General features: G+C 71.9%; 56 protein-coding genes (1 of these 56 only partly in view). 28 read left to right on the plus strand and 28 right to left on the minus strand.

Annotated elements, in window-relative coordinates:
- From ctaD to DEI89_RS04970, 4 genes are all read right to left on the minus strand, one after another.
- Positions 1-1752, minus strand: partial view of a cytochrome c oxidase subunit I gene (gene ctaD, locus DEI89_RS04955; protein WP_110902931.1) — the 5' portion only. 12 nt of this gene lie to the left of the window's left edge; the window shows 1752 of its 1764 coding nt (coding positions 1-1752); its start codon is at positions 1750-1752; the stop codon falls past the left edge of the window.
- Positions 1749-2915: a glutamate--cysteine ligase gene (locus DEI89_RS04960; RefSeq protein ID WP_110902932.1), complete on the minus strand. Its 1167-nt coding sequence runs from the start codon at positions 2913-2915 to the stop codon at positions 1749-1751. The genes ctaD and DEI89_RS04960 overlap by 4 nt, the downstream gene beginning before the upstream one ends.
- Positions 2916-3115: 200 nt before the next feature.
- A complete protein-coding gene (locus tag DEI89_RS17305; RefSeq protein WP_146236681.1) occupies positions 3116-3349 on the minus strand; it encodes a hypothetical protein in 234 nt (77 codons plus the stop codon).
- 425 nt (positions 3350-3774) lie between these two features.
- A complete protein-coding gene (locus DEI89_RS04970; RefSeq protein ID WP_110902934.1) occupies positions 3775-4677 on the minus strand; it encodes an alpha/beta hydrolase in 903 nt (300 codons plus the stop codon).
- An 88-nt stretch (positions 4678-4765) separates the two neighbouring features.
- Here DEI89_RS04970 and DEI89_RS04975 point away from each other — a divergent pair, with 88 nt between their 5' ends.
- Positions 4766-5206: a MarR family winged helix-turn-helix transcriptional regulator gene (locus tag DEI89_RS04975; protein ID WP_258368751.1), complete on the plus strand. Its 441-nt coding sequence runs from the start codon at positions 4766-4768 to the stop codon at positions 5204-5206.
- 136 nt (positions 5207-5342) lie between these two features.
- Here DEI89_RS04975 and DEI89_RS04980 read toward each other — a convergent pair whose 3' ends face one another.
- The 5 genes from DEI89_RS04980 to DEI89_RS05000 all read right to left on the minus strand — a co-directional run bounded on the left by DEI89_RS04980 (position 5343) and on the right by DEI89_RS05000 (position 10650).
- Positions 5343-5861 carry a GNAT family N-acetyltransferase gene (locus DEI89_RS04980; RefSeq protein ID WP_110902936.1) on the minus strand — a complete coding sequence of 173 codons (519 nt, stop codon included), beginning with the start codon at positions 5859-5861 and terminating at the stop codon, positions 5343-5345.
- Between the two features lie 813 nt (positions 5862-6674).
- Positions 6675-7859 carry a phosphotransferase gene (locus DEI89_RS04985; protein WP_110902937.1) on the minus strand — a complete coding sequence of 395 codons (1185 nt, stop codon included), beginning with the start codon at positions 7857-7859 and terminating at the stop codon, positions 6675-6677.
- A gap of 110 nt (positions 7860-7969) precedes the next feature.
- On the minus strand, positions 7970-8659 hold the full coding sequence (locus tag DEI89_RS04990; RefSeq protein ID WP_110902938.1) for a hypothetical protein: 690 nt from the start codon (positions 8657-8659) through the stop codon (positions 7970-7972).
- Positions 8660-8743: 84 nt separating this feature from the next.
- Complete coding sequence (locus DEI89_RS04995) at positions 8744-9853, minus strand: Gfo/Idh/MocA family protein (RefSeq protein ID WP_110902939.1); 1110 nt, start codon at positions 9851-9853, stop codon at positions 8744-8746.
- Positions 9850-10650, minus strand: a complete 801-nt coding sequence (locus DEI89_RS05000; RefSeq protein ID WP_181421502.1) for a sugar phosphate isomerase/epimerase — start codon at positions 10648-10650, stop codon at positions 9850-9852. The genes DEI89_RS04995 and DEI89_RS05000 overlap by 4 nt, the downstream gene beginning before the upstream one ends.
- Before the next feature lie 155 nt (positions 10651-10805).
- On the opposite strand from DEI89_RS05000, the gene DEI89_RS05005 reads away from it, so the two are divergent.
- The 3 genes from DEI89_RS05005 (at position 10806) to DEI89_RS05020 (ending at position 14154) form a co-directional block, all read left to right on the plus strand.
- A complete protein-coding gene (locus DEI89_RS05005) occupies positions 10806-12125 on the plus strand; it encodes a carboxylesterase family protein (protein ID WP_110902941.1) in 1320 nt (439 codons plus the stop codon).
- A gap of 68 nt (positions 12126-12193) precedes the next feature.
- Positions 12194-12781: a TetR/AcrR family transcriptional regulator gene (locus DEI89_RS05010; RefSeq protein ID WP_146236682.1), complete on the plus strand. Its 588-nt coding sequence runs from the start codon at positions 12194-12196 to the stop codon at positions 12779-12781.
- 536 nt (positions 12782-13317) lie between these two features.
- Positions 13318-14154, plus strand: coding sequence for an alpha/beta fold hydrolase (locus DEI89_RS05020; RefSeq protein ID WP_110902943.1), 837 nt, complete (start codon positions 13318-13320; stop codon positions 14152-14154).
- 102 nt (positions 14155-14256) lie between these two features.
- Here DEI89_RS05020 and DEI89_RS05025 read toward each other — a convergent pair whose 3' ends face one another.
- The 3 genes from DEI89_RS05025 to DEI89_RS05035 all read right to left on the minus strand — a co-directional run bounded on the left by DEI89_RS05025 (position 14257) and on the right by DEI89_RS05035 (position 17830).
- Positions 14257-15099, minus strand: a complete 843-nt coding sequence (locus DEI89_RS05025) for an SDR family NAD(P)-dependent oxidoreductase (RefSeq protein WP_110902944.1) — start codon at positions 15097-15099, stop codon at positions 14257-14259.
- A 94-nt stretch (positions 15100-15193) separates the two neighbouring features.
- On the minus strand, positions 15194-17056 hold the full coding sequence (locus DEI89_RS05030) for an ABC transporter permease (RefSeq protein WP_110902945.1): 1863 nt from the start codon (positions 17054-17056) through the stop codon (positions 15194-15196).
- A 3-nt stretch (positions 17057-17059) separates the two neighbouring features.
- Positions 17060-17830 carry an ABC transporter ATP-binding protein gene (locus tag DEI89_RS05035; RefSeq protein WP_258366226.1) on the minus strand — a complete coding sequence of 257 codons (771 nt, stop codon included), beginning with the start codon at positions 17828-17830 and terminating at the stop codon, positions 17060-17062.
- A gap of 234 nt (positions 17831-18064) precedes the next feature.
- Between DEI89_RS05035 and DEI89_RS05040 the strand changes: the two genes are divergently transcribed.
- The gene (locus DEI89_RS05040; RefSeq protein WP_110902946.1) at positions 18065-18505 is read left to right on the plus strand and encodes an NUDIX hydrolase; all 441 of its coding nucleotides are present in this window, start codon (positions 18065-18067) and stop codon (positions 18503-18505) included.
- A 22-nt stretch (positions 18506-18527) separates the two neighbouring features.
- On the opposite strand, the gene DEI89_RS05045 is transcribed toward DEI89_RS05040, so the two are convergent.
- Positions 18528-19319, minus strand: coding sequence for an alpha/beta fold hydrolase (locus DEI89_RS05045; RefSeq protein WP_110902947.1), 792 nt, complete (start codon positions 19317-19319; stop codon positions 18528-18530).
- A gap of 54 nt (positions 19320-19373) precedes the next feature.
- Between DEI89_RS05045 and DEI89_RS05050 the strand changes: the two genes are divergently transcribed.
- Positions 19374-19787: a MarR family winged helix-turn-helix transcriptional regulator gene (locus DEI89_RS05050; protein ID WP_110902948.1), complete on the plus strand. Its 414-nt coding sequence runs from the start codon at positions 19374-19376 to the stop codon at positions 19785-19787.
- On the opposite strand, the gene DEI89_RS05055 is transcribed toward DEI89_RS05050, so the two are convergent.
- Positions 19771-21099 (minus strand): PP2C family protein-serine/threonine phosphatase, encoded by a 1329-nt coding sequence (locus DEI89_RS05055; protein ID WP_110902949.1) that lies wholly within the window; start codon positions 21097-21099, stop codon positions 19771-19773. The two genes, DEI89_RS05050 and DEI89_RS05055, sit on opposite strands and share 17 nt — an antisense overlap.
- Before the next feature lie 118 nt (positions 21100-21217).
- Here DEI89_RS05055 and DEI89_RS05060 point away from each other — a divergent pair, with 118 nt between their 5' ends.
- Together DEI89_RS05060 and DEI89_RS05065 are read left to right on the plus strand one after the other, a co-directional pair.
- On the plus strand, positions 21218-21892 hold the full coding sequence (locus DEI89_RS05060; RefSeq protein ID WP_258368760.1) for a nucleoside/nucleotide kinase family protein: 675 nt from the start codon (positions 21218-21220) through the stop codon (positions 21890-21892).
- Positions 21893-21950: 58 nt separating this feature from the next.
- The gene (locus DEI89_RS05065; RefSeq protein WP_110902951.1) at positions 21951-22790 is read left to right on the plus strand and encodes an NmrA family NAD(P)-binding protein; all 840 of its coding nucleotides are present in this window, start codon (positions 21951-21953) and stop codon (positions 22788-22790) included.
- A gap of 79 nt (positions 22791-22869) precedes the next feature.
- On the opposite strand, the gene DEI89_RS05070 is transcribed toward DEI89_RS05065, so the two are convergent.
- The 4 genes from DEI89_RS05070 to DEI89_RS05085 all read right to left on the minus strand — a co-directional run bounded on the left by DEI89_RS05070 (position 22870) and on the right by DEI89_RS05085 (position 26947).
- Positions 22870-24153 carry a CynX/NimT family MFS transporter gene (locus tag DEI89_RS05070; RefSeq protein WP_110902952.1) on the minus strand — a complete coding sequence of 428 codons (1284 nt, stop codon included), beginning with the start codon at positions 24151-24153 and terminating at the stop codon, positions 22870-22872.
- A complete protein-coding gene (locus DEI89_RS05075) occupies positions 24150-24824 on the minus strand; it encodes an HAD hydrolase-like protein (protein WP_110902953.1) in 675 nt (224 codons plus the stop codon). The genes DEI89_RS05070 and DEI89_RS05075 overlap by 4 nt, the downstream gene beginning before the upstream one ends.
- Positions 24825-24886: 62 nt before the next feature.
- Complete coding sequence (nucS, locus tag DEI89_RS05080; RefSeq protein WP_110902954.1) at positions 24887-25582, minus strand: endonuclease NucS; 696 nt, start codon at positions 25580-25582, stop codon at positions 24887-24889.
- A 45-nt stretch (positions 25583-25627) separates the two neighbouring features.
- Positions 25628-26947, minus strand: a complete 1320-nt coding sequence (locus tag DEI89_RS05085; protein WP_110902955.1) for an MFS transporter — start codon at positions 26945-26947, stop codon at positions 25628-25630.
- 54 nt (positions 26948-27001) lie between these two features.
- Here DEI89_RS05085 and DEI89_RS05090 point away from each other — a divergent pair, with 54 nt between their 5' ends.
- Both DEI89_RS05090 and DEI89_RS05095 read left to right on the plus strand, forming a co-directional pair.
- A complete protein-coding gene (locus DEI89_RS05090; protein WP_110902956.1) occupies positions 27002-28177 on the plus strand; it encodes a LacI family DNA-binding transcriptional regulator in 1176 nt (391 codons plus the stop codon).
- A 265-nt stretch (positions 28178-28442) separates the two neighbouring features.
- Positions 28443-29084, plus strand: coding sequence for a hypothetical protein (locus DEI89_RS05095; RefSeq protein ID WP_110902957.1), 642 nt, complete (start codon positions 28443-28445; stop codon positions 29082-29084).
- A 17-nt stretch (positions 29085-29101) separates the two neighbouring features.
- Here DEI89_RS05095 and DEI89_RS05100 read toward each other — a convergent pair whose 3' ends face one another.
- On the minus strand, positions 29102-30436 hold the full coding sequence (locus tag DEI89_RS05100) for an MATE family efflux transporter (protein WP_375537765.1): 1335 nt from the start codon (positions 30434-30436) through the stop codon (positions 29102-29104).
- 32 nt (positions 30437-30468) lie between these two features.
- Between DEI89_RS05100 and DEI89_RS05105 the strand changes: the two genes are divergently transcribed.
- Positions 30469-31134 (plus strand): GAP family protein, encoded by a 666-nt coding sequence (locus tag DEI89_RS05105; RefSeq protein WP_110902958.1) that lies wholly within the window; start codon positions 30469-30471, stop codon positions 31132-31134.
- Between the two features lie 58 nt (positions 31135-31192).
- On the opposite strand, the gene DEI89_RS05110 is transcribed toward DEI89_RS05105, so the two are convergent.
- The gene (locus DEI89_RS05110) at positions 31193-32545 is read right to left on the minus strand and encodes a uracil-xanthine permease family protein (RefSeq protein ID WP_110902959.1); all 1353 of its coding nucleotides are present in this window, start codon (positions 32543-32545) and stop codon (positions 31193-31195) included.
- Between the two features lie 114 nt (positions 32546-32659).
- Here DEI89_RS05110 and DEI89_RS05115 point away from each other — a divergent pair, with 114 nt between their 5' ends.
- The 3 genes from DEI89_RS05115 (at position 32660) to DEI89_RS05125 (ending at position 37173) form a co-directional block, all read left to right on the plus strand.
- On the plus strand, positions 32660-34150 hold the full coding sequence (locus DEI89_RS05115) for a hypothetical protein (RefSeq protein WP_146236683.1): 1491 nt from the start codon (positions 32660-32662) through the stop codon (positions 34148-34150).
- 75 nt (positions 34151-34225) lie between these two features.
- Positions 34226-36190 (plus strand): M13 family metallopeptidase, encoded by a 1965-nt coding sequence (locus DEI89_RS05120; protein ID WP_110903011.1) that lies wholly within the window; start codon positions 34226-34228, stop codon positions 36188-36190.
- Positions 36190-37173 (plus strand): serine hydrolase, encoded by a 984-nt coding sequence (locus DEI89_RS05125; protein ID WP_110902961.1) that lies wholly within the window; start codon positions 36190-36192, stop codon positions 37171-37173. Before DEI89_RS05120 ends, DEI89_RS05125 begins: the two co-directional genes overlap by 1 nt.
- Before the next feature lie 33 nt (positions 37174-37206).
- Here DEI89_RS05125 and DEI89_RS05130 read toward each other — a convergent pair whose 3' ends face one another.
- Both DEI89_RS05130 and DEI89_RS05135 read right to left on the minus strand, forming a co-directional pair.
- Positions 37207-37710 carry a hypothetical protein gene (locus DEI89_RS05130; RefSeq protein ID WP_110902962.1) on the minus strand — a complete coding sequence of 168 codons (504 nt, stop codon included), beginning with the start codon at positions 37708-37710 and terminating at the stop codon, positions 37207-37209.
- Between the two features lie 27 nt (positions 37711-37737).
- Complete coding sequence (locus tag DEI89_RS05135) at positions 37738-38409, minus strand: DUF4232 domain-containing protein (protein WP_110902963.1); 672 nt, start codon at positions 38407-38409, stop codon at positions 37738-37740.
- A 206-nt stretch (positions 38410-38615) separates the two neighbouring features.
- Between DEI89_RS05135 and DEI89_RS05140 the strand changes: the two genes are divergently transcribed.
- The gene (locus tag DEI89_RS05140; protein ID WP_146236684.1) at positions 38616-38891 is read left to right on the plus strand and encodes a hypothetical protein; all 276 of its coding nucleotides are present in this window, start codon (positions 38616-38618) and stop codon (positions 38889-38891) included.
- A 19-nt stretch (positions 38892-38910) separates the two neighbouring features.
- Here the strand turns inward: DEI89_RS05140 and DEI89_RS05145 are convergent, their stop codons facing one another.
- Together DEI89_RS05145 and DEI89_RS05150 are read right to left on the minus strand one after the other, a co-directional pair.
- A complete protein-coding gene (locus DEI89_RS05145) occupies positions 38911-39318 on the minus strand; it encodes an NUDIX domain-containing protein (RefSeq protein ID WP_258368761.1) in 408 nt (135 codons plus the stop codon).
- 35 nt (positions 39319-39353) lie between these two features.
- Positions 39354-40649, minus strand: a complete 1296-nt coding sequence (locus tag DEI89_RS05150) for a glutamyl-tRNA reductase (RefSeq protein WP_110902965.1) — start codon at positions 40647-40649, stop codon at positions 39354-39356.
- Between the two features lie 74 nt (positions 40650-40723).
- Between DEI89_RS05150 and hemE the strand changes: the two genes are divergently transcribed.
- From hemE to hemL, 11 genes are all read left to right on the plus strand, one after another.
- Entirely contained in the window at positions 40724-41845 is a 1122-nt protein-coding gene (gene hemE / locus DEI89_RS05155) for a uroporphyrinogen decarboxylase (protein WP_110902966.1), read from the plus strand.
- Positions 41842-43194, plus strand: coding sequence for an NAD(P)/FAD-dependent oxidoreductase (locus tag DEI89_RS05160; protein ID WP_110902967.1), 1353 nt, complete (start codon positions 41842-41844; stop codon positions 43192-43194). Before hemE ends, DEI89_RS05160 begins: the two co-directional genes overlap by 4 nt.
- Before the next feature lie 134 nt (positions 43195-43328).
- Positions 43329-43595, plus strand: coding sequence for a hypothetical protein (locus DEI89_RS05165; RefSeq protein WP_110902968.1), 267 nt, complete (start codon positions 43329-43331; stop codon positions 43593-43595).
- Positions 43592-44050, plus strand: a complete 459-nt coding sequence (locus DEI89_RS05170; protein WP_110902969.1) for a phage holin family protein — start codon at positions 43592-43594, stop codon at positions 44048-44050. Before DEI89_RS05165 ends, DEI89_RS05170 begins: the two co-directional genes overlap by 4 nt.
- Before the next feature lie 53 nt (positions 44051-44103).
- The gene (locus DEI89_RS05175; protein ID WP_239539903.1) at positions 44104-44343 is read left to right on the plus strand and encodes a DUF3618 domain-containing protein; all 240 of its coding nucleotides are present in this window, start codon (positions 44104-44106) and stop codon (positions 44341-44343) included.
- Positions 44344-44484: 141 nt separating this feature from the next.
- A complete protein-coding gene (gene hemQ / locus DEI89_RS05180; protein ID WP_110903014.1) occupies positions 44485-45222 on the plus strand; it encodes a hydrogen peroxide-dependent heme synthase in 738 nt (245 codons plus the stop codon).
- Entirely contained in the window at positions 45219-46454 is a 1236-nt protein-coding gene (locus tag DEI89_RS05185) for a ferrochelatase (protein ID WP_181421503.1), read from the plus strand. The genes hemQ and DEI89_RS05185 overlap by 4 nt, the downstream gene beginning before the upstream one ends.
- Positions 46455-46483: 29 nt before the next feature.
- On the plus strand, positions 46484-47566 hold the full coding sequence (hemC, locus tag DEI89_RS05190; protein WP_110902970.1) for a hydroxymethylbilane synthase: 1083 nt from the start codon (positions 46484-46486) through the stop codon (positions 47564-47566).
- A 52-nt stretch (positions 47567-47618) separates the two neighbouring features.
- Complete coding sequence (locus DEI89_RS05195) at positions 47619-48518, plus strand: uroporphyrinogen-III synthase (RefSeq protein WP_110902971.1); 900 nt, start codon at positions 47619-47621, stop codon at positions 48516-48518.
- Complete coding sequence (gene hemB / locus DEI89_RS05200; RefSeq protein WP_110902972.1) at positions 48515-49570, plus strand: porphobilinogen synthase; 1056 nt, start codon at positions 48515-48517, stop codon at positions 49568-49570. Before DEI89_RS05195 ends, hemB begins: the two co-directional genes overlap by 4 nt.
- A complete protein-coding gene (gene hemL, locus DEI89_RS05205; RefSeq protein ID WP_110902973.1) occupies positions 49567-50910 on the plus strand; it encodes a glutamate-1-semialdehyde 2,1-aminomutase in 1344 nt (447 codons plus the stop codon). Before hemB ends, hemL begins: the two co-directional genes overlap by 4 nt.
- A gap of 140 nt (positions 50911-51050) precedes the next feature.
- Here hemL and DEI89_RS05210 read toward each other — a convergent pair whose 3' ends face one another.
- Positions 51051-51836, minus strand: a complete 786-nt coding sequence (locus DEI89_RS05210; protein ID WP_110902974.1) for an ABC transporter ATP-binding protein — start codon at positions 51834-51836, stop codon at positions 51051-51053.
- Positions 51837-51874: 38 nt separating this feature from the next.
- Positions 51875-52543, minus strand: a complete 669-nt coding sequence (locus DEI89_RS05215; protein WP_110902975.1) for a GntR family transcriptional regulator — start codon at positions 52541-52543, stop codon at positions 51875-51877.
- 107 nt (positions 52544-52650) lie between these two features.
- Between DEI89_RS05215 and DEI89_RS05220 the strand changes: the two genes are divergently transcribed.
- Together DEI89_RS05220 and DEI89_RS05225 are read left to right on the plus strand one after the other, a co-directional pair.
- Complete coding sequence (locus DEI89_RS05220) at positions 52651-53850, plus strand: sensor histidine kinase (RefSeq protein WP_110902976.1); 1200 nt, start codon at positions 52651-52653, stop codon at positions 53848-53850.
- 82 nt (positions 53851-53932) lie between these two features.
- Positions 53933-54592, plus strand: a complete 660-nt coding sequence (locus DEI89_RS05225; protein WP_258368765.1) for a response regulator transcription factor — start codon at positions 53933-53935, stop codon at positions 54590-54592.
- Positions 54593-54698: 106 nt separating this feature from the next.
- On the opposite strand, the gene DEI89_RS05230 is transcribed toward DEI89_RS05225, so the two are convergent.
- Together DEI89_RS05230 and DEI89_RS05235 are read right to left on the minus strand one after the other, a co-directional pair.
- Positions 54699-55598: a L,D-transpeptidase gene (locus DEI89_RS05230; protein WP_110902978.1), complete on the minus strand. Its 900-nt coding sequence runs from the start codon at positions 55596-55598 to the stop codon at positions 54699-54701.
- A 106-nt stretch (positions 55599-55704) separates the two neighbouring features.
- Positions 55705-56220, minus strand: a complete 516-nt coding sequence (locus DEI89_RS05235) for a hypothetical protein (protein ID WP_110902979.1) — start codon at positions 56218-56220, stop codon at positions 55705-55707.
- Between the last annotated feature and the right edge of the window lie 68 nt (positions 56221-56288).

A 56288-nucleotide genomic window follows, 5' to 3' on the forward strand; every position in this document is an offset into this window, starting at 1 on the left:
CCCGGGGCCCTCCGGCTTCCGGGTCTTGCCGCTCGCCTGGTCGTGCGTCGGCGCATCAGGGGCGTCCATCGCCCGACCCACACCGACGGGGACACCGGCCTCCGGGTGGTTCAGGTCGAAGGCCGGCGACTCGGATCGGATCCGCGGGATCGCGGTGAAGTTGTGGCGGGGCGGCGGGCAGCTCGTCGCCCACTCCAGCGATCGGCCGTAGCCCCACGGGTCGTTCACACGGACCCGTTGGCCGTGCCGCATCGTCTGCACGATGTTCAGGAAGAAGGGGAGCATCGACGCGGCGGTCACCATCGCCCCGACGGTCGACACCTGGTGCATCCAGGTGAACCCGTCCTCCGGCAGGTAGCTCGCGTAGCGGCGGGGCATGCCGACCACGCCGAGCCAGTGCTGGATGAGGAAGGTCGTGTGGAACCCGATGAAGAGCATCCAGAAGTGGACCTTGCCCAGGCGTTCGCCGAGCATCTTCCCCGTGAACTTCGGCCACCAGAAGTAGAAGCCGGAGAACATCGCGAACACGACCGTGCCGAACACGACGTAGTGGAAGTGTGCGACGACGAAGTAGGTGTCGTGCACGTGGAAGTCCAGCGGCGGGGACGCCAGGATCACCCCCGTCAGACCGCCGAACGTGAACGTCACGAGGAACCCGATCGCCCAGAGGATCGGCGTCTCGAACGTCACCGAGCCCTGCCACATCGTGCCGACCCAGTTGAAGATCTTCACGCCGGTCGGCACCGCGATGAGCATCGTCATCAGGGAGAACCAGGGGAGCAGGACCCCGCCCGTCGCGAACATGTGGTGCGCCCAGACCGAGATCGACAGGGCCGCGATCGAGATCGTCGCGTACACCAGCGTCTTGTAGCCGAAGATCGGCTTGCGGCTGAAGACCGGGAACACCTCGGAGACGATCCCGAAGAAGGGCAGCGCGATCACGTAGACCTCGGGGTGGCCGAAGAACCAGAACAGGTGCTGCCAGAGCAGAGCTCCGCCGTTGGCGGGGTTGTAGACCTGCGCGTCGAACGCCCGGTCCAGCAGCAGCCCGAACAAGGCCGCCGCGAGCACCGGGAACGCCATGAGCACGAGGATCGAGGTGATCAGCACGTTCCACGTGAAGATCGGCATCCGGAACATGGTCATCCCGGGGGCCCGCATCGTCACGATCGTCGTGATGAAGTTCACCGACCCGAGGATCGTGCTGAACCCGGTGATGCTCAGGCCCGCGACCCACAGGGTCCCACCGAGGCCGGGCTGGAACGTCGTGTCCGACAGTGGCGCGTAGGCGGTCCAGCCGAACGACGCCGACCCGGCCGGCGTGAGGAAGCCACCCATCGCGATGACGCTGCCGAAGACGTACAGCCAGTAGGACAGGGCGTTCAGTCGCGGGAAGGCGACGTCCGGGGCGCCGATCTGCAGGGGCATGATCGCGTTCGCGAACCCGGCGAACAGCGGGGTGGCGAAGAGCAGCAGCATCACGGTGCCGTGCATCGTCATGAGCTGGTTGTACTGCTCGCGGGTGTCCAGGACGTCGAGTCCGGGGGTGAAGAGCTCGGTCCGCATGACGACGGCCATCAGTCCGGCGAGGCAGAAGTAGCCGAACGAGGTCACCAGGTAGAGGTTGCCGATCGTCTTGTGGTCCGTGGAGGTGTGCCAGTGCACCGCCCGGACACCCGACCGGAGCGGCCGTCGTCCGAGGAGTTCACCGGGCTCTTCCCCGAGGGCGGGGGGCGTCGTCGTCTGGGTCATGGGGTACTCCGTCCGATCACGGTCCGCGGTCGTGCTGCATCGAGGTGGGTGCTTGCGGCCGGGACGGCCCGGGCCGCGGCGAGGGCGATGTGCCCGAGGTCGTCCGACCCCGGTTCCGTCATCGGCAGACGGGCTGCGCGCTGGCGGGCGGCACCGGTGCCGCGGGCGAAGAGGTCGGCGATGCCCCGTTCGACCAGCTGGTCGTCGCCGTTCGCCGTCAGGGCCGGCAGGACGTGCGCCAGGAGCAGCATCACGACGTCCCGGGCCGGAGCCGGGCGCTCGGTCGTCGGATCGACGAGGCACCCGTCGAGCCCCTCGAGCGCCGCTCGCCAGTTCGCCAGCCGGACCGCACAGGCGGGGGTGTTGGGAGCCTCCCGGCCGATCGCGGCGTCGTTCGCCGCCGTGTCCACCAGGGCGCGGACCAGGCCGGCGACCGTGACGGTCGTGCCGGGGTCGAGCGGCACGTCGGCGACCCGGACCTCGACCGTCGGGTGGTTCTGCGACAGCCGGGCATCGAGGTAGAGCATGCCTGAGTCGAGGAGCGCACCGGTGCTGAGCATCGCGTCCATCACCGCTCGGTAGCGCGCCAGCGAACCGAAGCGTTCCTGCGGACCCGACGACGGCCACTGGTTCCAGAGCATCGACCGCCAACTGGCGTGGCCGGTGTCGACGCCGTCGTGGAACGGGGAGTTCGCGCAGAGGGCGATGAGGATCGGGGTCCAGGTGCGGATCTGGTCGAGGACGGCGACGCCCTCCTCCGGGGAGTCCACCGAGACGTGCACGTGCAGCCCGGACGTGAGCACCCGCCGGGGCAGCGAGCCGTACCGCTGCATCATCGTCGTGTACCGCTCCGACTCCGTCGGGTGTGGCTCGACCGGGCAGGGCGAGGTCGCGAGGGGGGCGGCATGTGCTCCGGCCTCGGACGCGAGCATCTCGGTGAACTCACGGTTGGCGAGCACCTGACCACCGAGCGCTGCGAGCGACGAGTGCGGGCGGGTGAAGACCTCGATGGCCTCCCGGTGCATCTCGCCGACGACTTCGCCACCGTCGCCGGGGCCGCCGGCAGCGACGGCACGGGCGAGCACCTGTTCCGCGACCGGGACGGGGTGACCCGTCGTCCGGTCGATGAGCAGCAGCTCTTCTTCGACTCCCATGGTGCGCATGCATTGAGTGAATCCTCGGGCGGCTGCGCATGGGCACCGGGTGGCCGGAGCACGCGGCAGGACGATCCGTGGAGCGCGGGTTCGGTCGCGGGGGAGGGTGGTGGGGGAGTTGGTTGCTGATTCGTCTGCCGAGGAGCGTGCAGCGCAAGATCGCGCGCTGATGGCGGTCCACATCCGGGCGCCGCCTCGCGCGCGTGGCTTCAGTACTCGAGCCGGGGCCACTCCTGCAGTCGAGGGAAGCGCGGACGTGGAGGCATCGGCTCGTCGTCTTCCATGAAGCGGAGCTCGGTGATCACCGTGATCTGATCCACTCCGTACGAGCGGTGTGCGACTCCGTCGCGCTCGTCGATGACCAGCGTCGTGCGTTGCGCGGGGTCGAGCTCGTGCTCGAACGTGAACAGCAGCCAGTGCTCGTTGATCCGCTGGACGAGCATCGGTGAGTAGCTCGCAGGTGACCCCCACAGGAGGAGCAGCTCAGGAGTGAGCAGCCGAACGGGAGAGGCAACCGTGCCGCTGCGAGCGAAGCTGACTTCCGACGGCCCGTCAACGGTGTGGAGGACGCCCTCCTCGTAGCGGTCGCGGTGGGTGTGCCCCTCCCGGTCGAACGTCCAATTCTCATCGCGTTCGTCAACGACCGCTTGGAACTGCCACGGGCGTTCGCGCCCGTCGCGTTGCATGCTCACGCCTCGCGCCAGTCGACGCTCTGGGAGCCGGAGCGCAGCAACCTCGATACGGAGCGTGGGGACGTCAGCCTGGGTCAGGACGGTGTCGAAACGCACGTGACCAGTGCGGTTGGTCCTCGTCGGTTCGGGCGCTGGAGCAGTCTCGTCGGCCCGTCGGTTCCCCGGACGTGGCCTCGTCACCTGATCCGAAGGCGCTGTCCGATGAACAGGGCTGCCCGAGCGATTGCTTCATCGGCTTCGTCGATCAGCCCGACGAACGCGGGGAACACGTGGGGCACGCCGGCAACGACGTCGAGGATGACGTCCGTTTCGGCGGCGCGTGCCAGGTCGGCGAGTCGGACGGCGTCGTCGAGGAGGAGCTCGTTCGTCCCGACTTGCAGGAGCATCGGCGGGAACCCCCTGAGGTCGGCGTGCACCGCTGGAGCGAGCAGCGGCTGCTCCGGGTCTTGACCGTCGAGGTACAGGGTGCCCGTGTGCTCCATCCCGGCGCGGGTGAAGAGCGGGTCGATGCCCTCCTTCGACGTCATCGACGCACCGGTACGCGTGTGGTCCAGCCCGGGCGAGAACGCGACGATCCCTGCAGGGACGGGGAGCCCGGCATCCCGGGCGGCGAGGGTCGTCGTCACCGCGAGGCCCCCTCCTGCGGAATCGCCAGCGAACACGATGCTCGCTGGGTCGACGTCGTGATCGAGCAGGTCGCGGTAGGCGGAGAGGCAGTCGTTGATGGCTGCCGGGAACGGATGCTCCGGAGCGAGCCGGTAGTCGACCGAGACCGCTGGCACGCCTGTGCGTTCCACGAGGTGCGCGGTCAATGCCATCGCGGTCTCGGGGGAACCAAGCGAGAACGATCCACCGTGCAAGTACAGAATGATGCCCGGACGGGCGTCAGCGCTCGGTTCGACGCGGACAGCGCCTCGACCGCCGAGTTCGATCGGCGTTCGCGTGACGCCCGCGGGGACGGGGAACTGGCTCATGAAGCGAGCGAACCCCTGCCGCATCTGCTCGACTGGCACCGGCCCGCTGGCCTGCGGTGCTGCCCGAAGCATGTCGTCGAGTGCCTGTCGTTGTTCTCGGCTCATGGTGCTCCTCCCGCCGGGCGGTTTGGTTGCCGCGGCATGCAACGGTAGACTGTATGCCGTGGCAACCAAAACGGCAAGCAATGATCTCGTGCAGCTCTTCGACGACCTGGTTCGAGCCGAGACGCGTCTCTACAACGCAGTGAGTGACACCCTGCGTCGCGAGCACGGCATCGTGGCTACGCAGTACGAGTTCCTCTGCTACTTCCGGGACCACCCTGCGTCGCGGATCGCAGACGTCGCCACGAACTTCGCTGCCGGAGTCGGGGCGATCAGCAAGGGGGTGGATCGACTCGCCGCGCGCGGCTGGGTCGATCGCCGACCGAATCCCACAGATGGGCGATCGGTGCTCGTCTCCTTGACTGACACAGGTGCCGCAATCGTCGCTGCGGCAGAGGTGACGTTCCGTCGCCAGCTCGCCGAACTCGTCGCCCCGTCTCTCGACGACGACCAAGTGAAGATCGTCGGTGCTCTGCTCCACACGCTCCGAGCCAGGTTGGGGAATGACCGGCTCGGCATGCCCGTCGGATGATGCAAGCCACGCAGCGCAGTGCAGCGAGTCCCGCATCGGGTCCGACAGCGGAGCTCTACCCGCCACGTGGTGACTGGTTCTTCGCAGGAGGTGAGGACACTCCTCGCCTCTCGTGGAGCTTTTTGCGGTACGCCCGCTAACGACATCCCGTAGACGACCGGCTACGGACGTCTGGCTTGCAGGGGCGAAGGTCGAGCGTCCAGGTGACGAATGGCTTCCCGGTGACGCCTGCTCTGATCTGTTCGGTCGGTTGCCAGCCTCGGTGCGCGTAGAAGCGCTTTGCCCGGTCGTTCCCGTCCCAGACCTCGAGTTCAGCGGTACCCGATGAAACGACGTCGACGAAGCGCTGGTACAGCGCACTACCGACCCCTGAACCGAACCGATCAGGGTCGACGTAGAGACTTGACAGTTCGGCAGGCAGATCGTCCCGCTCGGGGAGGTGACCCGCGATGAAACCCACGAGGTCCTCATGCAGCACCGCGACGGCGCACCAGGTGTCAGCCCTGGTCAACGTGTCGACCCACATCGGGTACCGATCACGAGCCGCATCGACCGGGTCGAGGGCATCCCCGTAGTAGGCCTCGCGTGATCGTTTGTGCACCCGCGCGATCTGTAGAGCATCAACAGGAGTCGCGCCGCGGATCTCGAATGCCATCGCGTCAGTCAACCAGTGTGACGACGCTCGGCGAAGTTCCCACGGTGCGGGTCCGAAGGGCGGGTGAAGCAACCCGTCCCAGGAAGGGATCTCCTCCCGGAACGACCAAGAGCGACCGAGGTGGCGTTCGGTAGCCCACCGGGATCGAGACTCTTGCGGGCCGCGCGACCATCGAGCACGCTGCCGAGATGACTACAGGTACTCCACCCCTTGTCTACGTGGTCATTGCTGGGCCACAAGCGTCTGGGAAGAGTGCCCTCACTGTGGCTCTCAGCGATGAGCTTCGCGGGCAAGGAGAGCGGGTTGCGGCAGTTGAGCTGGACCAGATCGCCTCGATGGCGCTACCCACGCTCCCGGGCTGGGAAATAGCGCATCAGATCACCGAGGCAGTCGCAGGGCTGTGGCTCCGCGCGGGGATGACCTGCGTCATCGTGGAGGGTGTCGGAACGGGCGAGAAGGTGCGCGGACTACTCCGGCAAGCACCTGACGAAGTCCCATCGCTGACGATCGCGACAACTGCACCTTTTGATGTCGCCTTCAAGCGCGCTTTGGCGGATCCAAGCCGCGGAGTGTCGCGTCAGGAGGACTACCTACGCGCGGCCTACGACCATTGGCAGCGTGAGCTGCCACGGATCGGAGCTGACTTGACGCTGCACACGGACCGAGAGTCGCTGGGGCAGTGCGTCGAGGCTGTGCGATCGCGGATCGCTCTCACTCGGCGGCAGCGGTACCGATGACGGATCCGCTACCGGACGGCAGCTGCCGGTACGCTGCCGCCATGTTGGTGTCACGGTGAGCAGGCCCGAGGGGCCGTCAGATCAGCGGTCCTGGCGCAGGATCCGCCGGTGGCTCATCGTCGCGATCGTCTTCGGGGCACTCGCGTTGCTCTTTGCGGTTCTGAATCTGGCAGGTACGCCGTCGGTCGGTCACCTGGTGCCAGTCGTCTGCTGGGCCATCTTCGTGGTCGCATTTTCGCTGGTGGCGAGGCGGGAAGACCACCGGCACCGTTGATCGGTAACTGCCGGCCGATGAGCCATCGGCGGTCTCGAATTGCTCGATTGCCGCTCGACCCCACCCCGCGGGGTCGTCGCCAGGAGGCACGAGTGCCAGCGAGTACCAGAGCACGAGTACCGGCCACCAGTGCAGTTCCTCGTCCGTGAGGGCTCGGACCGTCTGGTAGCCGTCCAGGAACTGCTGCCGAACGGACACGGGAACAGGTCCCCAGTCCCGGAAGAGCGTGCCCAGCATGACCGCGGAGCGAGCGACCTCGACGATTCGATGGTCGAGTCGGAGCTCCTCGAAATCGAGGACGCCGACGACCGTGGTGCCGACGCACAGGATGTTGGCGGCGCGGTAGTCGCCGTGCACGATCTGGAGAGGCGGGAGATCCGCAGGCGCTCGTTCGAGCATCCGCCAGAGTACGTCGCGGGCCGTCTGAGACAGCGACGGCGGCTCGGAAGCGATCCAGCCCGCGATCTGGTCGGTGAGCCGTGCCGGCGCGGACAGCACCCCGGGTCGCGAGTCGTGCAAGGGACACGAGCGCAGCGCGTCGTGCAGTCGAGCGAGCGTCGCCCCCGCTGCACGGACCTGATCGGCGTCCTCGACATCGAGGTGTGCTCCATCGATGACGCGTTGCAGACCCAGCGAGATGCCGTCGTCCGTCACCTGAACCTCACCTTCGAGGGTCGGTACCGGCGTCGACACGGGCAGTCCCTGTGCTCCGAGCCAAGCAGTGAGATCTGAGGTGAACGCGAGTCGCTCGAACCGGTCGGGAGCGACCGACCACTTCACCAGGAGGCGTTCGTCCCCTCCACGAACCCACGCGAGGGCGTTGCTGTCGCTCATCACCATCCGCTCCGGTGGCCCGACACGAACACGCCAGTGACGCTCGACCGTCGACCTGACCCAATCGCCCACCGCCTCGGCGTCCGCGAAGCCGAAACGGTTCCGGAGCACGTCGGTCGGATCGTCCTGCTCCCACAACATCTCGATCGTCATCGATCCCCCTGCATCACGAGACGAGCGCCGAGCCCGACACCCCGCCCGATCTTGCCCCGCCTCACAGGCCCTGTCGACAGGCTCCACACAGAGGTCCGTGGAGCGCGGGGTCAGTCACCGGGGAGACCGACCTTCGAACCGCGTGGGTCGACGTTCCGACGCGGCGGTGCCGCGACGACCGGGGCCGGCTCGAGCGCGAGGGCGCGGCGGCGTGCGGCGTCGGACCGCCCGATGCCCGTCACCGCCGCGATGAAGGTGGCCGACTGCAGCAGCATGAGCATCGGCGGCCAGAACAACACGAGCGGGGAGTCGAGCGTGCCGAGGCCGGAGAGCAGCGCTCCCGCCCAGACGAGTGCCCAGGTGATCGGCAGCAGGACGAACCGCGCCGCGAGGGCTACGGAGGGTCCGAGGGAGCGCTCGGCCCGAGCGAGGACCTCGTCGCGGTCCTCCGGGAGCATCGCCGGGGGACGCGCGGCGAACTGCCGGTCGATGCGCTCGCCGCGGCGCCAGTCGCCCGCTCCGGTGCCGGTGCCCCGGAGGTCGAGATCCCGACGGTGGACCCGGAGGAACACCCCGACGAAGCAGCCGAGTGCGGCCGCGAAACAGACGATGGCCAGGAGGCGCAGGGGCCACGCTCCGTCGAGGGCGCCCCAGAGCAGGGACGCGATCACCATGATCGTGCCTGAGACGACGGCTACCGTGCCGGTCACGACGGTCCGTCGTCGGAGGCGCGCCAGGTCGAGGAACTCCGATCGGCGCGAACGGGCGATGCGCCAACCGGTCGAGAACGCGTTGCCCATGCCGTCATCCTGCTCCCTCGCCGGGGAACACGGAACGGCCGGCCCTCGCCGAGGGCCGGCCGTTCCGGTGGTGGAGCTGTCGGGCTACGCGCCGGCGGTCAGGACCGCGGCGGCCGGGTCGAAGTCCTCCGGCAGCGGCGGGACCGCGTCGACGGACGACGTGATCTCGACGGCGGAACCCGATTCGGCCGCGTCGCGGATGCCGAGCAGCACGTCCAGGACGTGCAGGGCCAGGGCACCGGAGGCGCGCTCCGGTCGGTCCTCGGCGATGGCGCGCGCGAGCTCCACGACCCCGGTGCCCCGGCCCCAGGTGGAGCCGACGGCGGGCAGGGTCTCGGGCTCGTCCTGGCCGAAGCGCCAGAGGGTCGACTCACCCTCGAACGTGTTCGGGTCCGGCAGCGAGATCGTGCCGAGCGTGCCGTTGATCTCCACGAAGCCCTGGCGTGGCAGCGCGTGCTGGAACGAGAACGTCGACTGGGCGGACTGCCCGCCGGCGAACTCGATGAGCGCGGCGTGGTGCGTCGGGACCTCGACCGGGAAGGTCTCCCCGGCACGGTCACCCGACGCGATGGTGCGACGGTCGAGCGACTTCGACGAGACGGCCTGCACACGGCTGGCGGTGCCGAAGGCGTGCACGAGCGTGGTGACGTAGTACGGGCCCATGTCGAACAGGGGACCGGCACCGGTGGCGAACAGGAAGTCCGGGTTCGGGTGCCACGCCTCGGGTCCGGGCACGTGGAACAGGGTCGTCGCGGTCAGCGGTTCGCCGATGTCCCCGCGGGCGATGGCCCGGAGCGCCGTCTGGATGCCCGCGCCGAGCACGGTGTCCGGAGCGGTCGCGACCCGGAGGCCCTTCGCCTGCGCCGACGCGAGCACGGCCGCGGCCGAGTCGTGATCGGTGGCGATCGGCTTCTCGCTCCACACGTGCTTGCCGGCGTCGATGATCTGCTGGTCGACCTCGGCGTGCACGGCCGGGATCGTCAGGTTGATCACGATCTGGACGTCGTCACGAGCCAGGAGCTCGTCGACGCTGCCGGAACCGGCGACGCCGTACCGCTGTGCCTGCGCGGCGGCCCGGTCGAGCAGCACGTCGGCGACGAAGCGGACCTCGACGTCGGCGAACTGCGTCAGGTTCTCGAGGTACTGCGTCGAGATGTTCCCCGCGCCGATGATGCCGATGCCGAAGCGGCTCACTTGTCGTTGTCCTCGAGCCAGGTGAGGGACTCGGTGATGCCCTCGAAGACGTCGCCCTTGTACGCGTCGAACTCGACGACGCGGATGGCCTGCGGCGCCGCGGCGAGGATGCCCGCGACGTCGACGTCGCCCTGGCCGGCCGGGGTCTGGTTCTCGAACGCGCGCTGGAGCGCCTCCGGCACGATGAGCGCGCTCTCGGACGAGGGCAGTGCGGTGCGGATGTCGCCGTCGACCTTGCCGTCCTTGACGTGGATCGCGACGACGCGCTCGCCGAGGCCGCGGAGCACGGCGGCGGCGTCGGCGCCACCGACGGTCGCCCAGAAGGTGTCGACCTCGAGGACGGTCTCCGGCGCGAGCTGCTCGACGAACAGGTCGTAGACGGTGCGGCCGTCGACCTTGTTCGTGAACTCCCACTGGTGGTTGTGGTAGCCGAACGCCAGGCCGCGGGCGGTGGCCTCGGCGGTGAGCACGTTGACGCGCTCGGCGATCTTCTTCACGTCGTCGGCGGTCTGCCAGCGGTCGGTCGGGATGAACGGGTCGATGACGGTGTGGATGCCGAGGCGCTCCGCCGCGTCCCAGATCGGGGCGGTGTCGTCGGCGTCGATCACGGCGACGTGGCCGGACGGGGCATTCAGGCCGGTGGCGGCGAAGGCGCGCTCGAGGTCGGCGGCACGTTCGACGAACGCGTAGGGCTCGACGTTCTCGTAGCCGATCTCCCGGACCCGGGCGATGGCCTGGTCGAGGTCTTCGGCGATCGCGTCGCGCAGTGAGTACAGCTGCACAGAGGTGGTGGGCATTGCAGAGGCTCCTTCGATCCTGACGTGGTGTGCGGCCGACGGAGACACTGCTCCACGGCGAGACGATCCGACGCTACCGCAGAAACCACCCGCTGTGTGGTTTTCGTTTCCCGATGACGTGATCCGCGCCGGGCGGACCGTCGTACGGTTGCCTGATGACCGCCGCGCCGACCCGCACCTTCGCCACCCCCGTCGGCCGGATCGTCGGCCACCGCGACGGCGGGGTGGTCCGCGCGCTCGGCATCCCCTACGCCCGCGCCGAGCGGTTCGGTCGACCGCAGCCGGTCCCGCCGTTCACGTCGGACTTCGTCGCCGAAACCCCCGCGCCGGTGCCGCCGCAGCCGGCGACGCCCGTCCTCGAGGAGCTCATCCACCCGATCGAGGCCGAGGTCTCCGAGGACTGCCAGGCCCTCTCGGTGACCGTGCCCGCGGACCTCGGCGAGGACGAACAGCTGCCCGTGATGGTGTGGATCCACGGCGGGTCGTACGTCGTCGGCGGCGGGGACATCCCGATCCACGACCCCCGCGCGCTCGCCGAGGAGCAGCGGGTCGTCGTCGTGGCCGTCACCTACCGGCTCGGCGTCCTCGGGTTCCTCGGCGACGGGGTACGTGTCCCGGCGAACCTCGGACTGCTCGACCTGGTCGAGGCGCTGCGGTGGGTGCACGCGAACATCGCGGGGTTCGGCGGCGCCCCGGACCGCATCACCCTGTTCGGGCAGTCGGCCGGCGGTGACGCGATCGCACACCTCATGGTGGCCGAGGGCACGAACGGGTTGTTCCAGCGGGCCATCGTCCAGAGCGCACCGCTCGGGCTCTCGCGCCGTCGGGCCCGGATGAACCGGGCCATGCTCCGCGCGGTCGGCACCGTCGCACCGGACACCGCGTTGCCGGACGTGCTCACGCTGCAGGTGGCGGCCGAGAGGGCGGCGCTGCCGTACGGGCTGCGCGGCGGGATGCCGTTCGGCACGCAGTACGGGCACGCGCCGCTGCCCGCCGAACGCGACCTGCCGGACGCCTGGCGTGAGGCGGCCCCGCACGTCGAGGTGCTCATCGGGTCCGCGACCGATGAGGCCGCCCTCTACGTGCCGATGATCCCCGGGCTGCCGGCCGTCGCGCGCACCCGGGTCGGACGAGCCCTGCTCCGTTGGTGGCTCGTCCGCCCGCTCAGCGAGGTCATCTACGGCCACGATGCGCGGGCCTTCGCCGCCCGACACCGCGCCGCGGGCGGTCGGGCCGTGGTCTACCGACTGCACCGCGGGGTGACCGTCCGGCCGACCGGCGCGGTGCACATGAGCGACGTGCCGCTGCTGCTCGGCGACCGGGCGGCGTGGGCCGGCAGCCGGTTCGTGCCGGAACAGGACTGGGCGGCCGTCGAGCGCCGCGGGCCGGGGCACCGCGCGATCTGGGCGGAGTTCGCGCGCTCCGGCAGGATCACCGCACCCGACGACGAGACGCTGACGTTCGACCGCGGCTGAGCGCGGTCCGTCCGCGCCCCTCGAACTGGCGGTCGCGCGACCGCCGTCCGGACCGGATGATCGTCCTCATGCCCTCGCCCGATGCCGATCTCCGTCCCCGCATCGTCCAGGCCGCGATCGAGGCCTTCCGGCGCTCGGACTTCCACGCCGTCGGGCCCGACGAGGTCGCCGCGCTCGCCGACGTCACCGCCGATGACGTCACGGCTGCCTACCCGGTGTGGGAGCTGCTCGTCGTCGCCGTGATGAACCGCTGGGACAACGGCGACCGGGCAGCCCTGTGGCCCATCGCCGAGCAGCACGGCGCTGCCGCGTACCTCCGCGCCCGCCTGGAGTCCGGCCTGGCCGATCCCGGGCTCGTGCGCATCCGGATCGCCACGCTCAGCGCAGCCTCGGCGCCGACACACCCCGCCGCCGGGTGGTTCCGGACCCAGTACGTCCACGCGTTCGAGGACATCACCCTCGCCCTCGTGCGGGACGTCGTCGCCGGTCGCGAGCCGCGCGGGACGTCGCCCCGGCACGCGGCGGAGCAGCTGGTCGCGCTCTACGAGGGGTTGCAGGTGCAGTCGCTGATGCGGGACGACAACGACCTGCTCTCCGGGTGGGACCGGGCCGTCGCCCGGATGCGCGCCGGGTGGGGTGCGGTCGCGCTCGTCTGAACGGCCGGCGGCGGCCTCCTGGGTTCGGCGGCCTGCGGCGCGCATGATGGCCCGATGACCACGACGACCGCCGGGACGGTGCGCAGCTGGAGTGCTGACGAGGGGTGGGGAGTCGTCGACCTGGACCCGGTCGTCGGAGGTGGTTCGGGCCTCCCGGCCGTGCGCGACGTCTGGGCGCACTTCAGCGCGGTCGTGGGGCGTGACGTCGGGTACCTCGTTCCGGATGAGCGGGTGACCGTGGACTGGGACGACGTCCCGCACCCCCCCGTACGGCGGGCAGGCGAGCGCGGTGACCGTGGCGGACAGTGCGTCGACGGGATCGGGCACAGCCGCTCCGGGGGTGTCGGGCAGTTCCCTGACGATCGCGTGGGACGACGGCTCCAGGAGCTGACGTCGCGTCACCGCCGCGGACGGACACCGGGTCCGTCATCGGACGCGTCGTCCTGGTTCCGTGATGGTGACGAGTGTGTGAACTCCTGTCCGGGAGGCCGTGGATCTGCGAGTATCCGACGAACAGCCACAGGAGGGCAACGCACATGGGATACATCACCACCGACGACGGGGCAGAGATCTACTTCAAGGACTGGGGGGACCCCGACGCGCAGCCGATCGTGTTCCACCACGGCTGGCCGCTGTCCTCGGACGACTGGGATGCGCAGATGCTCTACTTCCTGGCGGAGGGGTACCGCGTGGTCGCGAGCGACCGGAGGGGTCACGGCCGCTCGTCGCAGATCGGCACCGGCCACGACATGGACCACTACGCCAGCGACGTGTCCGCCGTCGTCGAGCACCTCGACCTGCACGACGCGATCCACATCGGCCACTCCACCGGCGGTGGCCAGGTCGCTCGCTACGTCGCCCGGTACGGCCAGCCGCAGGGGCGGGTCGCGAAGGCGGTCCTCGTCTCCGCCGTGCCGCCGCTGATGCTCAAGACGGAGTCGAACCCGGAGGGCACCGACATCTCGGTGTTCGACGGGTTCCGTGCGGCACTCGCCGCGAACCGTGCCGAGTTCTTCCAGGCGGTGGCCTCCGGCCCCTTCTACGGCTTCAACCGTCCCGGCGTCACCACGTCGGAGCCGGTGGTCGCCAACTGGTGGCGCCAGGGCATGACGGGCAGCGCACTCGCCCACCTCGAGGGCATCAAGGCGTTCTCGGAGACCGACCAGACCGAGGACCTGCGGGCGATCACCGTGCCGGTCCTGGTCCTGCAGGGCGACGACGACCAGGTCGTCCCGTACGAGGACGCAGCCCTGAAGCAGGCCGAGCTCCTCAGCGACGCGACGCTGAAGATCTACGAGGGGTACCCGCACGGCATGCTGACCACGCACGCGGACGTCATCAACCCCGACATCCTCGCGTTCATCCGGAGCTGACGCCGCGGGCGCTGCGTCCGCAGCCGACCGGACGGGAGGCGCGGTGCCGGTGGGCCGACGCGCTCACCTGCACCGCGCCTCCCGTCCGTCAGACGGTCCGGGTCAGTCCAGCTGATGGACCAGGGCCTCGCTCGCCGCCCACGAACGATCGGCGTTGGCGGTGCTGATCGTCGGCGGCAGGGCGACCGTCCGTCCGTGGTCGTCGACCATCCCTCCGGCCGGACCGAGGTCTGCGGTCCGTGACGCCAGGTGGTCCGCGACCGGGCAGGTGGAGCTGGCGAACCGGTTCGTGACGCTGCCGACGAGCCGCAACGGCAGCGCCTGTCGACCGAGCAGGTCGGACTTGATCAGACCGGGGTGGAAGACCGCGGCGCTGATGCTGGTCTCGGTCTCCGCGAGGTGCCGTGACAGGAGCAGCTTCCACGCGACCGCCTGCGTCAGGACCCGTACCCCGGAGGCGTTCGCGTCCACGCCGTCCACCGCGAACTCCTTGAGACGCCGGACGAGTGCCGGCGCCACACCGACCGTGAGGACGCGTGCGGCCGGAGCGTCGCGGAGCAGTGGCAACGCGGCCCGCGTCAGGAGGTGGTGGGTCAGGTAGTTGGTCGCGAAGCTCCGGGGGATCCCGGGCCGCAGGTCACCGCGTTCACCGACCGCTCCCGTGGCGTTCACGAGCACGTCGAGCGTGCCCGCAGTGTCACGGAGGTCGTCCACCAGGCGAGCCACCGAGGCGGGGGACGTGAGGTCGGCGACGCGCGAGTCGACGTCCGCACCGGGCGCTGCCTGCTGCACGGCCCGCACCGCGTTGCGTCCGCGGTCGCTGTCTCGCGAGAGCAGCACGGTGCGGGCACCCAGGCGGGCGAGCCCCTTCGCGACGGCGAGCCCCACACCGGACGAGCCACCCGAGACGAGGACGGTCTTGCCCTCCATGCGCTGTGTTTCCATGACGACCTCCGGTTGATGACACGACGTGTCGTCAACCTAGCACCGGGGTGGGGCTGGCTCCACCCCTCAGCGGCCCGCCCAGTGCGGCCCGTCGTCACCGCCCGCGCACGGTCCGCGCCACACCCGGCAGGACCCCGAGCACCGCGACCACGACTGCGGCCCCTGAGAACCCGGCCCACGCCCCGACGTCGAACCCCGAGGACGGCGCCCCGGCGAGTCCCTGTCCGACCCCGACCAGCGCCGGAACCACCGCCACCGTGCCGATCACCACGGCGGCGACCGCCGTGAACGCCGTCTCGACCCCTGCCATCCGCAGCAGTTGCGCGCGGGTTGCGCCGGTCCGTTGCAGCAGTCCGAACTCGCCGCGACGCCCCCGCATCGCGGTGAGCAGCGTGCTCCCCGCCGCGGCGGCCACGAAGGCGAGCAACGCGATGACGAGCACCAGGGACAGCCGCCGTTCGCCGTCTCCGGACCGCAGCACGCTCGCGGCGTACCCGTCGGCGGTGGTCACGCGCAGGTCCAGGGCGAGGAGGGCCTCCCGGACGGCCGCACGGTCACCCGGACGAGCGTCGACCAGCAGCGTGTCGACGGGTCCGGCCGACCGGTCGCGGACCAGCACGTCCCCGAACGCCAGCCCCCGGTCGTAGGCCGCGACGACGCGTGCCGAGGTGGCCGGGCTGTCCCCGGACCGCAGCTGGACGGTGTCGCCGAGGCCGGTGGGCGTCAGCGCGACCAGGTCGTTGCTCACCGCGACGGTGCCGGGGGCGTCGAGCGCGGCGAGGGACCCGGACCGGACGTCGGGGTCGACCGAGCGGGTGTCCGCGGACAGGCCGCGGACGACGGTCGGTTCCCACTCCAGGCCGCCGAGGCCGCCGAGGTCCTCATCGGGCTGCTCGACCTGCACGGATCCGGCACGGTCGCGCATCGTCGTGGTCGCACGGACTCCCGGGACGGCGGCGATCCGCTCGAGCTGGTCCGCCGTCACACCTCCTGAGGAGGTCACCACCAGATCGGCCGGGAGGCCCGCCACCAGCTGGTCGGCAGTGGCCCGGTCGACCGCGGCGTCCGTCCCGGTCTGCACCGTGCCGAGCGCGACGAGGAGCGCGAGAGGCACCACGGCCGCGCTGAGCCGCCGGGAGGCTCCGCGTGCGTTGAGGAGGGCGAGCACGCTGGCCGCGCCGCCGACTCCGCGACGGGCGACGGCGAGGCCACGACGAGCAGCCCACTGCACCAGGAGCGGTCCGGCGAGGGCCGCGGCGACGACGAGCACGATCGCCGAGGTGGCACCGGCGGCGCTGCCGACGAGGCCCGGGGTGAAGAAGGGGGTGGCGGCGATGCCGAGTCCGGCGAGGGCGGTCACCCCGGCGGCGATCCGGCGACCGGTGGACAGCGTCGGGACGTCGGTCGTGCTGGCGCGGACGGCGTCCGTCGGACTCGGACGGGTCGCGGCCCGGGCGGCCATCGCCGCTGCGAGGAGCCCCGTCGGGACGAGGACGACCAGTGTGGTGAGCAGCGGCACGACGCTCGCCGTCAGGGTGAAGCCCGCCGGGACGATGTCGCTCGCCCGCAGCAGCGGTGTGACCGAGGCGGCAGCGAACGTGCCGACCACCGCGCCGAGCGGAGCGACGAGCGCGAGCAACAGCAGCACCTCGGTCCGGACCGTTCCGCGGATCTGCGCGGCGGTGGCGCCGACCGCGCGGAGCAGCGCGAACTCGCGGCGGCGCTCGCGGAGGACCCCGGCGAAGACGTTGGCCACCATGAACACGGTGATGAGGAGCAGCGTGCCCGCGAACGAGCCGGCGACGCTGGACAGGAACGGCAGTTCGGGGTGGCGGACCCCGGCCTCGAGCCAGGCGGTGGTGATGCCGAGGAGCATGGCGGCCAGGGCCACGACGATCCCGGCACCGAGCACCGCGGCCCGGTTGACGACGAGCAGGGAGCGCAGGGCGACGCGCACGGCTCAGCGCCCCAGACCGAGGACGCGGGCGGTGACGGACTCGAGCGTCGGGGCGACCAGCTCGTCGCGCACCCGGCCGTCCGCCAGGAACACGACCCGGTCGGCGTAGGTGGCAGCGCGGGGGTCGTGGGTGACGAGCACCAGGGTCTGCCCGAGGGACCGCACCGCGTGCTGCAACAGCTGCAGGATCCGGTCCGCGGTCGCGGTGTCCAATGCCCCGGTGGGCTCGTCGGCGAACACCACGTCCGGCCCGGCGACGAGCGCACGGGCGATCGCGACGCGCTGTGCCTGGCCGCCGGAGAGCTCGCCCGGCAGCCGGTCGGCCATGCCCTCGAGCCCCACGGCGTGCAGCAGTCCGGCCACGCGGTGGTCGTCCTCGCGGACCCCGGCCAGGGTCAGGGGCAGCCGGACGTTCTCGCCGACGGTCAGGTGGGGCACCAGGTTGTAGCCCTGGAAGACGAAGCCGACGTGGTCGCGTCGGAACCGGGTCACCGCGTCCGGGGAGAGCGTGCCGAGGTCGACGCCGCCGATGACGACCCGGCCGCTGGTGGGGGTGTCGAGTCCGGCGGCGCAGTTGAGGAAGGTGGACTTGCCGGAGCCCGACGCTCCCATCACGGCGGTGAAGGTGCCGGCGGCGACGTCCAGGCTCACGCCGTCGAGCGCGCGGACCGTCGACGGGCCGTTGGGGTACGTCTTGGTGACGTGGTCGAGGTGCACGGCGGTGCCGCTCGGGCGGGCGGCGGTTCCGGGCTCGGGGTGGAGGGCTGTGGACACGGGGGACTCCTCGCTGTGCGGTGCGCGGGTTCGCACGACACCGTCCACGCTAGGAATCCGGACCCGCCCGCCCCAGGGCCGAACGGTGGGACCGTCGGAGTTGCGTCCTTCGATGCAGGCCGCGCCGGATGCAGACCCGGCAGACCCGGCAGACCCGGCAGATCGGCAGACAGGCCGGACGGGAGGCGCGGCGCGGCGTTCCGGCATCGGCCCGGTCCCTGGGATGGTCGGCACATGGAGTACACGGACTACGACACCCGGCTGGCGTCCTACGCCGTCGTCACCGACGGGGACCGGGTGCTGCTCGCCCGGTTGAGCTGGCCGGACGCCGGGCTCTGGACGTTGCCGGGCGGCGGGGTGGAGCTCGACGAGACCGTCGAGGAGGGTGCGGTCCGCGAGGTGCTCGAGGAGACCGGGTACGACGTGGTCGTCGAGGAGCTGCTCGGGGTGCGTTCCCACGTCGTCCCGCCCGAGCGTCGGAAGACCCGGAACGGCCGACCGATGAAGGCCGTGCAGGTGGTGCACCGAGCCCGGGTCGTCGGGGGAACGCTGCGCCACGAGGCCGAGGGGACGACGGACCTGGCGGCGTGGGTGCCGATCGCCGAACTCGGGTCGCACCGCCACGGGCTGCTCGTGGCGCAGGCACTGCGGTGGGCGGGCGTCACGGCGGGGTGAGCCGCGCCTGCCGGCCGCCCCGTCAGTGCTGACCCGGTCGGTGCTGCGCGACGAACGGGTCGAGCACGGCCCAGGTGGCCTCGGGTGCTTCGAGGTGTGGCAGGTGTCCGGCCGCGGGGACCTCGGCGAACGCGGCACCGGGGACGGCTGCGGCGACGGCGCGTCCGTGGCCGACGGTGACGACGCGGTCGCTCGCGCCCGAGACGACGAGGGTCGGCACCTCCACGGACGCCAGGCGCTCCAGCAGGGTCGGGTCGCTCATCCCCCGACCGGCGAGGACCGCCATGGTCTGCCCGTTCGACCGCAGGACGGCGCGCTGCTCCTCGGTCACGAGTGCCGGGTCCTGGTACCCGCGCTCGGGGTCGTGCCAGGCGACCTCGGCGAGTCCGCGGGCGTCGAGCGCGAAGAAGTCCGCGATCGGTTCGCCCTCGACGACGACCCCGACGGTGTCGATGACGACCACGCTGCCGAGCACGCCGGCGGAGCGCTCGTCCGCCGCGGCCTGCACGGCCATCTCGAGAGCGATCCACCCGCCGATCGACGACCCGACGACGAGCACGTCGCGCTCGCCGTGGTCGCGGAGCCGGGTCAGGTACGCCGAGGCCAGGTCGGCGATCGTCGTGATCGACTCCGGTCGGTCGGTGCCGTCCCAGCCCGGGTGGGTCGGGGCGTGGACGGACCGGGAGGCAGCGAGGTGTCCGACGATCGGGGCGACCGTCCGGGGTCCACCGCCCCCGTGCAGCACGAGGGCGGTCGGTGCGGTGGGGTCGCCCGCGCGGAGGACGGGCAGGTCGTCGGGGAGGGTGTTCGGCATGGTCGTGGCTCCTGAATCAACATGCTGATGTAAACGTGTTGATACCGTAGCACCATGACGACGGACCTCGAACGGCTCGGGCAGGCCATCAAGCGGGCGCAGTACCGGAACCACCGCACGATGGACCTCGCCCTCCACGACGTCGGGGTGACCCTGGTGCAGTGGGACGCCCTGCGCGCCGTCGACCGGATGCCGGGTGCGTCCGGCCACGACCTGGCCGTCGCCACGTTCCAGAGCGACCAGGCGTTCGGCACCCTCGCGGCGCGACTGGTGGAGCGCGGACTCATCGAACGGTCGGCCGGTCGCGGGCGTCGGCTCGTGCACACCCTCACAGACACCGGTCGCGAGGCACTCGACGACGGACACCGTGTGGCCGCCCGGGTGCTCGACGAGCTGTTCGCTCCGCTCGACGAGCCGGGTCGTGCGGCGCTGATGGCCGCCCTGACGACCCTCACCGAGGGGGAGTGACCGCCGCTGTCGGCTCCGGGTCGTAGCGGACCGCCAGCACCGTGACGTCGTCCGCGTGGTGCCCGGCGCGCCCGAGCTCCTCCAGACGGGAGACCAGGCGTTCCGGGTCCGGCTCGGTCACGGCGAACGCCTCGAAGCGGTCGAGTGCGTCGAGTCCGTCGCCGAACAGGTCCAGGACGCCGTCGCTGACGACGAGGACCACGTCCCCACGGCCGAGCAGCGTCTCCTGCGTCGTCCAGCTCGTCCCGACGCCGATCGGGGTGTCCGTGCTCCGCAGCCATTCGTGGCCACCCTCGGCGCGGAGCACCAGGGCCAGTCCGTGCCCGGCGTCGACCCACCGGGCGACCCCGTCGACGTCCAGGTGCATGTGGAAGCACGTGGTGAACTGCTCGGTCGCCGGCGCGTCCAGGCCCACGTCCAGACCGGTCGCGGTCCGGCTCACCGCTTCGTCCGGTGCACCCACCCGCACCGACGACCGGAGGACCGACCGCACCACCGCGGCGATCATGCCCGCGCCGACGCCCTTGCCCATGACGTCCCCGAGGGTGAAGGCAGCGCCGCCGGCGGTGGGGAACCAGTCGTAGAAGTCGCCACCCACCGAGCGGGTCGGCAGGCACACGGCCCGCACCGTGAAGGCCGCCGGGAGGTCCGCCGTCGACACGGGCAGCAGGGAGCGCTGGACGAGCGCCGCCTGGGAGATCTCGGCCTCGGCCTGTCGCCGCAGCTCCTGGACGGTGTGCAGACGGACCGCACCCTGCCGGGCGAGTTCGTTGGTGACGCCCGCGACGGCGGTGAAGACGACCAACACGACGACGAGCCGGACGACCTCGCTCGCGACCAGGTCGGCGTGCCCGAGGAGCATCGGCACCAGGAAGGTCCCAGCCGTCCCGACCAGGGGGTAGAGGACGTTCTGCCGGCCCGGCCGTGCGGCGATCCAGATCACCGGCAGCAGGACCGCGGCGAGGAACGGGGACCGCGAGTCACCCGTGCCGTAGCGCAGCAGGCCGATGGCGACGAAGTCGAGCGCCGGCACCAGGAGTTCGAACCGCATCAGCGACGGTCGGGCCATGAGCAGTGCGGTGAACGCCAGCCCGAGGACCGCCAGTGCCGTCCCCGTCCACATGCTCGTCGCGTTCGTGACCGTCAGCCAGGGCAGCAGCACGCTGCACACCGCGGCGAGGAGCGACACCACGACGATCACTGCCTGGTTGGTCACCGGGGTCGTCCTCGCCCCGGTCCGCCCGGGGGCGGTACCCGCTCGGTCGGTCGCGGTGTCCGGGACGACGGTCCGACCGGCAGCCGTCTTCGTCATCAGGACCTGACGCTACCGGCAGCAGGGGCACGGGGGAACGCGCCCGTTCGTGGGTCAGAGACGGCCGGCTCGGCTGCCACGTGCGGCTGGCTGGAGGCCGATGCAGCAGGATGGGGGCGTGAGCACGCCGGAGACCCTGTCCGCCGACCAGGCCGTCGCACGCGCGGTGGCGCTCGCCGCAGCCGGTGGCCGGAGCGTGCTCGGCATCGCGGGCGCTCCCGGTGCGGGCAAGTCGACGCTCGCCCGACGCGTGGTCACCGCGGTCACCGAGCAGCTGGGTCCGGGCATCGCCGTGCAGGTCCCGATGGACGGCTTCCACCTGGCGAACGCCGCGCTCGACGCCCTCGGCCGGCACGACCGGAAGGGCGCGATCGACACCTTCGACGCGGCCGGGTACGTCGCGCTGGTCCGACGGCTGACCGGGGGTGCGGGCGCCGACAGCGCCGACAGCACCGACAGCACCGACACGATCTGGGCCCCGGACTTCGACCGCCGTGTCGACGAGCCCGTCGCCGGCAGCATCGCCGTCCCGCCGGAGACCGTGCTCGTCGTCTCCGAGGGCAACTACCTGCTCGACCAGAGCACGCCGTGGCGCGAGCTGCCGGGGCTCTTCACCGAGACCTGGGCCTGCGTGGTCGACGACGACGTCCGCGTCGACCGCCTCGTCGGTCGACACATGCGCCACGGCCGCGACCACGGGTCCGCCCGGGCCTGGGCCGTGGAGGTGGACGGTGTCAACGCCGCACGGGTCGCGGCGGACCTGCACCGGGCCGCCGTCCTGGTCCGGACGTAGCGCCAGACCACCCCCACCATCGCGCCACCCCCGCACCACCGACCGACAGGAGCACGACGTGACCATCGCCATCACCGGGGCGACCGGCAACATCGGCGGGTCCGTCGCCCGCGCGCTCGCCGCGGACGGCACGCCGTTCCGCATGGTCGTCCGCGACGCCTCCCGCGCCCCGGAGCTGCCCGGTGCCGACGTCGCGGTCGCCACCTACGCCGACGCTGATGCCGCCCGAGCTGCCTTCGCGGGCGTCGAGGTCCTGTTCCTGGTGTCCGGCGCGGAGGCCCGTGACCGGCTCGACCAGCACCGCACCGTCATCCGTGCCGCGGCCGACGCCGGGGTCCGGCACGTCGTCTACACGTCCTTCCAGGGCGCGGCCGCCGACGCGACGTTCACCCTCGGGCGTGACCACTTCTGGACCGAGCAGGCGATCCGCGACACCTCGATGGCGCACACGTTCCTGCGCGACTCGTTCTACCTGGACTTCGTCGAGGACCTGGTCGGCGAGGACGGCGTGATCCGCGGTCCGGCGGACGACGGCGCGATGGCCGCGGTCGCCCGGGCGGACGTGGCGCGGGTGGTGACGGCCGTCCTCCGCGAGCCGGCGCGACACCTCGACCGCACCTACGACCTGACGGGTCCGGCGGCGATCACGCTCGAACAGGCGGCCGCGGTGGTCAGCGGCGTGCGTGGCCGTCCGGTGTCGTACCACCGGGAGTCCCTGGAGGAGGCGTACGCCTCCCGCCAGCGCTGGCAGCCCGAGCCGTGGCAGGCGGACGCCTGGGTGAGCACCTACACGGCGATCGCGGACGGGTCGCTCGCGAAGGTGTCGGGTGACGTCGAGCGCGTCACGGGCCGTCCGCCGATGACGCTCCGCCAGGTCCTGGAGGCCCGGGGCGCCTGAGGCAGGCCGACTGCGGGCGCTGCGGCAGGCCGGCAATGGGCGCTGCGGCAGGCCGGCAATGGGCGCTGACCGGCTCGGCTCAGCGCACCTTCCGCGCCGACACCGACCCGACCACGCCGAGCAGCAGCACGGCGACCAGGACGGTCAGCAGCGGAGCCGTCCAACCACCGGTCGCCCCGTGCAACGCACCCGCGACGAGGGGGCCGGCGGAACCGAGCAGGTACCCGCCGCCCTGCACGAATGCGGACATCCGGCGGGCGTCGTCGTCGTTCGACACCAGCCGCACGATGACGATGAAGATGATCGTGATGCCGCCACCCTGGGCCGCACCGCCCAGGACGGACCAGAGCAGCCAGAGCTGCGGGGCCACGAGGAGCCCGAGCGGCATCGCCAGCCAGAAGAACGCGACGAGGACGATGATGACCCGCGGCCGGAACCGGCTGGCGAGCACGGGGACCCCGAGCGCACCGACGACGGCCAGGATCTGGAACACCGACGAGCTCGCGCCCGAGGACGCCGTGTCGAAGCCGATCTCGTCGTGCAGCAGCGTCGGGATCCATGCCGTCAGCGCGTAGTACGAGAACGCCTGGCCGCCGAACGCGAGCATGAGCCCCCACGTCACCCAGCGCTTGGCGGGGTGCGGCAGGGTCTCGATCACGGGAGCGCGTTGCTCGGCGACGGTCCGCACCGACCCGGTGTCGAGCACCTGGTCGATCGGTCCGGTGACGGGCAGCGACTCCGGGTCGTGGTCGGTCCCGCGCCAGGCCGCACCGGCACCGACCGTGTAGGTCCACGCCGCCGCCGCGGTGAGCGCCAGGACGCCCCACACAGCGATCGCGACCGGCCAGCCCCACGCGGCCGCGATGGGCGCGGTGCCGAGCGAGGTGATCATCGACCCGATGTTGAGCGCCGACGTGTAGACACCCGTGACCAGACCGACCCGTTCCGACGAGGTGTCGCGACGGATCACGACCGGGATCACCACGTTGCCGATCGTGATGCCGATGCCGATCACCGCGGTGCCGATGAGCAGGGCGGCCTCGTGCGGGACCGACCGGACGACGGTCCCGACCAGCACGATGAGCAGCGACAGTGACACCGCGCGCTCGGCGGTGAAGCGGGCGATCACCCAGCTGGCGAACGGTGTCGCGAGGGCGAAGCAGAGCACCGGGATCGTGGTGAGCAGGCCGGCGACCGTCGCGGTCATGCCGAGGTCGGCGCGGACGTCCCCGATCACCGGCGCGGGTGCCACGATCGGGCCGCGGAAGTTCAGGGCGACCAGGACGATCGCGGCCGGCAGCAGCCAGGCGGCACCGCGCAGGCCCGTCTGCACGGTGCCGGACTTCCCCGTGCCGGACGTCATGCGCTCGGCAGCAGGATCGGCAGCAGGTCGAGCGGCGTCGCCGCCTGCGCGATGGTGCCCACGGCCTCGGCGGGCGAGCCGTAGCCCCACTCCGCGAAGACGGTCGGGACGCCGTGCGCCGCCGCGCCCTCGACGTCGTGCAGGCGGTCCCCGACGAGCACCGGGCGGGACACGTCGAAGCCGTGGGCACGCAGGCGGCGCAGCGCTTCCTCGACGACGTCGGCCTTGGCGGAGCGGACCTCGTCGTCGCTCGCGCCGGTGATGATGTCGATGTCCCCGGTCAGTCCGTAGTGCTCGAGGATGTACGTCGCCGGGGTCTCGGGCTTGCTCGTCGCGGTCGAGATCGGCACGCCGGCCTCGTGCAGGGTGTGCAGGACGACGTCGATGTCCGGGTACATCCGGCTGTCGAGGGCCCCGTGCGAGAAGTAGTGCTCGCGGTACACGGCGAGCGTCCGTTCGGTGAGCTCGTCGTCCATGCCCATCGCGATGCGGAACGTGTCGAGGATCGGGGGACCGACGAACGACAGCAGCGTCTCGTGGTCCGGCACCGGGACGCCGACCTGCTCGAACGTGTACGTCAGGCTCTCGAGGATGCCCGGTGCCGAGTCGCTGATGGTGCCGTCGAGGTCGAACAGGACGGCGGTGAACGGACGCTCGGGGCTGTTTGTCATGACCTGCCAAGCCTAGCCGCGCCGGACGGGACGACCGAGGAGGCGGTGGTCCGCGCCTCCGGTCAGAACAGGCGGGCGTGCCCGCCGTCGATGCCGCGCATCTCGTCGTAGTCCAGGACCAGGCAGCGGATCCCGCGGTCCTCGGCCAGGGTGCGCGCCTGCGGGGCGAACGACTGCGCTGCCAGGACGCCCTGCACCGGACGCAGGTGCGGGTCACGGTTCATCAGCTCGAGGTAGCGGGTGAGCTGCTCGACCGCGTCGATGTTGGCGTTCCGCTTCATCTCGACTGCGACGCTCGCACCGGCGTCGTCCCGAGCCAGGATGTCGACCGGTCCGATGGCCGTCATGTACTCGCGGCGAACCAGCGTGTGGCCGTCGCCCAGGAGCTCGATCTGCTCGGCGAGGAGCTGCTGCAGATGTGCCTCGACCCCGTCCTTCACCAGACCGGGGTCGACGCCCAGGTCGTGGGACTCGTCGGCGAACACCTCGTGGATGCTGACGATCAGACGGTCCTGCGTCTTCTTCTGCGTCACCGTCCACACCTGGGTGATGCCGGCGGCGGCCTGGTCCTCGTCGGGCTCCGCGATGGCGATCGAGCACGGCGGGCTCATCCAGTTGAGCGGCTTGTAGCTGCCGCCGTCGGAGTGGACGAGCAGCGAGCCGTCGGCCTTCAGCATGAGCAGGCGGTTCGCGAGGGGCAGGTGTGCCGACAGGCGACCGGCGTAGTCGACGGAGCAGCGGGCGATGACGAGACGCACCCGGAGAGCCTAACCGGGATCGCGTGCCCCCCCGGCGGGTCGCGGTCAGCTGCGGTCGGCGTCGGCGGTCGCGGTGGCGTCGCGCTCCGCGTCTGCTCCGGACTGGAGGCGCGGCTCGCCACCCTTGTGCGCGTCACCCGACGGGGTGGTCGCCGCGGCACCGGCACCGGTCCGCTCGCGCGCTGCACCGGAGGCGAGGCCCGCCGCGATGATGAACACGAACACGATGAGCAGCCCGTTGAGGAGGCCCACGTGCTCGCCCGCGAATCCGATGATCGGCGGCCCGGCGAGGAACGCCACGTAGCCGATCGTCGCGACCGCGCTGACCTTGGCGGCCGCGGTGCGGGGATCGTCGGCGGCGGCGGACATGCCCATCGGGAACCCGAGCGACGCCCCGAGCCCCCAGAGCACGACGCCGACGATCGCGATCGGCACGCTCGGTACGAAGATGAGCATGCCGAGGCCGACCACGGCGACGACGGCGCTGGCGCGGAGCACCGGCACCCGGCCGAACCGGTCGATGAGCGGGCTGCCGGCGATCCGACCGGCGGTCATGGCGGCGAGGAACACCGCGAGGACCGCGGAACCGCCGTCGTTCGCCAGACCGTGCCCGTCGATCATGGCGAGGGGCAGCCAGTCGTTCGCGGAACCCTCGGCCAGGGCCATGCCGAGGACGATGACCCCGATGAGCAGGGTCGACGGCTGCCGCCAGACGGCCCAGCGGGAGACCGGCAGGGCGACGGGACTGGTGTCGGTGGCCTCGGGCTCGACGTGGCGGTCGTCGCCGAACCAGCGGATGGCGACGATCATCGCCAGGCTGGTGAGCACGCCGACGACGATGAAGTGCACCGCGACGGGGACCTCGAACCGTTCGGCGAGCGAGCCGATGCCCGCGCCGGCGAGCGTGCCGACGCTGAACGCGGCGTGGAACAGCGGCATGATCGTCCGGCCGCCCAGGCGCTCGGCCGTCGCGCCGGCCACGTTCATCGACACGTCGCACAGCCCGTTGCCGAAGCCGAACGCGATGAGGCAGACCCAGATCGCGGCGAAGCCCCAGCCGAGCGTCACGGCGACGCCCGCGGTGACCATGCCGAGCGCCAGGCACGCCGACGCGACGAGCACCCCGCGGCGGGCGCCCAGGCGGGCGACGATGTGGCCGGCGAAGGTGAGCCCGCCGATCGAGCCGACGGACATGCCGAGGACCAGGAGGCCCATCGTGAAGGTGGAGGCGTCGAGGGAGTCCCGGACGCTCGGTACACGGCCGAGCCAGGTGGCGATGTCGAGCCCGGAGAGCGTGAACACCACGAACACCGCGTTGCGCCAGGCGCGCGTCGTCGGTGCGCTGCGGGTGGTGGCCTTCGTCATGGTCCTGTCCGATCGAATCGATTCGAGCTGGTGTTCCCGTTACGCTAGCCAGCGATGGACGAGACGGCAAGCGAACCGGGCGAGTCGGATGACCGCGCCCAGGTGTCCCGCGCGTCCCGACCGGGCGGGGCCGGACCGGCGGCCGGTGCTGCCCGCACGGGGCGTGCCTCCCGGCCGACGCTGGCAGCCGTCGCCCGCGCTGCCGGTGTCGCCCCGTCGACCGCGTCCCTCGCGTTCAGCGGCAGCGGACCCGTGTCCGAGGACACCCGACAGCGGATCCTCGCCGTGGCCGCCGAACTCGGGTACGACGGTCCGGACCCCCGAGCCCGCTCGCTGCGCCGTGGGCGTTCCGGCGTCATCGGCGTCGTCCTCGACGACCGCCTGAGCGACGCCTTCCGCGACCCCGCCAACATCCTCACGCTCGACGGCATCGCCGAGGTCGCCGGCGCCGCCGGGGTGTCGCTGCTGCTCGTGCGGAGCCCGCTCGACGACGAACGCGGGATGGCCCCGCTCGTCGACGCACCGATGGACGCCGTCATCCTGATCGGCTGCAACGTGCGGATCGACCCCGCCGTCGCCGTCCTCCGACGTCGGGCGATCCCCGTCGTCGCGATCGAGGCGGACGCGATCGAGGGGGCCGTCCCGGTGCACCTCGACAACCGCGAGGGCTCACGCCGTGCCGCCGAGTACCTCCGGGAACTCGGCCACCGGGCGGTCACCGTCGTCACCCTGCCCCTCGACAGCGCGCGCGAACGCGGCCCGGTCGACGAGGCCCGCGAACGCTCGTCCTCGGCGTTCACCACCATGGAGCGACTCCGCGGGGTCCGCGACGTCTACCCGGAGGCACCGGCCATCGCGGCCGGCGGGAGTTCGGTGGAGGAGGGCCGCATCGCCGGCGCAGCGCTCTTCACCTCGGGGGCCGAGGCACCGACGGCGGTCGTCGCGCAGAGCGACCTGCTCGCCGTCGGGGTGATCTCGGCGGCGCTCGAGGCCGGACTCCGCGTGCCCGAGGACGTCAGCGTCGTGGGGTTCGACGGCATCCAGGTGGACGACAGCCTGCTGCACCGCTCCCCGATCCGGCAGCTGACCACGCTCGTGCAGCCGTTCGTGCCCAAGGGCGAGGCCGCCGCACGGGCCGCGCTCGCCATGCTCGAGGGGGAGTCGCCGGAGCCGGCCTCGTTCCGGTCCGAGCTGCGGATCGGGGACACCACGGCGGTGCCACGGGCGTAGGGGCGGCCGGCTGCGTCGTCTTCGTCGTCGCGGTCGTCGCGCCTGCGGGTTCCGTCCGGCTGCGCCCAACAGGAGCCGGTCTGAACCACGGGAAGCAGTGGTTCGGACGGGATCGGGCCGCGCGGGTCCAGCCCGAACCACCGGCACGGTCCGGTCCAGGAGCGTCGGCCGGGAGGCGCGGCACCGGCTGGCCAGGCGCCTCCGGTCCGGCTGTGGCCGGTCGGGCACCGCACCGGTGTCGCTGAGGCTGTGGTTGGTTGGGGTCGTGACCACCATCCCGGCCGCCGGTGCGGCGTCGAAACCGAACGGTGCCCTCGACGAGGCCACCCGCCGGGCCGAGCGGCTCGCGGAGCACGGGCCGACCGTCCGCGGGCCGTCGGTGACCGCCTCGCTGGCGGTTATCTCCGTGTTCATGACCGTCGTCGTGCCCGTCCTGGTGTTCGGCGGGCCCTGGTGGTCCGGTCCGGTCGTCGTCGCGGTGGTCGGCATGGTGCTCGCCATCCGCGCCTGGGTCGTCGGACGTCGACACCACACCCTGCAGCCGTTCCGCATCGCGACCGAGGAGCGTCCGTTCTCGGTCCTCGATCGAACGCAGCGACGACTGCTCTGGCGTCACATCACCGGTCGGGCATCGGCGACGGCGGACACCGCGCCGCTCGTGCGCGCCTTCCTGGGTTGGCAGCGGCGGTCTTCACGGGGAGCCGTGCCGAGTCTCATCGCACTCGGGGTCGTCATGCTCGGATCCGCCTGGGCGATCGCGCTGTCATCGGGCGAGGTGCTCCTCCTGGTGCTCCTGCTCGTCGTGGCGGTCTTCATCGGCGTCATGACCACGCTCGAGTCGCGCCGTCGGGAACGGGTGCTCCGGTCGTTGCCCGATCCGCAGGCGGCGCCGCGCAACCAGGACTGACGAACGGTACGCCCGGGTCAGCGGGCGAGCGCCGCCGCGATCCATCTCGGCCGGTGCGCCCGTACCCCGAGCGTCACCGCCCGCAGCCCGATGTAGCCGAACGAGAAGACAGCCCAGAGTCCCGCAAGTCCGTCCCCGAGCCACCAGAGCAGCGGCAGGTACACGACCAGGTTCACCACACCGACCAGGGCCAGGTACCGGGCGTCACCGGCACCGATGAGCACCCCGTCGAGGACGAACACGTACCCGGCGATCGGCAGCCCAGCCGCGATGAGGACCAGGACCAGGGGCAACGCGGACCGAACCTGCTCCGAGTCGGAGAACACCGGCCCGAGCAGGCCGCTCGCGGCCAGTGTCAGCGCACCGAGCAGGACGCCACCGGCGATGCCGAGGACCACGAGCCTCCCGGTCACCAGGCGCACCCGACCGGCGTCCCGTGCACCGAGCGCGTGGCCGACGAGGGCCTGCCCGGCGATCGCCAGCGCGTCGAGCGCGAAGGCGAGCGTGCTGAAGACCGTCAGGCCGATCTGCGTCGTCGCCAACCCGATGGTGCCGAGCCCGGTCGCGGCGGCGATCGTGGCGAGCATCGCGACGCGCAGTGACGCGGTGCGCAGGAACAGCCACGCCCCGGACCGCAGCGCCCGGACCACGCCGGACGCTCCCGGCCGCAACGGAGCCCCGGACGCCCGCGCGGCCCGGACCGCGATGACGACGTACACGGCTGCCATCGCCCACTGCACGACGACGGTCCCGGACGCCGACCCCGCGACCCCCCAGCCGAGGCCGTAGATGAGCAGCGCATTGAGCAGCCCGTTGGCGATGAAGCCGACGGTCGCGACGACGAGGGGTGTCCGGGTGTCCTGCAGCCCCCTGAGCAGGCCCGTCGAGGCGGTGACGACCAGGATGCCGGGCAGCCCGATCAGGGAGACGAGCAGGTACGCGGTCGCTGCGTCCGACACCTCGGGGGCGGCGCCGAACACGTCGATGAGCGGGCCGGCGACCGGCCAGCCGACCAGTGCCAGGACGACACCGAGGCCGAGCGCGAGCCACATCCCGTCGATGCCCGCATGGACCGCACCGCGGCGGTCGCCGGAACCGAGGGCGCGGGCGACGGCCGGGGTGGTGGCGTAGGCCAGGAAGACCAGGAGGCCCGTGACCGTCTGCAGGACCGCGCTCGCCACGCCGACTGCGGCGAGTGACGACGCACCGAGGTGCCCGACGAGGGCGGTGTCGGTGAGCAGGAAGAGCGGCTCGACGACGAGCGCCCCGAGCGCGGGCAGCGCGAGCCGGACGATGTCGCGGTCGACGGCACGGCGGACCCGACGGGGCTCGGTCTCGGACACGGTGGGCACCAGGACATCCTGCCAATGGCTACGGTCGAGGGGTGGACGTCGTCGCACTGGTCCCCGCCGTGGTGGGGATCGCACTGAGTCCGCTCGTGATCGCCTCGGTCGTGTTCCTGCTCGGCCATGGCGGTGGGTACGTTTCCGCGGCGGCGTGTGCCACCGGATGGGTCCTCAGTGTCGCGGTGGCGCTCGTCGTGGCTGTCCTGCTCGGTGAGCGGCTGCCGGCTCCCTCGGACGGTGGGACCGACGTCCGAGCGGTGGTCGAGGTGGTCGCCGGCGTGCTGCTCCTCGGCCTCGCGGTGTGGCAGTGGACCGTCCGTCGGTCGCCTGACGGTCGACCGAGGAGCGCCGGTTGGTCTGACCTGATGGCGGCGATCGGGCCCGCCCGCGCCTTCGCCGTCGGCGTGGCCTGGTTCGCGACGAACCCGAAGGCGGTGGTGCTGTCGCTGACGGCCGGTCTGGTGGTGGGCGACTCGGATCCGTCGGTCGCGGCCATGGTCGGAACGGGCACCGCCTACGTGGTGTTCGCGGGGTCCACCGCCGTGCTGCCGATCGCGGTCACGGCCGCACTCGGGCACCGAGCTGAGCCGATCCTCGCGGTGACGAGGCGGTTCATCGCACAGCGTGGCTCGGTCGCCCTCGTCGTCGTCCTCGTGGTGCTCGGACTGGTCCAGTTCGTGACGGGCGTCATCGCGCTGCTCTGAACCGTCTTGCTGTTCTGGTCCGTTGTCGGCGGACCGGGTCCTCGTCGACGGTTGCGGGTCAGTCGCGTTCCGCCGCGCCGACCCGCGGCTCGACGGGGACCCCGCCGGTTGCCGCGCGCTCGTCGTCGGTCGCCGGGGGCGTCACCGGGTCGGTGCCGCGCGCACGACCGATCAAGTCCATCAGGTGGTACACCACGATCGCCGCGATGGTGCCGATGATGATGCCGCCGAACGTGGCGCCACCGAGCGTGAACGTGAAGTCCGCGATGCCCATGATGAGCGCGACGCCCGCCGTCAGCTGGTTCTTCGGCTGGGCGAAGTCGACGCGGTTCTCCACCCAGATCCGGATGCCGATCACGCCGATGAGACCGTAGAGCGCCGTGGTCGCACCACCGAGGACGCCGGCGGGGACGGTCGAGATGACCGCACCGATCTTCGGCGAGAGCCCGAGCAGGACCGCGACGATCGCCGCGACCCAGTACGCCGCCGTCGAGAACACCCGGGTCGCCGCCATCACACCGATGTTCTCGCCGTACGTGGTGGTCGCCGAACCGCCGCCGACCCCCGCCAGCACGGTCGAGATGCCGTCCGCGAAGAGGGCACGCCCGGTCAGGGGCGTCAGGTCGCGGCCGGTGAGCTGCCCGACGCCCTTGACGTGCCCGACGTTCTCGGCGACGAGGGCCAGGACCACGGGCAGGAACCCGAGGTAGACGGCCATCTGCGACGGGTCGAAGGCCGGCGCGGTGAAGGTCGGTAGGCCCACCCAGTCCGCCTTCTCGATCGCGCTGAGGTCGACCTGACCGGCGACGAGGGCGGCCGCGTAGCCGACGACCACCCCGACGACGATCGACAGGCGTCCGACCAGGCCCTTGAAGAGCACGGTGCACAGGACGATCGCGGCGAGGGTGATGACCGCCACGACCGGGGCCTTCGTGAAGTTGTCGCGCGCGGCCGGAGCCAGGTTGAACCCGATCAGGGCGACGATCGCACCCGAGACCACCGGTGGCATGAGCCGGTCGATCCACCCGGCGCCGGCCAGGTGCACGACGAGGCCCACGACGGCGAGCAGCGCGCCGACGACGATGATGCCGGACAGTGCGAGCGGGATCCCGCCGATCTCCGTCGCGGCCCCGATCGGCGCGAGGAAGGCGAACGACGACCCGAGGTAGCTCGGCAGGCGGTTGCCGGTGACGAGCAGGAACAGGATGGTGCCGATGCCGCTGAACAGCAGCGTGGTCGACGGCGGGAACCCGGTGATCAGCGGCACGAGGAACGTGGCGCCGAACATCGCGACGACGTGCTGCACCCCGAGCCCGATGGTGCGGGGCCAGGTGAGGCGCTCGTCCGGCGCCACGATCGTCGATGCGGAGACGGTGCGGCCGTCCCCGTGCAGCTTCCACGGAAGTCCCATGCGATGACCGTAGCGGGCACGCGGGACCATGTGACGACGGATGGGCTCCCTGTGGAGAACCCTGCCGTCGCCCTGCGACCTGGATATGGTGTGTGGAACATCACGAGGAGCACCATGTCGAACCATCTGCACCACCACGTCCTTGTCCCCCCGGTCGTCGCCGCGCTCGCCATCGGTGCCGTCATCGGCCTCCCGGTGCTCGCCGCGGACCCCGCCCTCGCTGCGGCCACCGACCGCCCCACGACCCGGGTCAGTGCTCCCAGGCCGGGATCGCCGTCGGACGGGACGCGCGCCGCCACGGGCGTTGACTTCACCGCCGGGGTCCGGTCGATCGCACACGGTGCCGGCATCGTGACCCTGACCGGCTCCGTCCCCACCGGCACGAGCGTCGAGGTCAGCGGTGACGTCGTCGAGCCCGTGTGGGCCGAGGGCGACGCTGCGGGCCACTGGGAGGCGCAGGTCCGGGTCCGACCCGGTCAGCACGTCATCCGCGTCACGTCCCAGGTCTCCGGCCAGGCGGTCGACATCCCCGTCGAGCTGCTCATCCTGCTGCCACCGGACATGCTCGCGACCGTCGACGGCATCGCCCGGACGATCGACCTCGCCGGTTCCGGCCACCCCGGGGCGCACCTCGTGGTGCGGGCCGACGGGACGACCCGGGCCGAGACCGACGTCGCCGAGGACGGCACGTGGCACGTCCTGCTCCGTGACCTCGCCTTCGGCAGCCATCACGTCGAGGTCTCCCAGTACTTCGACGGCACGCGGAACGGGGGTGTCGACGACGTCTACGAGATCTCCGGTGCCCCGACGGTCGAGCGGGCACAGGCGTCCCGCCAGACCGAGCGCATCACACTCGCAGGCCGCGCACCGGCAGGCAGCACCCTGACGTTCGAGGACGCCCGTGGTCCGGTCACGGGCCCGGACGGCCAGCCGGTCGAGATCCGGGTCGGGGACGACACCTCGTGGCAGGTCACGCTCCCCATCCCGGACGACGTCCGGTTCGACGTCGTGACGGTCATCGCGCACGACGGCGGGCACGAACTCGGGCGGACGGACGCGCACGTCACGATCCCCCTCGCACTCACCGGCAGCGTGGAGGAGCTGGACGACGGCCGGATCCGCCTGAGCGGGACCGGTGAAGTCGGCGGCACGGTCACGCTCGAGGACGAGTCGGGAGCAGAACTCCGCGCTGCCGACGGGAAGCCGCTCCGCACCGGCATCGGCCGGAGCTGGGAACTGGTCGTCCCCCGCCACGACCTGCCCGCCGGGTCCGTGGTCGCCCGACAGCGGGTGCAGGACGTCGAGCAGGGCGCGCTCCGACTGGTGCTGCCCGGGCTGCCGGATCGGCCCGGAGCGGGCCACGGCAGCGGTACCGGAACGGGGGCGTCGGCCGGCGGTGGCATCGTCACGGGGACGGACACCCGGCACCCGACGGCTGCGCGGGTCCGGTCCGATGCTGCTCGACCCGGTACCGACGGTCGGCTCGCCTACACCGGTGCGGACATCGGGCGGCCGACCGCGGCAGCCGTCGCATCGCTCCTCAGCGGTGCGGCCGGACTGCCACTCGCCGCCTTCCTGCGCCGCCGGGCAGCCTCCCGCCGATGAGCGTCCCCGAGTGAGGTCAGGTCAGTGAACGAGTACCGGGTGGCGGACGAGGAGCCGGTGGCTATCGTGGGGAGCATGACCGACGTCGCAGGCACCACCGGAATCCGTACCGACGAACTCGACGAGTCGGTGCGACCGCAGGACGACCTCTACCGGCACGTCAACGGCAGGTGGATCGACCAGACGCCGATCCCGGACGACAAGGCCCGCTACGGCTCGTTCACCGTCCTGGCCGAGGAAGCCGAAGCCGCTGTGCGCACGATCATCGAGCGCGCACAGACCGCGGCGCCGGGCAGTGAGCAGCGCAAGGTCGGCGACCTCTTCACGTCCTTCACCGACGAGACGGCGCTCGAAGCACTCGGGTCCGCCCCGATCGAACCGCTCCTCGCCGACATCGCCGCGATCGAGGACAAGAACGACGTCCTCCGCATGGTCGGCCGCTTCGAACGACTCGGGCTGCCGAGCTTCATCCAGCTCTTCGTCGACAACGACCCGGGCGACCCGGACTCCTACATCGTGTTCCTCGAACAGTCCGGTCTCGGCCTGCCCGACGAGTCGTACTACCGCGAAGAGCGCTTCGCTGACATCCGCGAGAAGTACCGCGAGTTCGTGGGCTCGATGTTCCCGCTCGCCGGGTACGACGAGAGCGGCGACCGGACCGAGCACGTGATCGCACTCGAGACGGCGATCGCGTCGGCGCACTGGGACAACGTCGCGACCCGTGACAGCCAGAAGACGTACAACAAGCTGCCGTGGGACGAGGTCTCGGCGCTCGCCGAGGGCGTCGACCTGCGCCTCTGGTGGGACGCCATCGCGGCTCCCGCCGGCGCCTTCGACACGGTGGTGGTCCGCCAGCCGTCCTTCCTGACCGGCCTCGCCCAGCTGTTCCGCGAGCAGCCGCTGCCCGTCTGGAAGGACTGGCTCTGCTGGCAGGTGATCCGGGCCTCCGCCCCGTACCTGACGAGCGCGTTCTCGGCGACCAGCTTCTCGTTCTACGGCACCGCACTGACCGGTGCGCCGAAGCAGCGCGACCGTTGGAAGCGCGGGGTCTCCCTGGTCGAGGGTGCGATGGGCGAGGCGGTCGGACGCATCTACGTCGAGGAGCACTTCGACGAGACCTCGAAGGCGACGATGGACGACCTCGTCGCGAACCTGGTCGAGGCGTACCGCCGGAGCATCACGGGGCTCGAGTGGATGACCGACGAGACCCGGGCTCGCGCGCTCGACAAGCTCGAGAAGTTCACCCCGAAGATCGGCTACCCGGTGAAGTGGCGCGACTACAGCGCCCTGCCGGTCACCGCCGACGACCTGCTCGGCAACGTCCGCGCGATCGCGTCGTTCCAGGTCGACCGTGAACTCGGCAAGATCGGCAAGCCGATCGACCGCGACGAGTGGTTCATGACCCCGCAGACGATCAACGCGTACTACAACCCGGGTTTCAACGAGATCGTCTTCCCGGCCGCGATCCTGCAGTTCCCGTTCTTCGAGGCCACCCGTGACGCCGCCGCCAACTACGGTGCGATCGGTGCCGTCATCGGGCACGAGATCGGGCACGGCTTCGACGACCAGGGTTCGCAGTACGACGGCGACGGTCGCCTGCAGAACTGGTGGACCGAGGCCGACCGGCAGGCGTTCGAAGAGCGGACGAAGGCCCTCATCGCCCAGTACGACGCCCTGGTGCCGACCGAGGTGCCGGACGGCCACGTCAACGGTGCCCTCACCATCGGTGAGAACATCGGTGACCTCGGTGGCCTGTCGATCGCGTGGAAGGCCTACCTGATCTCCCTCGACGGTGCCGAGCCGCCGGTGATCGACGGCCTGACCGGAGCCGAGCGCTTCTTCCTCAGCTGGGCGCAGGCGTGGCGGATGGCGATCCGTCCGGAAGAAGCTGCTCGTCTGCTGAGCATCGACCCGCACTCGCCGAACGAGTTCCGCTGCAACCAGATCGTCCGCAACATCGACGTCTACTACGACACCTTCGACGTCTCGGACCGTGACGCGATGTACCTGGCCCCGGCCGAGCGCGTCGCCATCTGGTGATGACGGAGCCGGACGCGCCGCACTCGTCGCGCCGGCGCCGCCCCGGACGCCCCGCTGACGACGGCTCAACGGGGAACGGTCCCGTCGGCGGTGGTCGTGCCGGCGGTGGTGGTCGGAGCCGTGGGAAGCACCGTGGTGGGGCGGACGAGCGCTTCACGGCCACGACACAGGCACTGGGCACCATCGTGCAGGACGGCGCAGGGGTCAGCGCCTCCATCATCGACACCTCCACCGGTCGTGCACTGCTGGCGATCGACGACCGGTTGGTGCAACCGGTGTCCGGCCTGGGGCGCGTGCTGCTCCTCATCGAGGTCGCGGCGCAGCTCGAGGACGGTCGGCTGCACGGCGACCGGCTCCAGCGCATGGCCCGGGACACCGCGACGGGTGCCGGGCTGTGGCAGTTCCTGCAGGAGCCGACCATGCAGGTGTCGGACCTCGCCACCTTGGTCGGTGCGACCGCGGACGCCTGGGCGACGAACGCCCTGCTCACCACGGTCGGGATCGACGCAGTGCGTGCCCGTGCCGAGTCCCTCGGGGTCGAACGGTCCGCGCTGATCGACCGGGTGCGGGACCGCCGGGGCCCGGACGACGCCCCGGACGTCTCGGTTGCTGCGTCGGGAGAGCTCAGCTGGCTCTTCCGCGGGCTGGCGCTCGGTGAGGTCGTGGACCAGACGGTGTCGAACCGGGTCCTCGGGTGGTTGTCCCTGGCCGCGGACCTGTCGCTCGTCGCCGGGTCGTTCGGTCTCGATCCGTTGGCGCACCGGGCGCTCGACCACGGCCTCCAGTCCGTCGCCGTCACGGGATCCGGGCCGGGCATCCGGGCCGAGGCGGGCGTGCTCCGGGGGCCGGCGTCGTCGGTCTGCTACGCCGTCACGGTCCGGTTCGAGGACGACTCGCTGCAGCGGCGACTCGCGGTCGTCGAGGCGCTCCGCACGATGGGCACCGAGGTCCTCGAGGTCGTGCACACCCCGGCCGAGCGCTGAGCACTGCGCGCCGAGCGCTGAGCGCGGAGGCGTTCAGGACACCGAGTCCCGCCGTTGCCGGTCGTAGTCGCCGCGCATCCGCCATCCGGCCAGCACCCGGGTGACCGTCCCGTGGGGCGAGCGGGTGAGCACGGACCAGAGCCCGAGGACGACCAGGACGACGGGGACGGTCGCGACGGCGAGCACGATGCGCCGACGGACCTCGCCACCGTCGTCGAGCCAGCCGAGTCGCACGAGGTGCAGGACCCAGAAGGTGAGCGGCGAGACCACGACGATGATGCTGGTGCGCCAGTAGCGCCGGACGGCGTCGCGGAACCCGATGTCCAGGACCGCGCCCTCGGCGAGCTCGACCGTGTCCCCGACGGTGAAGGTGTGGGCTCCCGCGCGGATCACCGTGCGCTCGGCATCCGGGACGGCCCGCTGTCCGCGGCGCGGAGGCTGCCACCCGACGTCCTCCAGGTGCTCGACCTCGTCGTCGATGACGAACCACCCGCCCTCGAGGTCCTCGGGTCCGGTGACGATGCGGTGGCTGCTCACCCGCCCATCATCGCGGAACGGGGCCCCTCACTGCTGCTGCTGTCCCTCCGGCACGAACGCCCGCACCGACAGCAGTTGCGCCGACCGCTGCTGGCACGCGGGGTAGGCGGTGGAGGCGATGAACAGCGACTGCTTCGACCCCGGCGGGTAGACGCGGAACCCGTCGGGCTGCTGGGCGGTGCAGTCACCCGGCTGCAGGTTCTCGGCGCGGACGATCCGGAGCGGCGCGTACGCCGTCTGCCCGGCGGCCAGGGTGACGGTCGGACGTGCATCACTGCGGTCGAGCGTCGCCGATGCCCCGACCTGCGTGCCGTTCCCGTCGCCGACGAAGGACAGCCCCGGCCAGCCCTGCAGCGTGCACGACGCGCTGCCGGTGTTCCGCAGCGCCAGGTCCAGGTACACGCTGCCGGCCCCGCCGCCACCGCCGTCGACGATCGACCCGGTCAACGACGCCGCCGCGCAGGTCCGCGCTCCGGAGGCCGTGCCGCCGTCCGCCGGACCGGCCGCAGCGGCACCCGACGCACTCGACGCCGGGGTGGACGACGGCGCAGACGACGTCTTCGGCGCAGCGGACACCGGTGCAACGGACGACGAGGACGAGGACGAGGTGGAGGTCGTCGGTGCCGAGGACGCCCCACCGCCGTTCGACCCACCCGTGCACCCGGTCAACGCGAGGACGACCGCCCCGAGCACGCCCACCGTCCCCACCGTTCCCCGCAGCGACCGCCGTGCCGTCACCTGCGCGCTGGACCCTCGACTGCTCTGCCCCATGCCCGCCACACAACCACTTCCACCGTGGAACGGTCTCGCACGTCCTCCCACATCCGCACCGCCGTCCAGCGTCTTCGGGCAGGATCGGCATCGTGCACGTCGACGACGACGTGCGGACACGGAAGGACAGACCGATGGCAGCAGGCAAGCACGAAGCAGCACGCGGCGACGACGACCGGGCGGACGGCGTGGACGCACGCGCCGGCGAATTCGTGGACAGTGACATCCCCGGGGAGCACCGCGTCGCCGGGGACGAACCGGTCGGCGAGTTCGTGTCGAGTGACATCCCCGGCGATGCCCGCCCGCAGCCGGACGACGAGACCGGCGAGTACGTCGAGTCGGACATCCCCGGTGAGCGGCAGCCGGCCGGTCCCGAGGAGACCGGGCACTACACCGACCGCGACCAGTAACGGTCACCCGACCGGTCGGTCAGTCGACCAGTCCCGCCCGCGTCAGCAGGCGGAGCGTCTCGACCCCGGCCGGCGGGCAGCGTCCGGCGTCGTCGGAGGTGACCCACTCCACCTCGTCGACCTCTGCAGAGGCGACGGGCGTGGCGGAGTCCAGCGCGCCTCCCGGCCGTGCCAGGAACAGGGTCATCGCGACGATCGTGCCGGGTGCCTGCCCGTGCGCCGGTTCGGTGACGACCGCGAACTCGTCGACGTCGTCCGCGGTGAGGCGCAGGCCGGTCTCCTCGTACGCCTCGCGCACGGCGGCGTCGACGGCGGTCTCGCCGGGTCCGACCTTGCCACCCGGCAAGTACAGGACGTCACGTCCGCGGGCGCGCACCATGAGCACCCGTCGGTCGCGGACCAGCAGGAGCGCACTGACGTCCAACACGGGTACGGCCGGGAGGCCCGCACCGCCCGAGCCGGTCAGCTCGCGTCCGCCTCGTCGTCGCGCACACGCGCGGCCAGCGGCACGACCGGGGACGGCACGTCCGCCACGGGTTCCGGGCGCACCCCGAAGAGCGCGTCGAGCGCCCCGGTGAAGTCGTCGCCACGACCGGCTCGGCCGAGTTCGCGTGCCCGGACGGAGGGGCGGTGCAGCAGCACGCCGACCAGGTGCCGGAGCGCCCGCTCGGTCTGTTCCGCGGACTCGGGCGTGGTGTCACCGCGACGCTTCACGCGGTCGATCTCGTCGTCGAGGATGTCGAACACGTGCTTGCGCAGCGCGACGAGCGCCGGGGTGGTCGACTGCTCGAGCGCCTGCGCGCGGAACCGCGAGACCGCGTCGTCGACGATCGCGCGCGCCTCGGTCTCGGCGTTGAGTTCGGCGATGGGGGCATGGATGCTGATCGTCTCGAGGTCGAGCAGCTCGACGCCCTCGACGTCGGCGGCGTCGGGGTGCACGTTGCGGGGGAGCCCGAGGTCGATGACGATCCGTCGGGCGCCGTCGTCCAGGTCGCAGGCCTCGACGACCGGGACCTCGCTCGACGTGCAGGTGATGACGACGTCGCTCGTGCCGATCGCGGTGCGCAGGTCGGTGGCGGCGACCAGGTCGTGCTTCGCGGCGAACCAGGGGGCACGGCCGGACGGCGAGAAGACCTGGATCTGCTGGGCACCACGGTCGCGGAGGGCGGCGATGGTGGTCGCGGCGTAGCTGCCGGTGCCGACGAGGAGCACGCGGGTGGTGGCCCAGTCGGTGAGGCGCGAGGAGGCGAGCTCGAGTCCGAGTCGGACGAGCGACCGGCCGGCGGCGCCGATGCGGGTGCGGGTCTTGACCCCGCGGGAGGTGTGGGCGGCCTCCTGGAAGAGGCGCTCGAGCTCCGAGGTGGTGGTGCCGTTCCGGCGGGCGTCCTCGAGGGCCCGTCGGACCTGACCGGAGATCTCGGTCTCGCCGACGACGACGGACTCGAGTCCGCTCGACACGGCGAAGAGGTGCTGTACGACGTCGCCGCCGCCGAGGACCTGCACGGAGTCGAGGACCTCGTCCGCCTGCAGGTCGCTCGCTGCCGAGACGGCCTCCACCGTGGCGCGGACCGCTGCGTCGTCGTCGCCGGCGATGTCGAGGTAGGCCTCGAACCGGTTGCACGTGGCGAGGACCACGGCGCCGTCGAGCACGTCCGAGTCCGTGACGAGGCGGCTGGCGGCCGCGGGTGCTCCGATGCTCAGACGCTCCAGGAGGTCGAAGCTGGCGTTGCGATGCGACGCCGTGAGACAGATGAGCACGTGTTCAATGGTAACCCCGCCGTCCCGAGCGCCAGATCGGAGAACGGCCCTGTTCGCGGTGCGAGAATCGTCCGGTGACCGACGCGCTCCCTGCCACCCATCCGCTCGCCGACGGCCGCACCGCGGGCTCCCGGCTCGTCCGGGCACTGCGGGGCGACCGACCGGAGACGCTGCCGGTCTGGTTCATGCGCCAGGCGGGACGGTCGCTGCCCGAGTACCGGGAGCTCCGGGTCGGGACGGCGATGCTCGACGCGTGCCTGGACCCGGCCCTGGCGTCCGAGATCACCCTGCAGCCGGTGCGTCGGCACGGGGTCGACGCCGGCATCTTCTTCAGCGACATCGTCGTGCCGATCAAGCTCGCGGGCGTGGACGTCGAGATCGTCCCGGGCCGCGGCCCCGTCCTCGGTTCCCCGGTCCGGACCTCGGCGGACGTCGACGCCCTGGGTCGGCTCGAGCCGGAGGCCCTGGCACCGATCTCCGAGGCCGTCGCCCGCACCGTCGCCGAGCTGGGCAGCACGCCGCTCATCGGGTTCGCCGGCGCACCCTTCACCCTCGCCGCCTACCTGGTGGAGGGTGGGCCGTCGAAGGACCACATCCGTGCCCGGACGATGATGCACGCCGACCCGGAGACCTGGTCGCGGCTGCTCGACTGGGCCGCCGACGTGTCGGGGGCGTTCCTCCGCGCCCAGGTCCTCGCCGGCGCCTCGGCCGCGCAGCTGTTCGACTCGTGGGTCGGCTCGCTGTCCCGGGCGGACTACGTCGAGCGGGTCGCACCGCACTCGGCGACGGCGCTGTCCCACGTCGCGGACCTCGGCGTCCCGCGCATCCACTTCGGGGTCGGCAGCGGCGAGGTCCTGGCGGACATGGCGACGGTCGGCGGCCACGCGGACGCCGTCGACGCGGTCGGGGTGGACTGGCGTCTGCCCCTCGACGAGGCCGTGCAGCGCGTCGGCACCGGCGTCACCGTGCAGGGCAACATCGACCCGGCGATGCTCGCGGCGCCGTGGGAGGTCCTCGAAGCGCACGTCCGCGCGGTCGTCCGCAGCGGCGGGGTCGCTCGGGCGCACGTCGTGAACCTCGGGCACGGGGTCCCGCCTGAGACCGATCCGGCGGTGCTCACCCGCGTCGTCGAACTCGTGCACTCGCTGGGCGACGGGACCGACGGGACCGACGGGGCCGGGAGCGCCGGAGCATGACCGACGTCGTCGTGGTGGGTGGCGGGGTCGCCGGGCTCGTCGCGGCGCGCGACCTGGCGAAGGGCGGCGCGCACGTGGTGCTGCTCGAGGCCTCCGGCGCGCTCGGCGGCATGATCCGTCGGCACACCGTCGCCGGGCTCGACCTCGACATGGCGGCGGACTCGTTCGCCACCCGGACGGACGCCGTGTCCTCGCTGGCGATCGAACTGGGCCTCGGCAACGACATCGTCTCGCCGGACCCCCGGGGTGCGTGGCTGATGACCCGCGACGGCCGCACCGCCCCCATCCCCTCGACCGGGCTGCTCGGGATCCCGGGCACCCCGATGGCCGCCGACGTCATCGCGGTCGTCGGCGGCGCCGGGGCCCTCCGTGCGCAGATGGACGCCCTGCTGCCCTCACCCGTCGGCGCGCGGGCGACGTCGCTCGGCGCGATGGTCCGGCGTCGGATGGGCGCGAAGGTGCTCGACGACCTCGTGGTGCCGGTCGTCGCGGGCGTGCACTCCACGCACCCGGACGACCTGGACCCCGACCGTGTGGCGCCCGGACTGCGCGCGGCACTGCAGCGGGAGGGGTCGCTCGCCCGAGCCGTGCTCGCACTCCGGAAGCGGGCCGTCGCGGGCTCGGCGGTGCAGGGCCTCCGCGGCGGCATCGCCCGACTGGTCGACGAGCTCGTCGCCGACCTCGACACCTACCGGGTCGACGTCCGGCTGCACACCCGGGTGACGCGCGTCGAGCGTGCCGCGGTCGAGGCCACCTCCGCCGACGGCCGGAGCGAACGACTGGCCGCGGACCACGTGTTCGCCACCGTGGCCGACCCTGCCCGTGTCGCCGCGCCGCGACGGTCCGGCATCGAGCTCGTCACACTCGTGGTCGACCGGCCCGAGTTGGACGCCGCCCCGCGCGGCACCGGCATGCTCGTGCACCCGGCGGCGGTCGGCGTCGCCGCGAAGGCGCTGACGCACGGGACGGTGAAGTGGCCGTGGCTGGCGGAGCAGGCGGCCGGGAGGCACGTGCTGCGTCTCAGCTACGCCCTGCCCCCGGCAGGTGCCGCCCAGGCGACCGGCGCTGCCGACGCGACGGACGCTGACCAGGTCGCCACGAGCCTCCCGGTCGACCCGGCCGGACCGGTCAGCGTCCGCGCGACCACCGATGCGTCCGCCCTGCTCGGCCTGGAGGTCGGGCCGGAGCACGTCGTCGGTGCCGCTCGCGTGCTGTGGCACGGGCCGGACGCCGAGGCCGCCGGACTGGCCGAGGGGGTCGTCGGCATCGGCGAGGCGTCGTCCGGGCGGGGCCTCTCGGGCATCGTGACGGCGGCCCGTGCCGCGGCTGAGCGCATCCTGGATTCCTGAGCGGACCGCTGATGCCCCGAGGGCTACTGTTGGGGGAACCGTCGGACACATGCCGATCGGTGCATGACCCCGCAACGGTGCATCACGAAGCACAGTGCTCACGACAGCACACTGACCCAACGGAGGAACCGCTCATGCGAGGAAAGCTCCTTTTCATTGCCGGCGCAGCGCTCGGGTACGTCCTGGGATCGCGAGCCGGACGGGCTCGGTACGAGCAGATCAAGACCGTCAGCGGCAAGGTCTGGAACAGCAACGGCGTCCAGAAGAGCGTCCACGACGTCGAGGGCTTCGTGCAGGACCGCACGCCCGACGTCGCCGACTTCATCGGTGAGCAGACCAAGAAGGTCGTCCGCAAGGTCAGCTCCAAGGCGTCTTCCAACAAGGGCTCGCAGATCTCATGACCGACACACGCGACCGGAAGTCGCGGTCGCTGTTCGGCCTCGTCAAGGAGCTCCCGGACCTCGTCAAGGACCTGGTGAAGGGCGAGATCTCGCTCCTCAAGGCCGAGATGATCGGCAAGGCGAAGGTCTTCGGCGTCGCCGCGGGCATCCTGATCGCCGCGCTCGTCATCGTGCTGTACGCGATCGGCGTGCTCCTCACCGCAGCGGTGATGGGCCTCGCGACCGTGATGCCGGCATGGCTGGCTGCGCTGCTGCTCGCCGTGCTGATGCTCATCGTCGCCGGGATCCTCGGACTCGTCGGCTGGAAGCGCCTGAAGAAGGGCCTGCCGATCGCGCCGAAGCGCACGATCGCCAGCGTCAAGAACGACGTCAACGCCGTCAAGGGCCTCGGCTGGAAGCCGACCCCGGAGACGCAGCGTGGTGCCCGCAAGCCCGACGTCGACGGCCGGTTCTGACCGCCAGTGGTCCCGCTGACCCCCGTCATCCCCACGAACCCATCGGAGGACCAGTGACCGACCCGAAGGACGAGCACGGCGACATCGCCGACCGCGTCGCCGCCACCCGCGCCCAGCTGTTCGACACCCTCGACGCGATCGAGGACAAGCTCAACGTGCCGAAGCAGCTCGGCATCGCGGCGTCGAAGGTGAAGCGCGGTGTCGACGAGAACCCCGTGCCCTACCTGGCCGGTCTCGCAGCGGGAGTGGCAGTGGTCGGGGGTATCGTCGTAGCGGCGCTCCGACGACGGTGATCCACAGGCGGCGAGCCACCGCGAGCCACTGTGGAACGTCGGTCCGGACGCCTGCTCGGCGACGGGGACGGGCAGCCCACACCCCTGGCAACCGTGCCGCTGGCGATCGTGCTCGCGGCCACCGTGGAGGACGACCGATCCATGAGCACTGACGTGCCCACACCAGCACCGAACGCACCGCACGAGACCGATCCCGCGTCCGGCATCGACCCGAACCTGCTCACCGCCTACGCCCTGTGGGCGGTCTTCCGTCGTCCGGTCGGTGCGGTCGCCCGCGGCGGTGACGAATCGGTCGCCGAACTCGACGCCGTCGTCGCGGCCGGAGCCGAGCGAGGCGTCACCATCCGCGGCTTCTACGACGTCTCCGGCTTCCGTGCCGACGCCGACGTCATGATCTGGCTGCACGGCGACGACGCGCAGACCATCCAGGCGGTCCTCCGGGACGTGCGTCGAACGGCGCTCTTCCGCGATGCCGAGCCCGTCTGGCACGCGATGGCCATGCACCGCGAAGCCGAGTTCAACAAGCGGCACACGCCTGCCTTCCTCCGCGGCAAGGACCCCGAGGCCTGGATCACGGTCTACCCGTTCGTCCGGTCCTACGAGTGGTACCTGCTGCCGGAAGCGGAGCGCTCGGGGATGCTCCGTGACCACGGCATCGCCGGCGCCAAGTACCGCCGTGTCCTCACGAACACCATCGCCGCCTTCGCCCTCGGCGACTACGAGTGGATCCTGCCGCTCGAGAGCCCCGACCTGGTCGACCTCGTCGACCTGATGCGCGACCTCCGCTACACCGAGGCCCGCATGCACGTCCGCGAAGAAGTGCCCTTCTACACGGGTCGCCGCGTGACGACCGCCGAACTCCCGGAGGTGCTGTCATGACCGACACCAGCATGATCACGAACGGACAGCCCGTCCTGGCCGCCACCGCTGCGGCCGCCTCCGGCCCGGAGCACGTCGAGGTCCCGACCGCCTACGACGCGATCCTGCTCGCCGGCTTCGGCGGTCCGGAGGGCCAGGACGACGTCATCCCGTTCCTCCGCAACGTCACCCGTGGCCGGGGGATCCCGGACGAGCGCCTCGAAGAGGTCGCGCACCACTACCGTCACTTCGGCGGAGTCAGCCCGATCAACGCCCAGAACCGCGCGCTCAAGGCCGCGCTCGAGGCCGAGCTCGCATCGCGCGGCATCGACATGCCCGTGCTCTGGGGCAACCGCAACTGGGAGCCCTACCTCGAAGGCGCGTTCACCGAGGCCGCCGACAAGGGCTACAACAAGCTCATCGCGATCGCCACGAGCGCGTACTCGTCGTTCTCCAGCTGCCGCCAGTACCGCGAGGACTACGCCCGCGTGCTCGACGAGACCGGCCTGATCGACACCATCCAGATCGACAAGGTCCGCCAGTTCTTCGACCACCCGGGCTTCGTCCGACCGTTCGTCGACGGCGTCCGGGACGGCCTGGCCCGCGCGATCGCCGAGAACGACGGGCTCGACGTCGCGACCGAGCTGCAGGTGCTGTTCTCCACGCACTCCATCCCGTCGACCGACGCCGCCCGGTCCGGTCCCGACTACCGCGGCTTCGACGAGCACGGGGCGTACGAGGCGCAGCACCTGGCCGTCGGCGAGGTCGTCCTCGACCAGGCGTGGGCGGAGCTGCTCGAGCAGCCCGAGCACGCCCACCTGCAGGGAACGTCGAAGCCCGCCTGGAAGCTCGTCTACCAGTCCCGCTCCGGCCCCCCGACGCAGCCGTGGCTCGAGCCGGACATCAACGACTACATGAACGAGGAGCTCAAGGGCGGCCCGACCCGCGCCGTGCTCATCGTGCCGCTCGGCTTCGTCAGCGACCACATGGAGGTCATGTGGGACCTCGACGAGGAAGCCACCGAGACCGCCGGGGAGCTCGGCTACTGGTCGCTCCGCACGCAGACCCCCGGCGTCGACCCCGCCTACGTGTCCGGTCTCGTCGACCTCGTGCTCGAGCGGGTCAACGGGACACCGAAGGCCGAGCGACCGCACATGACCGACATCGGGCCCTGGTACGACGTGTGCCGTCCGGGGTGCTGCGAGAACGTGCGAGCGGGGTTCAAGCCCGCCGTGGCCGGCGTCGCCCCGTGACCGGCGGACCCACTTCGGAGCATCCGGCAGTGCAGGACCCCGCATCCTCGAAGTCGTCGGGCGACAAGCCCGCCATCCGGCTGGGCACCCGCGCCAGCCGGCTCGCGGTCGCCCAGTCACAGGACATCGCGGACCGGCTCGCCAAGGTGTCCGGGCGGCCGGTGGAACTCGTCACCGTGACCAGCGAGGGCGACACGAACCGCGCCTCCCTGGCGTCGCTCGGCGGCACCGGCGTGTTCGCGTCGGCGCTCCGTGAGGCCCTGGTGGCGCACGAGGTCGACGTCCTCGTGCACTCCCTCAAGGACCTGCCGACGGCGCCGTACCCGGGCCTGACGATCGGCGCGGTACCGAAGCGCGCTGACGCTCGCGACGTCCTGGTCGCCCGCAACGGCGCGACGGTGGAGACCCTGCCCGAGGGTGCGACCGTCGGGACGGGATCACCCCGCCGTGCCGCGCAGCTCAAGGCCGACCGACCCGACCTCGACGTCGTCGACATCCGCGGCAACATCGACACCCGGCTCGCCCGTGTCGAGGACGACCTCGACGCCGTCGTGCTCGCCGCCGCCGGACTCGGTCGCATCGGTCGACTCGACGCGGCCACCGAGCTGCTCGACCTCGGCTTCTGGCCGAGCGCTCCCGGCCAGGGCGCCCTGGCCGTCGAGATCCGTGCGGACGAGGACGACCGGAACCTGCTCGCCGCCCTGCGGAAGATCGAGCACGCCCCCACCCGGCTCACCGTCACCGCAGAACGTGAGGTCCTGGCGAAGCTCGAGGCCGGCTGCTCCGCGCCGATCGGTGCGACGGCGGTCGTCGACGCCGAGATGCTCCTGGTGTCCGCGACGGTGTACAGCCCGGACGGGTCCGAGTACCGGACGGCCTCGCACGCGGCCGTGCTCGACGGGTCGGCGCAGGACCGCCTCGACGAGGCCCTGTCCGTCGCCGACCGGGTCGCCGCCGAGCTGCTCGAGAACGGCGCCGCCGAACTGGCCGACCTGTCGAGCTCCGCCGGGTCGGACTCGGCCGAGCACGACGCCGAGCACACCGTCGGCCCCGGCCTCGACACCCCCGGTACCGAGGGTCCGTCCGACACGTCCGCCACCGCGACCGAGTAGGGCGACGATCACCACGGACACCACGCGGCACGACACGACCGGGCACCGGCCCGTGGTCGTCGTCCCGCGCGGTGGCTCCTGGGGTGAACGGGTCGCCGCCGCGGCCACGGCGCGCGGGCTCGACCCGCGCATCGTGCCGCTCGTCACCGACGCTCCGCCACTCGACGCCAGCCCCCTCGACCGGATGGTCGCCCGGCTCGAGGCCGGGAGGCCCGGAGCGGCTCCCGACCCCGGCCAGCCCTCCCAGGTTCCACAATTCCGCGGCCTCGAGGCGTCGGGTTCCGACATCGTGGAACCTCGACGACCCGCACGCGGCGAGTCGTCGGACCTCGACGGCGCGGGCGCCGACGCCGAGCCGGCAAACGCCAGTGGCGCCGGCGACGACTGGCTCGTGGTGACCAGTGCGACCACCGTGCGGGTGCTCGCGGAACGCTTGCCGGGCCTCCCGTCCGGTGTCCGCGTCGCCGCCGTGGGCGAGGCGACCGCTCGCGTAGCCCGCTCCGCCGGGTGGACCGTCGACCTCGTTCCGGCAGACCACTCGGCTGCTGGACTCGTGCGGGCGCTCCCGGCGGACGCCCGACTCGTCCTGCACCCGCGCTCCGACCTGGTGGCACCCACCCTCGTCGACGGCCTGCGCGCCCGGGGCATCGACGTGTCGGAGGTGGTCGCGTACCGTACCGTCGGGACCGGAGACGCGCCGATCCCGGCCGACCCCGCGCCGGACGTCGTCCTCGTGACGAGCGGCAGCGTCGCCCGCGAAGTCGTCCGCCGACTCACCCCCCTCAGCCCGCGCACCCGGATCGCCTGCATCGGCCCGGGCACCGCCGCCGAGACCCGCGACGCCGGACTGCCCGTGCACGTCGTCGCAGCCGAGCGGTCCGCCGAAGCCCTCCTCGACGCCGTCGTCGAGTCCCTTGACCCATCCACCCCCGAACAGGAAGGCCACCCGTGACCGGCCGCTTCCCCCAGGTCCGCCCCCGACGACTCCGCGCCACCCCCGCGATGCGTCGTCTCGTCGCCGAGACCCGGCTCCACCCCGCCGAGCTCGTGCTGCCGATGTTCATCCGCGAAGGCGCCACCGACGCGATCGACATCACGAGCATGCCCGGGGTCCAGCAGCACTCCCTCGACTCGTTCCGCCGTGCGCTCAACGAAGCCGCGTCGGTCGGCATCGGGGGCGTGAACCTGTTCGGCGTGCCCGAGCACAAGGACGCCGTGGGCTCCGGCGCGACGGACCCGGACGGCATCCTCAACGTCGCGATCCGGGTGGCGAAGGAGGAGGTCGGCGACGCGCTCGTCGTGCAGTCCGACCTGTGCCTCGACGAGTTCACCGACCACGGCCACTGCGGCGTGCTCGCGACCGACGGTTCGGTCGACAACGACGCCACGCTCCTGCGGTACCGGGACATGGCGGTCGCCCAGGCCGAGGCCGGTGCCGAGCTCGTCTGCCTGAGCGGCATGATGGACGGCCAGATCGCCGCCGCCCGGGACGCGCTCGACGTCTCCGGGCACTCCGGCACCGCGCTGCTCGCGTACGCGGCCAAGTACGCCTCGGCGTTCTACGGGCCCTTCCGCGAGGCCGTCGCGAGCACCCTGCAGGGCGACCGCCGGACGTACCAGCTCGACTCCGGCAACGGGCGCGAGGGGCTGCGCGAGGTCGAGCAGGACATCGGGGAGGGCGCCGACATCGTCATGGTGAAGCCCGCCATGAGCTACCTCGACGTCCTCGCCCGCACGGCCGACACCTCGCCGGTGCCGGTCTGGGCGTACCAGATCTCGGGCGAGTACGCGATGATCACCGCAGCCGCCCAGAACGGCTGGATCGACCGTGACGCCGCCGCCATGGAGGCCCTCATCGGCATCAAGCGCGCCGGTGCCGACGCGATCCTCACGTACTTCGCGGTCGACATCGCCCGCAAGCTCAACGACGAAGCGGGTCTGCGCACCTCGGGCAGCACTGCGGACGTCGCCGGCATCGCCACGACCGGGAAGGCCCCCGAATGACCTCGACGACGACCACGAACGACCAGCTGTTCGGCCGTGCGAAGAACAGCATCCCCGGGGGTGTGAACTCGCCGGTCCGTGCGTACGGCTCGGTCGGCGGCACACCCCGGTTCCTCGTGAACGCGAAGGGCGCGTACGTCACCGACGCCGAGGGTCGCGAGTACGTGGACCTCGTGGCGTCCTGGGGCCCGGCGATCCTCGGGCACGCCCATCCCGGTACGGTCGAGGCCGTCCAGCAGGCGGCGGCCCGCGGGCTGTCGTTCGGGGCCTCCACCCCGGGCGAGACCGAGCTGGCCGAACTCGTGAAGCAGCGGGTGCAGGTCGACGGCGACGGTCCGATCGAGAAGATCCGCATGGTGTCGACCGGCACCGAGGCCACGATGACCGCGATCCGTCTGGCGCGCGGCTACACCGGCCGTGACCTGCTGGTGAAGTTCGCCGGGCACTACCACGGTCACTCCGACTCGCTGCTGGCCGAGGCCGGCTCCGGCGTCGCGACGCTCGCCCTCCCGGGCAGCGCCGGCATCACCGCCGAGACCGCCGCGCAGACCCTGGTGCTGCCGTACAACGACCTGGACGCCGTCCGCCGCGCCTTCGACGAGCACTCCGAACGCATCGCCGCCGTGATCGTCGAGGCCGCAGCCGCGAACATGGGCGTCCTGGCACCCGAGCGCGGGTTCAACCGGGCGCTCGCGCAGATCACCCGGTCGCACGGCGCGCTGCTCATCGTCGACGAGGTCCTCACCGGCTTCCGCGTGGGACCCGCCGGCTGGTGGGGCCTCGAGGCGTCGAACACCGTCCCCGACGGCGCCGGGTGGAAGCCCGACCTGGTCACCTACGGCAAGGTCATCGGTGGCGGCATGCCCCTCGCCGCGCTGGGTGGTCGGCGCGAGGTGATGGACTTCCTCGCGCCGCTCGGCCCGGTGTACCAGGCCGGCACGCTCTCCGGGAACCCGCTGGCGGTCGCCGCCGGCATCGCCACGCTCCGTGCCGCGACGGCCGACGTCTACGCGCACCTTGACCGCACGGCCGACGTCGTCTCCCGCGCGACGAGCGAGGCCCTGTCCGCCGAGGGTGTCGCGCACACCGTGCAGCACGCCGGCAACCTGTTCTCGTTCGCGTTCACGGACACCCCGCCGCGGAACTACGACGACGTCCGCGCGCAGGACGTCTTCCGGTACGCGCCGTTCTTCCACAGCATGCTCGACTCCGGCGTCACCCTGCCGCCGAGCGTGTTCGAGGCGTGGTTCCTCACCGCGGCGCACGACGAGCGTGCGGTCTCGCAGATCCTCGACGCCCTGCCCGCTGCGGCGAAGGCCGCGGGCGCCGCCACGGCCTGACGGGGGTGCCTGCGCGAGACGCCTCGGAGTGCCCGAGACACCCCTGAACTCCAAGGCGTCTCGGTGCTTCCGGGGCGTCGTGCGGCGACGGGCCCGTCTCGCGGCGGCGGCACGCGGCACGGCCGGGAGGCGCGGCTCGTCTAGTCGGCGCGGCGCGCGTGCCAGCGCCCACCGCTGCGCTCGACGGCGAGCGGGAAGTCGAACGCCGCCGACACCTGCGCCGAGGTGATGACCTCGTCGGCGTGCCCCTGCGCCACGACGCCCCCGTCCCGCAGCAGCATCGCGTGCGAGGTCGACGCCGGCAGGTCCTCCAGGTGGTGCGTCACCATCACACTGCCGAGGCCGGGCTGCCGGACACGCAGAGCGTCGACGGTCTCGAGCAGGTGTTCACGGGCGGCGACGTCGAGGCCGGTCGCGGGTTCGTCGAGCAGCAGCAGCCGTGGCTCGGACATCAGCGCCCGGGCGATCAGCGCTCGTCCCCGTTCGCCCTGGGACAGCACCGGCCAGCGGGCGTCACGACGGGCGGCCAGCCCGACGTCGGCGACGTGCTGTTCGGCGCGGACGACCTGCTCGGCGGTCGGCTCCCACCGCACCATGAGGTCGGTCGTGCCGGTGAGGCCGGTGAGCACGGTCTCGAGGACGGTGAGCGGCGAGAGCATCCGGTGCCGCGGGTCGACGTGCCCGATGTCCTCGCGGAGCTGACGGACGTCGACGCGTCCGAGCCGGTGTCCGAGCAGCTCGGCGGTCCCCGCCGAGGGGTGTCCGGTCGCACCGAGGACGGCGAGCAGCGTGGACTTGCCCGCACCGTTCGGACCGAGCAGTGCCCAGTGCTCGCCGGCGCGGACGGTCAGGTCGACGTCGTGCAGCAGGTCCCGGCCGCTGCGGGTGACACGGAGTCCGGAGGTGCGGAGGAGGACGTCGTTCATCCCGCCATCCTCGCGCACCTCGGCGGACGCGGCCGCTGTCAGGCCGCTGCGGCCCGGGCGGTGGCCAGGTGCTCGGCCATCGCACGTCCGAGTCCGCGGACGAGGGCTCCGCCGGCTTCGCCGTCGCGGCCCTTCGCCGCGGCGCGGAACCCGTCGAGGGCCTGTTCCACGTCCCAGAAGACGAACTCGGGCTCGCCGATCCGCACGAACTTCGCCCGGTTCAGCAGGGACTCGCTCGTCTTGATCAGCAGCTCGTTGCCGGAATTCTGCACCATGAACGCGATCGCCCGGTCGATGTCGTCGTTCAGCGCGCGGTCCTCGGCCTTCGCGTGGGCACGCATGTCGTCGAGGATCGCGCCGAACGCCTTCACGTCGGCGTCCTCGAAGCGGGGGAAGGACCAGCGGGCGGCGAGCTCGCCGAAGCCGAAGAGCATCTGGAACGCGTCGTCGTAGGCCTCACGGGTCGGCGAGGCGACGCGGGTGTACCGGTTCGCCTCCATCTCGACCAGGCCGTAGTCGACGAGCTTCGCGATCGCCTCGCGGATCGGCGTGCGACTCACACCCAGCCAGGCGACGAGTTCGTCGTCGTTCAGGCGTTCGCCGGCCTGCAGCGTGCCGTCCTGGATGGCGGCGAGCATCTTCTCGAGGACGACGTCCCGGAGGAGCTTCCGGGGCGAGTTCTCGACGGTCGACTTGGGTACCGGCATCCGGGTCTCCTCAGTGAAGGTGTTCGGAACTCAAATCCTAACGTGACATTGTGCAAACGCTTGGCTTCTGAACGAGGATCACTGGTGACATCTGGTATTCTGCCCCGATGGGCAACGGACCGGCCGAGCGATGCGGTTCAGGACAGCGCAGCCGCCGATGGCGCGATGGAGGTCGGCCGAGCGGAGAACAGGGCAGCGGCAGGATCCGACGTCATGGCGCCGACGCACTCGTCGCGCTCGGGTTCGCCGTCGTGCTCGTCGTCTACTCGATCCTCGAGACCGGCTTCGCCTACCAGGGGCCGGAGAACGTCATCCCGGTGGCCGCCGTCCTGCTCGTCCTGGTCCGCCGACTGATCCCCTGGCTGGGCCTCGCCGGACAACTCGGCGTCGATCTCGTCGACCGCTGGGCGGCGATCTCCAGTGAACCCTTCGGCGCCGCCGTCGCCCTGTTCACGATCGCGACGATGCGGAACACCCGGACCCTCGTCGTCGCGAACGGCGTCGCACTCGTCGTGCTCGTCGCCTCCGTGGCGGTGGCGGGCCGGACGGTCCGAGGCGCCGTCGTCTGCCTCGCCGTGTACGCGCTCGGCTCGGTCAGCGGATGGGCCGTCCGCCGCTCATCCCTGCAGCGGCTCCACGTGCTCCGGCTCGGCGTACTGGCCCGTCGGCATCGAGAGGCGCTGGCACGAGCCGAGGAGCGGGCGACGATCGCAGCCGCGGCGCACGACACCGTGACCGCCGCACTCGCGGTCGTGCTCCGGCTCGGCGAGGCCGCTCGCGCCCAGGTCGACCACGACCCTCGGACCGCTTCGCTGACGTTGGAACGGCTCACGACGGTCGCGCGGTCCGGCATGGGCGAGGTCCGCCGCTTCGTGCGCATCGTGGACCCGGACCCAGACCCAGACCGAGACCCAGACCCAGAGCGAGACCCAGACCGAGACCCATGCGCCGAGGGCAGCGCGGCGACGTCCCTCGACCAGGTGATCGCCGACGTGCGTGCTGCGGGCGTCCCGATCTCGTCGTCGGTCAGGGGAGCCCCGGCGGACGGCCGCACAGCGGAGGTCGTCACCCGCGTCGTGCAGGAGTCCCTCACGAACGTCCTCAAGCACGCTGACCCCACCGCGTGCTGGTCCTCGTCCGCTACCCGGAGGACGGGACACCCGGGTCCGTGCTCGTCCGGAACGACGGCGTCCGGCCCGGCCCGCGCGGGAACGGGCGTGGCCTCCGCGGGCTGGAGCGCCGGTTGCAGGCGGTCGGTGGACGATGTGTCGCCGGCCCGGCGGAGCAGGACGGCGCGTGGGAGGTGACGGCGGTCCTGCCGGGTGGGGCGGGCCTCCCGTCCGTCGCCGTCCCGGACCGCACCGACCGGACCGGAGCGGGGAACCGGCCGTGATCCGGGTCCTCGTCGTGGACGACCACGACCTGCTCCGGACCGGCACGGCGATGGTCGTCGGTGCCGCACCCGACATGACCGTCGTCGGCGAGGCGAGCAACGGCCGTGACGCCGTGCACCGAGCCGGCGGACTCCGACCGGACGTCGTCGTGACCGACGCCCGGATGCCCGGGACGGACGGCATCGCGGCGACCGCCGAGATCGTCCGGCGGTTCCCCGAATGCCGCGTCCTCATCCTCACCGCCTTCGACGTCGACGACCACGCCTTCGGTGCGCTCGATGCCGGGGCGAGCGGGTACCTGCTCAAGGACTGCACGGCCGACGAGCTCCTCGCAGGGATCCGCGCGGTCGCTGCAGGGAACGCGATCGTCGCGCCACACGCGACCCGGCGCCTGTTGGAACGGACCCGCGGGACCCTGCTCGTGTCCGACGGCGCCGCGGCTGATCGTGGCCGGTTCGATGCGCTCTCCGGCCGCGAACACGAGGTGCTGCGGGCGGTGGTCCGCGGGGCGTCGAACGCGGAGATCGCCGGCGAGTTGTTCATCTCCGAAGCCACCGTGAAGAGCCACGTCGCGAGCATCCTCCGCAAGACCGGGCTCCGCGACCGGATCCACGTGGTGATCGAGGCGTTCCGCTGCGGGTACGTCCAGGGCTGACGAGCGGTCGGCACCGGCGGGCAGCATGCCACCGCGTCGCCGGGTGGATCGTCGTCGCTCTCGGCATCGCGGCGGCAGTGCGTCAGGGCAGCAGAGCACCACCGCGTCACGGCGTCAGCCGGATCGCCGTCCCCAGTGGGAGCACGTCGACCGCCGCGAGTGCATCCGGCCCGACCCGGATGCAGCCGTGTGAGACCGCACCGCCGCCGATCGGTCCGACGTGGATGCCGATCAGGCCGCCGTCATCACCCCCGTAGGGTTCGTCCTGCCGGGTGGCGTGCAGCGACGTGAGTTGGATCCGGTGTGCGGACTGGCCCTGCGCCGGGTCCGTGTACCGGGCCTGCAGGTAGCCGCTCACGTCGGTCGGGGTGGGCGTCCCCGGGGTGCCGACCCCGACCGGGAACTGCTGCTCCCGCTTCCCGGCCCGGACGGTCATCGTCGCCCGCGCGACCGACACGATCACCGAGGCGTCCACGGGACGCAGCGGCGGCAGCGCGTCGGTCCGGACGTAGGCGGCCGTCTGGGCCGGTGCCCCGTCCGGGCCCGCGGCGGACGGGAGCACGCGTCGTGCCGGCGTGAGCGCCACGGACCAGTCCCCGTCGGATCGGGTCACCGCGACGGTCGTCGCGTCGCCGAGGAAGTCGCGGGCCGGGAGGACCGCCACCGGTCGGTCACGGTCCTCACCGTAGAGCGGCAGATCCATCCGCAGTCGCCCGGCGGCCACCGGCGCGGTGTCCGGAGCTGCGAAGAGGTCGGGGACGACGGCGTCGTGCACTGCTGCCGGGAGACCGGCCGGATCGAAGGACGGTTCGGTCGTGGGCGGGTGTCGTGGAGTCGAGAGCGCGGACCCCGGCGTCCTCGTCGTGTCGGACGGTGTCACCGTGGGCGCGATCGGTGTCGCTTGTTGGTGCACTGCGGGCGCGGCGCAGGAGGCGGGTCCGCCCAGGACGAGGGCAGCAGCCAGGGCTGCCGCGACGAGGGATCGGGTCTTCCGGTGCGAGGACATGTCGTTCCATCCGGTGGTTCGAGGACAGGGCGCGGCCGTCCGCCCCGGGGCCGAGGCCCGAGGGGCGGGGTGGCCGTGACGGAGCCGCCACGACCACCCCCGGGGCTCATCCGGCGACGCGGGGCAACGTCCCCGTGCCCGACGTCCCGGTGCGCGGAGCTCCGGTTCCCGGAGCACCGGCCCCCGGCGCCGGCTTCTTCTGGAGGTCACCGCCACTCCCCGGCCCGTGGTTCCCGCTCGCGATCTCCTCGAGCTCCGACCCGTCGGTCGCTCGCCACCCGGCGGCGAGCAGGCGGCGGGCGCTGTCCTGGGTCAGGAGCCCGTTGCTGTCACGTTCGATCAGCGGCGGCTCGCCAGGCCCTTCCAGGCCGGGGATCGACCGGTTGGGGCCCTTGCCGCCCGGCGGCGCGGTGGGACCCGTCGAGGCCGTGGGGACCACCGTGGTCGGGGTCGAGGTGGTCGGCGCCGAGGTGGGCGTGGTCTGCGCCGCGACGGGTGGACCCGACACGTTCCCGTCCGGGCCCGACGCCGATGCGGAGGCCGCCACCGGTCCGAGGGCGATCGCCGAGACGAGCGCGACCGACGACGCGATGCCGACGATGGTCTTCTTGATGGTGTTCATCACCACTCCTTCTGTTCGTGTCACCGGCTCATCCGGCGACGTGAACAGTGAAGCGTTCGGGAGTGATG

The sequence above is a fragment of the Curtobacterium sp. MCBD17_030 genome (genome assembly GCF_003224255.1).
Lineage (GTDB): Bacteria > Actinomycetota > Actinomycetes > Actinomycetales > Microbacteriaceae > Curtobacterium.

What these genes read in the sequence shown, in the direction of transcription:
- DEI89_RS04960 (WP_110902932.1), bottom strand. Translation starts at nt 2,915, where the DNA reads ATGCGCACCATGGGAGTCGAAGAAGAGCTGCTGCTCATCGACCGGACG.
- DEI89_RS17305 (WP_146236681.1), bottom strand. Translation starts at nt 3,349, where the DNA reads ATGCTCGTCCAGCGGATCAACGAGCACTGGCTGCTGTTCACGTTCGAG.
- DEI89_RS04970 (WP_110902934.1), bottom strand. Translation starts at nt 4,677, where the DNA reads ATGAGCCGAGAACAACGACAGGCACTCGACGACATGCTTCGGGCAGCA.
- DEI89_RS04980 (WP_110902936.1), bottom strand. Translation starts at nt 5,861, where the DNA reads ATGGCATTCGAGATCCGCGGCGCGACTCCTGTTGATGCTCTACAGATC.
- DEI89_RS04985 (WP_110902937.1), bottom strand. Translation starts at nt 7,859, where the DNA reads ATGACGATCGAGATGTTGTGGGAGCAGGACGATCCGACCGACGTGCTC.
- DEI89_RS04990 (WP_110902938.1), bottom strand. Translation starts at nt 8,659, where the DNA reads ATGGGCAACGCGTTCTCGACCGGTTGGCGCATCGCCCGTTCGCGCCGA.
- DEI89_RS05000 (WP_181421502.1), bottom strand. Translation starts at nt 10,650, where the DNA reads ATGCCCACCACCTCTGTGCAGCTGTACTCACTGCGCGACGCGATCGCC.
- DEI89_RS05005 (WP_110902941.1), top strand. Translation starts at nt 10,806, where the DNA reads ATGACCGCCGCGCCGACCCGCACCTTCGCCACCCCCGTCGGCCGGATC.
- DEI89_RS05010 (WP_146236682.1), top strand. Translation starts at nt 12,194, where the DNA reads ATGCCCTCGCCCGATGCCGATCTCCGTCCCCGCATCGTCCAGGCCGCG.
- DEI89_RS05020 (WP_110902943.1), top strand. Translation starts at nt 13,318, where the DNA reads ATGGGATACATCACCACCGACGACGGGGCAGAGATCTACTTCAAGGAC.
- DEI89_RS05025 (WP_110902944.1), bottom strand. Translation starts at nt 15,099, where the DNA reads ATGGAAACACAGCGCATGGAGGGCAAGACCGTCCTCGTCTCGGGTGGC.
- DEI89_RS05040 (WP_110902946.1), top strand. Translation starts at nt 18,065, where the DNA reads ATGGAGTACACGGACTACGACACCCGGCTGGCGTCCTACGCCGTCGTC.
- DEI89_RS05045 (WP_110902947.1), bottom strand. Translation starts at nt 19,319, where the DNA reads ATGCCGAACACCCTCCCCGACGACCTGCCCGTCCTCCGCGCGGGCGAC.
- DEI89_RS05050 (WP_110902948.1), top strand. Translation starts at nt 19,374, where the DNA reads ATGACGACGGACCTCGAACGGCTCGGGCAGGCCATCAAGCGGGCGCAG.
- DEI89_RS05055 (WP_110902949.1), bottom strand. Translation starts at nt 21,099, where the DNA reads ATGACGAAGACGGCTGCCGGTCGGACCGTCGTCCCGGACACCGCGACC.
- DEI89_RS05070 (WP_110902952.1), bottom strand. Translation starts at nt 24,153, where the DNA reads ATGACGTCCGGCACGGGGAAGTCCGGCACCGTGCAGACGGGCCTGCGC.
- DEI89_RS05075 (WP_110902953.1), bottom strand. Translation starts at nt 24,824, where the DNA reads ATGACAAACAGCCCCGAGCGTCCGTTCACCGCCGTCCTGTTCGACCTC.
- DEI89_RS05085 (WP_110902955.1), bottom strand. Translation starts at nt 26,947, where the DNA reads ATGACGAAGGCCACCACCCGCAGCGCACCGACGACGCGCGCCTGGCGC.
- DEI89_RS05090 (WP_110902956.1), top strand. Translation starts at nt 27,002, where the DNA reads ATGGACGAGACGGCAAGCGAACCGGGCGAGTCGGATGACCGCGCCCAG.
- DEI89_RS05110 (WP_110902959.1), bottom strand. Translation starts at nt 32,545, where the DNA reads ATGGGACTTCCGTGGAAGCTGCACGGGGACGGCCGCACCGTCTCCGCA.
- DEI89_RS05115 (WP_146236683.1), top strand. Translation starts at nt 32,660, where the DNA reads ATGTCGAACCATCTGCACCACCACGTCCTTGTCCCCCCGGTCGTCGCC.
- DEI89_RS05120 (WP_110903011.1), top strand. Translation starts at nt 34,226, where the DNA reads ATGACCGACGTCGCAGGCACCACCGGAATCCGTACCGACGAACTCGAC.
- DEI89_RS05125 (WP_110902961.1), top strand. Translation starts at nt 36,190, where the DNA reads ATGACGGAGCCGGACGCGCCGCACTCGTCGCGCCGGCGCCGCCCCGGA.
- DEI89_RS05140 (WP_146236684.1), top strand. Translation starts at nt 38,616, where the DNA reads ATGGCAGCAGGCAAGCACGAAGCAGCACGCGGCGACGACGACCGGGCG.
- DEI89_RS05160 (WP_110902967.1), top strand. Translation starts at nt 41,842, where the DNA reads ATGACCGACGTCGTCGTGGTGGGTGGCGGGGTCGCCGGGCTCGTCGCG.
- DEI89_RS05165 (WP_110902968.1), top strand. Translation starts at nt 43,329, where the DNA reads ATGCGAGGAAAGCTCCTTTTCATTGCCGGCGCAGCGCTCGGGTACGTC.
- DEI89_RS05170 (WP_110902969.1), top strand. Translation starts at nt 43,592, where the DNA reads ATGACCGACACACGCGACCGGAAGTCGCGGTCGCTGTTCGGCCTCGTC.
- hemQ (WP_110903014.1), top strand. Translation starts at nt 44,485, where the DNA reads ATGAGCACTGACGTGCCCACACCAGCACCGAACGCACCGCACGAGACC.
- DEI89_RS05185 (WP_181421503.1), top strand. Translation starts at nt 45,219, where the DNA reads ATGACCGACACCAGCATGATCACGAACGGACAGCCCGTCCTGGCCGCC.
- hemL (WP_110902973.1), top strand. Translation starts at nt 49,567, where the DNA reads ATGACCTCGACGACGACCACGAACGACCAGCTGTTCGGCCGTGCGAAG.
- DEI89_RS05210 (WP_110902974.1), bottom strand. Translation starts at nt 51,836, where the DNA reads ATGAACGACGTCCTCCTCCGCACCTCCGGACTCCGTGTCACCCGCAGC.
- DEI89_RS05215 (WP_110902975.1), bottom strand. Translation starts at nt 52,543, where the DNA reads ATGCCGGTACCCAAGTCGACCGTCGAGAACTCGCCCCGGAAGCTCCTC.
- DEI89_RS05220 (WP_110902976.1), top strand. Translation starts at nt 52,651, where the DNA reads ATGGGCAACGGACCGGCCGAGCGATGCGGTTCAGGACAGCGCAGCCGC.
- DEI89_RS05230 (WP_110902978.1), bottom strand. Translation starts at nt 55,598, where the DNA reads ATGTCCTCGCACCGGAAGACCCGATCCCTCGTCGCGGCAGCCCTGGCT.
- DEI89_RS05235 (WP_110902979.1), bottom strand. Translation starts at nt 56,220, where the DNA reads ATGAACACCATCAAGAAGACCATCGTCGGCATCGCGTCGTCGGTCGCG.